Origin of the sequence: Pseudomonas sp. RIT-PI-S (genome assembly GCF_025642975.1) — a bacterium.
Taxonomy (GTDB): Bacteria; Pseudomonadota; Gammaproteobacteria; order Pseudomonadales; family Pseudomonadaceae; genus Aquipseudomonas.
Genome location: NZ_JANZKJ010000014.1, coordinates 57,672 through 113,582, shown reverse-complemented (window position 1 = coordinate 113,582; position 55,911 = coordinate 57,672). Strand labels below are relative to the sequence as shown.

Genomic DNA, 55,911 nt, shown 5'->3' with positions numbered 1-55,911 from the left:
GCTTCCAGGGTCGGCTCGCCCGCCGGCAGTTGCCCGACGATAGCCGCCTCCACCCGGGCGAACAGCCCATCGTCGCCCGCGCTGGCGCCCAGTTGGCGGATGGCATCCTTGACCAGCATCAGCAGCACCGGATCGCTGCCCGGCATGCGGTGGTCGGCGATGTCCGCTTTGGGGATCAGCAATCCGTTGCACGGCTGGTCGAAACGCACTTGGGCGCCGAACACCTGGCGGTGTTGTTCGCCGTCATCCGGCCGGCTGTGCTCGAACAGCACCTCCCGGGGGTGCCAGCCATCGCCCAGCACATGGCGCACCAGGTTCATCGCCATGCCCATGGTGAGCTCGGCATCATGGCGGCGCTCGCGGATGGACGCATGGCGGATCTGGTAGTCGAAGCGGTAGCACTCGCCGGCGTCTACCAACTGGATGAGGGTGCTGTGCTGGTGAAACGGGAACGCCTCGGCAAAATTGACCAGCGCCGCCTCGAGGGTCGGCGAGCACAGCCCCACATAGCCCAGCAGCCCCAGTGCCTGCGGTTTGAACTGTTCGCCATAGCGCAGGCCAAAATGCTCACAACCGGTTTGCCGGGCGGCCTCTTCCAGCACCTCGCAGTAATTGGGCAGGGCCAGGCTCAAGGTAGGGTGGGCCAGTTGCTCGGGGTCGATGCCGGCGCGGCCGAATACCCGGTCCAGGTCCCCGCCATGGTCGGTGATAAAGGCGTCCAGGCCACTGGCGGCGGCGGATAGCACGCCCTGATGCTGGCGCGGCGCGGCGGACTGCAGGGCAGGGTGGGCAGGCGAGCGCGTCACGGTCGGTTACCTTGCGAAGGCTGATAGGCTGAACAAGCAAGAGCCGTTCCCGATTTCCCACGGCTGCCCGGGCGTTTTCCGCGCCAGCCTGGTGCAACCTGGGCCTTGGCCGCGCCTTGCCGGAGCGTGGCCGGCGATTTGACCGCAGGGGCTCGGCTTGAGTGTTCTGCGGTCAAGTCTTGCGCGTGTGCGCTGGCTATGCTCGGGAAAAGCCATTCTCGGCCATGAACTGGAAGGTGACTGATGAGCGCGAACACACTCAAACCGACCCTGGGCACCTTGCACTTGTGGGGGATCGCCGTTGGGTTGGTAATCTCGGGCGAATACTTCGGCTGGAGCTATGGCTGGGGCACGGCCGGCACCTTGGGCTTCTTGGTGACCACGTTGCTGGTCGCCGTGATGTACACCTGCTTCATTTTCAGCTTTACCGAGCTGACTACTGCTATTCCTAACGCAGGTGGCCCGTTTGCCTACAGCCTGCGGGCCTTTGGTGTTACGGGCGGTACCATCGCCGGGCTGGCGACGCTGATCGAGTTCGTGTTCGCCCCGCCGGCCATCGCCATGGCGATCGGTGCTTACCTTAACGTGCAGTTTCCCGGGCTGGAGCCGAAATGGGCCGCGGTCGGCGCCTATGTGGTGTTCATGACCCTCAACATCCTGGGGGTGAGCATCGCCGCCACCTTCGAGTTGGTGGTCACCGTGCTGGCGGTGCTGGAACTGCTGGTGTTCATGGGCGTGGTCGCGCCAGGCTTCAGCTTCGCCAACTTCGCGGCTGGCGGTTGGGCAGGGGAAAACAGCTTCAGCAGCGCCACCCTCTCGGGGATCTTCGCTGCCATCCCGTTCGCGATCTGGTTCTTCCTCGCCATCGAAGGAGCAGCCATGGCGGCCGAAGAAGCCAAAGACCCCAAGCGCACCATTCCCACGGCCTACATCGCGGGCATCCTCACCCTGGTGGTGCTCGCCCTGGGGGTGATGATCTTCGCGGGCGGCGTGGGCGACTGGCGCGCGCTGTCCAACATCAACGACCCGCTGCCGCAGGCCATGAAGGCCGTAGTGGGCGATAACTCGAACTGGATGCACATGCTGGTATGGATTGGCCTGTTCGGCCTGGTGGCGAGCTTCCACGGGATCATCCTGGGTTACTCCCGGCAGTTCTTCGCCCTGGCCCGTGCAGGCTTTCTGCCGCCGGCGCTGGCGCGGCTGTCGCGGTTCCAAACGCCGCATCGGGCGATCATCGCCGGCGGCGTGGTGGGCATCGCGGCGATTTTCAGCGACGGCCTGATCAACCTTCAGGGCATGACGCTCACGGCGGCGATGATCACCATGTCGGTGTTCGGGGCCATCGTGATGTACATCATCAGCATGCTCAGCCTGTTCAAGCTGCGCCGCAGCGAGCCAGGGCTGGAGCGTAGCTTCATGGCCCCTGGCTACCCGATCGTGCCGGGCATCGCGCTGGTGCTGGCGGTGGTGTGCCTGATCGCGATGATCTGGTTCAACCTGCAAGTGGGGCTGGTGTTTCTTGCCCTGATGGTGCTGGGTTCCATTTACTGCAAGCTGGTGCGCGGGCGTACCCCCGGCCTGGCCATTGCCACTAGCGAGGGGTGACCTATGGCGGCGTTCAGCCAGACCATTGGCGGCATCACCTGGACGTTCGAGAGCCTGCGCCGCCTGCTGGCCAAGGCCAGCCCGGCGCGCTCCGGTGACTACCTGGCTGAGGTCGCCGCCAGCAGCGACGCCGAGCGTGCGGCGGCGCAAATGGCACTGGCCGACGTGCCCTTGGCGCATTTTCTCGACGAGGCGGTCATCCCTTATGAGGCCGACGAAGTCACCCGGCTGATCATCGACAGCCATGACGCCACGGCCTTCGCCCCTGTACGCCATCTGACGGTGGGCGGTTTCCGTGACTGGCTGTTGGGCGAGGCCGCTACCGGGGCCGCATTGGCCGCCTTGGCGCCGGGGCTTACCCCGGAAATGGTCGCTGCGGTGTCCAAGCTGATGCGCGTGCAGGACCTGATCCTGGTGGCGCGCAAGGTCCGTGTGGTCACAGCCTTCCGCGGCACGCTCGGGCTGCCCGGGCGGATGTCGACCCGACTGCAGCCCAACCACCCTACCGATGACCCCGCCGGTATCGCCGCCAGCCTGCTCGACGGCCTGCTCTACGGTAACGGCGACGCGATGTTTGGGATCAACCCGGCGAGCGACAGCCTGCCGGCGATCATCGAACTGCTGAAGATGCTCGACGGGGTCATCCAGCGCTATCACATCCCCACCCAGGCCTGTGTGCTCACCCATGTGACGTCGTCGATTGCGGCCATCGAGCGCGGCGCGCCGCTAGACCTGGTGTTCCAGTCCATCGCCGGCACCGAGGCGGCCAATGCCAGCTTCGGGGTCAGCCTTGAGATCCTTCGCGAGGGCTATGAAGCCGGGCTGAGCCTCAAGCGCGGCACCCTTGGCCAGAACCTGATGTACTTCGAGACCGGCCAGGGCAGCGCGCTTTCCGCCAACGCCCATCATGGGGTCGACCAGCAGACCTGCGAAGCCCGGGCCTATGCGGTGGCGCGGCGGTTCAAGCCGTTTCTGGTCAACACGGTGGTCGGTTTCATCGGCCCTGAATACCTCTACAACGGCAAGCAGATCATCCGCGCCGGGCTGGAGGATCATTTCTGCGGCAAGCTGCTCGGCGTGCCCATGGGCTGCGACATCTGCTACACCAACCACGCCGAGGCGGACCAGGACGACATGGACACCCTGCTGACCCTGTTGGGCGCCGCCGGGGTGAACTTCATCATGGGCATTCCCGGTTCCGACGACGTGATGCTCAACTACCAGACCACGTCCTTCCACGACGCGCTCTACGTGCGCCAGGTTCTGGGCCTGCGGCCCGCTCCCGAGTTCGAGGCCTGGCTGGCGCGCACCGGGATCCTCCAACAGCAAGGCCATAGCCTGCGGCTCGGTGCCGAGGTTCCGGCCACTTTCGCCAGGGCCATTGGGCAGTTGCGATAAGGACGACTATGAGCGATGAACCCCGTAACCCCGCGCAAGCCGACCCCTGGCAGGCGCTGCGCGGGCTGACCCCGGCACGCATCGCCTTGGGCCGCGCTGGCACCAGCCTGCCGACCGCGGCCCAGCTGGATTTTCAATTCGCCCACGCCCAGGCGCGCGATGCTGTGCACCTGCCGCTCGACGTGCCCGCCCTGGCGACGGTGCTGGCTGCCGAAGGCGCCGAGGTGCTGCACGTGCACAGCGCCGCCAGCGATCGGCTGGTCTACCTGCAGCGCCCAGACCTGGGCCGTAAGCTGGACGCCCCTGGCGCCGCCCGATTGGACGCTTACGCCGCCACCGGTGAGCAGGGGTTTGACCTGGCCGTGGTAATCGCCGATGGATTGTCCTCGCTGGCGGTGCAGCGCCATGCCGCGCCAATGTTCGCCCGTATCGCCGCGCTGGCCGTGGAGGAAGGGTGGCGCCTGGCGCCGGTGGTCGTCGTGGAGCAGGGCCGGGTGGCGGTGGCCGATGAAGTCGCGCAGCGCTTGGGCGCGCGCATGGTGGTCAACCTGATCGGTGAACGTCCTGGCCTGAGCTCGCCCGATAGCCTTGGGCTGTATTTCACCTGGGCGCCGCGGGTGGGCCTGACCGATGCGGCGCGCAACTGCATTTCCAACGTACGCCCGCAAGGCCTGAGCTACGCCACCGCTGTGCACAAGCTGGCCTATCTGATGCGCGAAGCCTGCAAGCGCCAGCTCTCAGGCGTGAACCTCAAGGATGAAGCCCAGGTGCCGGTGGTAGAGGCGGGTACCGGCGCCAGCCCGGGCAATTTTCTACTGCCGCCCGGTTGACACCGGCGTTCGCGGGCTGGGCCCGTTCTTGAGGAAGTTCCATGATTGCCCGCACGCTCCAACGCGCAGCAGCACGGCTTGCCGGCGACGGGTGTTGCGCGGAGCTGCGTATGATCGCGGGCAAGCCCAGCTGCTACGGCCCTGGCGCCGCTGGTTCGCGGGCTTGCGCCCGCCTCCCACAGGGGCGGGCAGGACTTCTGCGGGAGATTCTTTGGTTGCCCGCAAGCGCTAACCCGTAGCAGCACGGTTTGTCGGCGACGGGTGTTATGCGGAGCTGCGTAAGATCGCGGACAAGGCCGGCTGCTACGGCCCTGGCGCCGCTGGTTCGCGGGCTTGCGCCCGCCTCCCACAGGGGCAGGCAGGACTTCTGTGGAAGGTTCTTTGGTTGCCCGCACGCTCCAACGCGCAGCAGCACGGCTTGCCGGCGACGGTGTTACGCGGACCTGCCCGATCGCGGGCGAGCCCGGCTGCTACGGCCTTGGCGCCGCTGGTTCGCGGGCTTGTGCCCGCCTCCCACAGGGGCGGGCAGGATTTCTGTGGGAGGTTCTTTGGTTGCCCGCACGCTCCAACGCGCAGCAGCACGGCTTGCCGGCGACGGGTGTTACGCGGAGCTGCGTATGATCGCGGGCGAGCCCAGCTGCTACGGCCTGGCGCCGCTGGTTCGCGGGCTTGCGCCCGCATTCCCCCTACGGCCTGGCGCCGCTGGTTCGCGGGCTTGCGCCCGCATTCCCCCTACGGCCTGGCGCCGCTGGTTCGCGGGCTTGCGCCCGCATTCCCCCTATGGCCCTGGCGTGTAGGCTTCTGGCGAAGCCTGCGAACGGCCGGATTAGGTGTGGCTACCCTTGCCGCCGCGCCTCGATCACCTGCCACAACCGCGCGTCGGTGAAGTCATCGATGACCAGGTCCGCACCAGCGGCCAGCAGGGCCGCGGCGCTCTGACTGGTCGCCAGGCCCACGGTGAATAGCCCGGCTGCCTTGGCCGCGGTCAGCCCGGGAATCGAATCCTCGAAGGCAAGCGCGGTACCTGCCTCGGCCCCCAGGCGCTCCAGCCCGGTCAGGTAGGGCAGTGGGTCGGGCTTGGCCCGTGCCAGCTCCTCGGCCACCACCACGCTGGCGAAGGCGTCGGCCAAGCCCAGGGCGGCGAGCATATGGTCGGCATTGGCCCTCGGTGCATTGGTCACCACCACACGGCCGATGCCGTGCGTGTGGGCATATGCGAGCAGGTCGGTAAGCCCGGCAATGGGTTCCAGCGTTTGCGACAGCGCCCGGAAACGTGCCTCCTTGCGGTCGGCGAAGGCCCGGTGGTGCTCCACGCTGCGCTCGGGAAACAACAGCGCGCACAGCTCGGCGTTGGCCCGGCCGCTACACAGCGCCTCAAACTGGGCCTCGGTAAAAGGGCGGTTGTCTTCTTCCCACAGCAGCTGCTGGATGGCCACCAGGTGCAGCTTGTCGGTGTCGGTCAGGGTTCCATCGAGGTCGAACAGCAGGGCAGTGAGCATAAGCGCATCCGGCAAGGCAAAACGCCGAGGGTAACAGGCCCACTGGGTAGGGCTCAAACCGCCTTTACCGACCGCTGGGCTGTGCGCGGTTGAAGCTTGCCAAAACTGTATGTATAACCAGCAGCCAGGCGACCTTGGACCTCTGCTGCGTGAACGCCCTCGACAACCCCTTTTATTACCTGAGCAACTTCGAACAGGCGCTGGCTTGGCTGCGCCTGCGCTACGACGATGTGCTCGATGCGGCCGAGCGGGAGTTCATCGAGGGGTTCGCGCACCTGCCCCAAGGCGCGCGGGCCCTGCTGGTGCGGTTGGTGATGCGCAAGGGCGCGCACTTTCGCCGCGGCAAGCTCGCTTATGAGGAAATCGGCGATGCCAGCCAGGCTGCTGCGCCGCTGCTGAGCCGGGGTTGGCTGGTGGCCGACGCCGCCCTGAGCCTGGCCGACCTGTTCACGTTGTTCGGCAAGGCTGAACTGCGCCAAGGCTTCGCCGAGCACGCGCTGCCGGCGACCGCCCGTAAAGGCGAATGGTTCGAGGCATTGGCGCCCCTGCATGGGCGCATCGCGCCGCTGAGCGAGTGGTGGCCTGGGCATGAGGACGCGGTGTGGCAGCTGGCGGTACGCCCTTTGTGCGAGCGGCTGCGCTTGCTGTTTTTCGGCAACCTGCGCCAGGACTGGTCGCAGTTCGTGGTGGTGGAATTGGGCATCCAGCGGTTCGAAAGCGTGGACTTCGCGCCGCATTCCCGGGCGTTCCGCCACCGCCAGGATCTCGACGTAGCGCTCGGCCTGGCCGAGTGCGCCCAGGCCTTGGAGGAGGGCGCGGATACCGCCGTGCTGTTGCAGGCGCTCACTGCCCTGGTGTCGGACAACCCATGGCTGGCTAGCCGCCGGCAGAAGACACTGTTCCGCCTGGCGCAGCGCTGCGAGCGCAGTGGAGACTGGCCCCAGGCCGCCAACCTCTATGCCGATTGCCGCTGGCCGGGCGCCCGCTTGCGCCGTTTGCGCATGCTGGAGCGCAGCGAACGCTTCGGCGAAGCGATGGCCTTGGCCGAGCAGGCCAGCCAGGCCCCGGAGAACGCTGCCGAAGCGCAGGGCCTGGAGCGGTTGTTACCGAGGCTGCGCCGCGCGCTGGGAGACAAGGTGCGGGTCCGGCGGGCCAGCCAGGCCGTGGTTCGCCTGGACCTCTGCCTGCCGCCCCAGCGCAGCGTGGAACGGGCGGTGTGCGAAGCCTTGAACGCCGAGCAGGCCCCGGTGATGTACGTGGAAAATACCCTGTTCAACGCCTTGTTCGGCTTGCTCTGCTGGCCGGCGTTATTCGCCCCCGTGCCGGGCGCCTTCTTCCACCCTTTCCAGGCGGCCCCGCTGGATTTGCATCAAGCGGATTTCGCCCAACGGCGCGAGGCCGAACTGGCCGCTTGCCTGGCACAACTGCACAGCGATGCCTACCGGGCCACTATCCTCGACCGTTTCGCCAGCAAGTTCGGCCTCGCCAACCCGTTCGTGCACTGGGGGGCGGTCGACGAGCCGCTGCTGCGGCTGGCCTTGGCGTGCATTCCGGCGGAGCACCTACGGCTGTGCTTCGAACGCCTGTTGCAGGACGTGAAAGCCAACCGTGCCGGCATGCCAGACCTGATCCAGTTCTTCCCCGCCACCGCTGGCTATCAGATGATCGAGGTCAAGGGGCCGGGGGACCGCCTGCAAGACAACCAGCTGCGATGGATCGCGTTCTGCCAGGCGCACGGCCTGCCAGTGAGCGTTTGCCACGTTCGCTGGCAAGTGCCGGCCACGAGCGCGCAGCCGGCATGACGCTGACCGTCGCGGTGCGGGCCCTGTGCGAGTTCACCGCGCGCGAGGGCGACCTGGATTTGCGCTTCACGCCGTCGCCCAGCGCGCTGGAAGGCATGGCCGGGCACCGCAAGGTCAGCGACCGGCGTGGCCCAACCTATCGGCGGGAAATCAGCCTGGCCGGGGAGCACAAAGGGTTGCAGGTGCGCGGCCGTGCAGACGGCTTCGACCCTGAGCGCCAGTGCCTGGAAGAGGTGAAAACCCATCGCGGCGACCTCAAGCGGCAGCCGGCCAACCAGCGCGCCCTGCACTGGGCCCAGGCCAAGGTGTATGCCAGCTTGCTGTGTGAGGAGCAGGGGTTGCCGCGAGTCAAGGTGGCGCTGGTATATTGGAACGTGGACAGCGAGAGCGAAACACGCTTCGAGGCCGACCACGGCGCCGACGCCTTGCAGGCGTTCTTCCACGCCCAGTGCGAGGCGTTCCTCGACTGGGCGGCCCGCGAGCGCGCGCACCTGCAGCGGCGGGATGGCTTCTTGCAGGCCCTGGCCTTCCCCCACGAGGCGATGCGACCCGGCCAACGGCAATTGGCCGAAACCGTCTATAAGGCCGCCAGCATGGGCCGCGCTGTGCTGGCGCAGGCCCCTACCGGCATCGGCAAAACCCTCGGTACGCTGTTCCCGCTGCTCAAGGCGATGCCACGGCAACAGTTGCAACGCATTCTGTTCCTCACCGCCAAGACCCCCGGGCGGCGGTTGGCGCTGGACGCCTTGCAGCAGCTGCAGCCGGAGCCGGTGCAGGGCGAGCCGCAGCCGCTGCGGGTGCTTGAGCTCACCGCCCGTGAAAAGGCCTGCGAGTACCCGGGCACCGCCTGCCACGGCGATGCCTGCCCGCTGGCGCGTGGCTTCTACGATCGGCTGCCGGCCGCCCGGGTGGCAGCGGCAGAGCGGGGCTGGCTGGACCGCGCTGCCCTGCGCGAACTGGCCCTGGCCCATCAGGTGTGCCCCTACTACCTGAGCCAGGAAATGGCCCGCTGGGCCGATGTGATCATTGGCGACTACAACTATTACTTCGACCTCAGTGGCTGGCTGTTCGCGCTGGCGCAGGCGCAGGAGTGGCGGTTCGCGGTGTTGGTGGACGAAGCGCACAACCTGGTCGAGCGCGCCCGTGGGATGTACAGCGCCAGCCTCGATCAACGGTTGCTGGCGACCTTGCGCGAGGCGCCGTTGGCCGGGGCGAGCAATGCCTTGCGCACCCTCGGCCGGCACTGGAGCGCCCTGGCCAAGGCCCAGGGCGAGGGTTACCACAGCCAACCGGGGTTGCCGGCCCAGTGGCTGGCTGCCTTGCAGCGCTGCATGAGCATTGTCAGCGATCAACTGAACCAGGACCCCGCGGCGGTTGCGCCGCAGTGGCTGGACTTCTACTTCCAGGCGCTGCAGTTCACCCGGGTGGCGGAGCTGTTCAGCGATGCCTTCGTGTTCGACCTGGAGGTCTACCCGGCCCGGCGCGGCCTGCGCGCACGGCTGAACCTGCGCAATGTGGTCCCCGCGCCATTGTTGACGCCGCGCTTCAAGAGCGCCCGCAGCTGCGTGCTGTTCTCCGCCACCCTGAGCCCTGCGCATTACTTCGCTGACCTGCTGGGCCTGCCGGACGGCTGGGCCTGGCTGGACGTACCGTCGCCGTTCCGGGCCAGCCAGCTGCATGTGCGCCTGGCGGCGCAGGTGTCGACCCGCTATGCCGACCGCCAACAATCCCTGGCGAGCGTGGCGCGGATCATCGCCGAGCAGTATCAGCGCCGCCCAGGCAACTACCTGGCGTTCTTCAGCAGTTTCGATTACCTGGGGCAGGTGGCCGAGCGCCTGGCCGCCAGCTGTCCCGAGGTGCCGCTGCGCTGCCAGCGCCGCGCCATGGATGAAGGCGAACGGCAGGCGTTCATCGATGGTTTCACGGCCGACGGTTGCGGCATCGGTTTTGCGGTGCTTGGCGGTGCCTTCGGCGAAGGCATCGACTTGCCCGGCGCACGGCTGATCGGCGCGTTCGTGGCCACGCTGGGCATGGCCCAGGTCAACCCGGTCAACGAAAACTTCAAGCGGCGCATGCAGGCGCGCTTTGGCAGCGGGCATGACTACGTCTACCTGTTTCCCGGGTTGCACAAGGTAGTGCAGGCGGCGGGGAGGGTGATCCGCCATGAGGCCGATCAGGGCACCATCGTGCTGATCGACGACCGCTACGCTCAGCCTCAGGTGCAGCGCCTGCTGCCTGGCTGGTGGCCGGCAGCCGAGCCAGTGGCGGGATGAGCCGCCTGCCTTGGATCAATCCCGTCGCGTGGCGGTCGAACTGTCAGTAAACTGCCACCGTTCGTTACCCATCCGAGGTTTTGCATGAAGCACAGTCCGCTAGCGGGCAAGCCGGCGCCGGCCGAATTGCTGATCGACATTCCCAGCCTGGTGACCGCCTACTTCACCCGGCAACCCGACGCATCGGTCCCGACCCATCGGGTGGCCTTCGGTACCTCCGGGCACCGGGGCACCTCGTTCGATAACAGCTTCAACGAAGACCATGTGTTGGCCATCAGCCAAGCCATTTGCCTGTACCGGAAGGGCAAGGGCATCGACGGCCCGCTGTTCCTCGGCATCGACACCCATGCGCTGTCCACGCCCGCGGGCGCCAGTGCCCTGGAAGTGTTCGCCGCCAACGGCGTTGAGGTCATGCTCGCGACCAACGACGAGTACACCCCCACGCCAGCGCTGTCCCACGCGATCATCTGTTACAACCGAGGCCGCAGCAGCGGCCTGGCCGACGGCGTGGTGATCACCCCGTCGCACAACCCGCCTCAGAGCGGCGGGTTCAAGTACAACCCGCCAAACGGCGGGCCCGCAGACAGCGATGTCACCAAGTGGATCGAGGCCAAGGCCAACGAGCTGCTCGAGGGCAAGCTGGCCGGCGTCAAGCGCATGCCGTACGAACGCGCGCTGAAGGCTGGCACCACGCACCGCCATGACTTCCTCAACACCTACGTGGCAGACCTGCACAATGTGATCGACCTGGACGTGATTCGCGGTGCCGGCCTGCGCCTGGGCGTGGACCCGCTTGGCGGGGCAGGTGTCCGCTATTGGCCGGCCATCGCCGAGCACTACAAGCTGGACCTGGATGTGGTCAACCCGCATACCGACCCCACGTTCCGCTTCATGAGCGTGGACTGGGACGGCCAGATCCGCATGGACCCATCTTCCCGCGACGCCATGCAGGGCCTGATCGGCCTGAAGGACCGCTACGACGTGGCCTTCGCCTGTGACCCGGACCACGACCGCCACGGCATCGTGACCCGCAGTGGCGGCCTGATGGCGCCGAACAACTACCTGGCCGTGAGCATCGACTACCTGTTCCGTAACCGGCCCCAGTGGCGCGCCGACGCCGCAGTCGGCAAGACCGTGGTCAGCAGTGGGCTGATCGACCGGGTGGCCAAGCGCTTGCAGCGCACCCTTTATGAGGTGCCGGTGGGCTTCAAGTATTTCGCCGAGGGCCTGTTCAACGGCACGCTGGGCTTCGGTGGCGAAGAAAGCGCCGGGGCCTCGTTCCTGCGCCGTGACGGCACCGTGTGGAGCACCGACAAGGATGGCCTGATTCCAGCGCTGCTGGCCGCGGAAATGACCGCGCGCCTGGGTAAGGACCCGCACCAGCTTTACCAGGACATGATTGCAGACCTGGGTGAGCCTTTCGCTACCCGGGTCGACGCCAAGGCCAACCCCGCGCAGAAAGCCGCGCTAGGCAAGTTGTCGGCGCAGCAGATCACGTCCACGTCCCTGGCCGGCGAGCCGATCGAGCAGATCCTCAGCAAGGCGCCAGGTAACGACCAAGCCATCGGCGGTTTGAAGGTCATGACCGCCAACGGTTGGTTCGCCGCGCGGCCTTCTGGAACGGAAGACATCTATAAGATCTACGCCGAAAGCTTCAAAGGCGAAGCGCACCTGCAGGCGCTCGTCAGTGAAGCACAGCAGTTGGTCGACAGCGCGATCAGCTGACCTCACCCGGGCGTTGCCCCCTCCACAGGAGCGGCAACGCACGGGAACCGTCCTGTCCAAATTTAATTCTCTTTCTCAATATATTCAGTTAACTAATTGAAAATGCTGATTTTTGTTCTGTGATCTCGAAACTACATCAACTTTGGGTTCGGCTGCTTCAGCGCTGCTGGCCCGGGCGAGCCCAACCTCCTGCCAAGCCTAAACGCGCCCGGGCGACTCCGCGCAAGGCTCGGCAGCCGCGCCCGGCGAAGGCTATTGAGGCCGCCTCGCCGGCGGCAGGCGAAAGCCTCTTCGCGGACCTGCCCTTGGCGATCACCCCGGCCCTGCGCAAGCGGATCAGGGCGGACGTCGCCCGCCTGCTTCCGGCGCATGCACAGCCGTCGCCGGGGCAATGGAAGCTGATTCTTGGCAACGCCATCAGCACTTGTGTGGTCGCTGGCGCGGGCTCGGGGAAATCCAGTTCGCTGGTATTGCGCATCGTTGTGCTGACCCAGTACCTGGGGGTGCCGCTCGAAGACATCAGCGTGGTGACCTTTACCCGAGCTTCCCGGGCTGATTTTGCCGAGCGGCTGGTGCGCCTCTTCGCGCTCTGGGGGCAGCCGCTGACGCTAAGCCAGGCGCGGGCCCGGGTAACCACCTTCCACGCCACCGTCCTCACTTGGGCGCGAACCTTGCCCGGGTTTGTCCAATTGCAGGCGTTCGAAAGCCTCGGGGCCGGCGAAGGCGGTGCCAACCCGTTTCAACTGCGCATCAACGAAGGCCAGCGCCAGCAGTTGAACCACTGTTATCAGGCGCTGCTGGCCAGTGATCCTGAGTTCGCCACTGTGATGCAGGCGCTGAGGGTGCGAGCGAGCCAGTTGCCTCCTTTACCAGAGGGCCACCCCGAGGTGCAGCGGCGAATGGCCGCGCTGGTGCCCGCGGCGCAGCGAGACGCGGCCCTATGCGAGTTGATCGCACAGCATTGGCGCCAGGCTGGGCACTGGCCCTTGCCTGGGGTTGTCGAGCACTGCAGCGAACACCGGGTCGGCGGGCAGGTGTTTCGTTGCCACGGTCGGTTGGAATCCACGGGCGCATGGGTCGTTCTGGGGGCCGACCCTTCCTTGGGGGAGTTGGCACGACCTGGCGCCAAGCTGCCGGTAAGGGCCGAATGGGCCGTCAAGCGCACGTTGTTCCAAGCTTTCTTCGATAAGCCACTGATCTGGCTTGATTCGTTCGACAGCATCCGCATGCTCAGCGCCGGCCCTGAGATGCAGGGCCCCGGGTTGGACTACGCCTTGGCTGGAGAGGCCGGCCCCCAGCCGTTACTGGATGCCTTCGTGGCCACGGCCAGCTTTATCGAGAATCTGGGCCTTGAGGTACCAACGGCCGCCGCCACGCTCGCGGACAGCGAAGACGGCGTGTTTTTCCAGGCCCTGGGGCGTTATTGGCCGGCGTTAGAGCGGCAGCTCTTGGCGCTGGCGCCGCCGGTGCTCAGCTATAACCGGATGTTCGCGATCTTTAGCGATCCCCATGGTGGGGCCTTGAAGCGTTTGCCTGATGCCAAGCTCACTGCGATTCGCCATCTGCTGGTCGATGAATTCCAGGACATTTCGCCGCAGATCGCACGCTGGCTGCGCGCCGGCTTGGCCGAACGTCTTCGGCGCGACGCCTCCACGCCGGCCAGCTTTATGTGCGTAGGCGACGACTGGCAATCCATTTATGGCTGGCGCGGAAGTTCTCCAGCGTTCTTCATGCACTTCGCACAAGCATTTCCCTCACCCAAACATCAACGCTTACTGTTGAAGGAAAACTTCAGAAGCACGCAGCAAATCATTGATGGCGCGGAATATATCGTTCGCTCGACTCAATCCATCCCGGGGAAGAAAGCGCTGGCCGCTGGGATAATCACTGCTACAACCCAACCGAAGAAAATACAACTTCGTTGGAAAGACCCGGCACTTATCGCCCAGGTTGCCCAGGAAAGTCTCGGAGCCGGGCTCGCCGTATTGATGCTCTATCGCCAGGCCAAGGATGATCCGCGACAACTGGCGCCGGTGGCGGAGCTGTTCGAACACCAGGCCCGGTTGCCGGCGGAACAGCGCCGGCTGCGCTGCATGACCATTCATGGTGCAAAGGGGTTGGAGGCGGATGTTGTGATATTGATCGGTGACTGTGTTGCCCGCCCTGCTTCAAGCGCACGTAACCGGCTGTATGCACTTGCCGAAAGCACCGGTTATTCAGGCGCCGATGCCTACGACCGTGCCCAGGCGGACGAAGCCCTGCGGCTGGCCTATGTGGGCATTACCCGTGCGGCGCGGGAAGTGCATTGGTACGTGGAGCGTACCTCCGGCAAACCAGCGCAGCCGGGTGCCTTGGCGCGCACGGCGGGAGCCGAGGCGTTGTTCGAGGATAAGCGACGATAAGGGGGCGATCAGTTACAGGCGCAGAGGGTCTGCGGGGGGATAAAGGCTTCGAGCTCGGCTTCGACGGCTTCGATCATGCGTTCCACATCCGCTGCGTTCATCACCGTGGCGCAGGGGATGCCCGCAATGGCGATCAGCGTTTCGCCCGTGCCGCGATCGAACAACCGGGCCACCATGCTGCTGGGCGCGTCCATGCTCGCTTCGAAACCCAGGGGATGGAAGTGCCAGCGCATCACTTGGCAAGCATTAGGGAATGTCATTTTGTTCATGGTGCGTACCTCTGCATCATGCATGCAGTAACCAGCCCTGGAAGTGCCGGGTTGTTTACTGGGGAGTTCAAAGACCATAGCACCGCGCGATGCCGGGCATCATGTTTTTTTTGAATGGATTGGCACTTTTTTGTGAATTATTGATCGCGGTCACGAGTGCCCGTTTCGTTATTAGCGTGGGGCGATAGTGTCACTTTGATACTTCTGCATACCGCTCCCAGTTTAAAACTCTTATGTTGCACTTCAGTTCTCTATGCCATCGCCGATAAAGCCGTGAGGGCAGCGCTGTGTGTGCGCCGCCGGCCGCGCGGCAGGTCGCCGCGTTTTAACGAGATACGCCCATGGCTATAAGAACGCTCAATATTGCTCCTCGCGCCTTCCTCGGGTTTGCCTTCATTGCAGCTTTGCTGTTGGCGCTCGGTGCCTTTTCGGTAAATCGGTTAGCCGTGATTCGCGCCGCAGCCGCGGACATGGAGCAAACCCAGCTGCCCAGCATCGGGTATATCGGCGACCTGATGGAAAACGTGTTGCGGCTGCGCATTACTTCCTTCCGAGTGCTAGTCAACCGGGAACCCGCTGCGTTGGCCGAAACGGGTACTCGGATCGCCACGCTGATGGATAAGGTCGCCGAGGCGCGCACGCGTTATGCGGCCATGCCCAAGGGGGATAAAGAAGCGGCGGCGTTCAAGCAATTCGAAAGTACCCTCACGGATTACCTGGATGCCCAGCAAACCATGTTGGCATTGTCTCGTGACAACCGTCTTGAAGAATTGCGCGCTTTGATCAACGGGCGGATCAAGGCAGGTACCGACCAGATGGGCGATCAACTGCGCGATTTGGTCTCGATCAACAAGGCCGACGCCGTGGCGGCCAGCTCAGTAGCCGGCGCGCGCTACGAGGCGGCGGTCTGGACGGTCATAGGTGTATCCGTGCTGGCGTGCGCGCTCACGGTCATTCTGGCGCTGTGGCTGACCCGCAGCATCGTCACGCCCCTGGCCCATGCGGTGCGTGTGGCCGATGGCATCGCTCAGGGTAATCTCAGCCAGGCCATCGACTCGTCCGGCAATGACGAGCCGGCCCGTTTGATGGGGGCGCTGGGGCGGATGCAGGCAAGCCTGCGCCAGACCATCGAACAGATCTCCGGCTCGGCGACCCGCCTGGCGTCTGCCGCCGGCCAACTGAGCGTTACCACCGCCGATGCCAACCTGGGGCTTGGCCGCCAGCATGATGAGATCGAACAAGCCGCGACTGCGGTGAACCAAATGACTGCCGCTGTGGAGGAGGTGGCCCGCAACGCGGTGTCTACCTCCGAGGCCTCTGAGAATTCCAGCCGCATCGCCGACCAGGGCCGCGATCGGGTGAGCGAGACGGTGGACGCGATCCAGGCCATGAGCGGGGAGGTCGAGGCCACCGCGCGCCTGATCGAGGGCCTGGCGGCACAGGGCCGGGACATTGGCCAGGTGTTAGACGTGATTCGCGCCATCGCTGAACAGACCAACCTGCTCGCGCTTAACGCCGCCATCGAGGCTGCCCGTGCCGGCGAGGCTGGCCGTGGCTTTGCGGTGGTGGCCGATGAGGTGCGGGCATTGGCCCATCGCACCCAGCAGTCGACCCGGGAAATCGAGCAGATGGTTGCAGGGATTCAATCAGGGACCGGCAACGCCGTGCAGTCCATGCAGTTGAGCACGCAGCGCAGCCAACACACCTTGGAGAAGGCCCGCGAGGCGGGCGTTGCGTTGGGCCAGATCACCGCGGCCATCGCTCAGATCAATGAACGCAACATGGTGATAGCCAGCGCTTCGGCCGAGCAGGCCCAGGTGGCGCGGGAAGTGGACCGTAACCTGGTCAATATCCGCGACCTGGCAGGCAGCACCGCCAACGGTGCTCGGCAGACCAGCCTCGCCAGCGAGGACCTGTCCCGCCTGGCCGAAGCCCTCAACGAGATGGTGGCGCGGTTCCGCACCTGATCCAAGCCGGTTCGCGGGCTGCGCCCGCCTCCCACAAGGCTGGGCAGCATCTCCTGTAGGAGCTGGCGCAGCCTGCGAACCTTACGCACCCAAGTCACAGACTGCGCCGCACCCCACATGGCTGGGCAGCATCTCCCGTAGGAGCTGGCGCAGCCTGCGAACCCCAGACACCCAGGCCACAGACTGCGCCGCACCCCACAGGACTGGGCAGCATCTCCCGTAGGAGCTGGCGCAGCCTGCGAACCCCAGGCGCCAAGGCCACAGACTGCGCCGCACCCCACAGGACTGGGCAGCATCTCCCGTAGGAGCTGGCGCAGCCTGCGAACCCCAGACACCCAGGCCACAGACTGCACCCGCACCCCACAGGCTGGGCAGCATCTCCCGTAGGAGCTGGCGCAGCCTGCGAACCCCAGACACCCAGGCCACAGACTGCGCCGCACCCCACAGGGCTGGGCAGCATCTCCCGTAGGAGCTGGCGCAGCCTGCGAACCCCAGGCGCCCAGGCCACAGACTGCGCCCGCACCCCACAGGCTGGGCAGCATCTCTCGTAGGAGCTGGCGCAGCCTGCGAACCCCAGGCGCCCAGGCCACAGACTGCGCCCGCACCCCACAGGCTAAGCAGCATCTCCCGTAGGAGCTGGCGCCAGCCTGCGAACCTCTAAAGCGCGCGCGTTACGCGAATGTCCTTGAGCGCTTCGGCCTGCGCTTCGCCGTGGATGGCCAACAGGGCCTGCACCGCTTCTTCGACCGAACCATGTTCGAGATGGGCGAAATCCCAGCGCCGCTGGCCATCGAGGGTGTAGTGAATGACGTAGCGTGACACAGGCATACCTCAGCTGAAGGAAGACGGCGAACGGCGGATCAGTTTGATCGAGTGTTTGAACGGGGCCTTTTTCGCCGCGTTATTAAGTGTGCTGCCGGCGGTGTCCAGGGTGATGTTCCAGTAGCCGGTACTGGGAACGGTAATCCTGGCGGGGAAGCGGTCGAAGGCGCCGCCGTGGTAGGTGTGGCGCGCGCCGTTCTTGAACGCGCGGAAGTTGGCATCGCTCATCAGGCGGATATTACAGCGCTGGGAACACTCGATAACGACCACATCGTCTTCATTGAGATGTTCGCGCTGGTGAACGAATTTCATGCTGGCTCCAGATATCGGCAAGGGCCGAACGATAGCACGCCAGCACCGGGCAAGCACGGGCGCTGCGAACGTTCCTGGCCGGTGACGGTCCTAGGTTCTTTTTTGGAGATCAACATGAAGGTAGTTGGGTTGTTGCTAGGCATGCTCACGCTCGGTGGCTGCGCCACGGTTGCTGAAATAGAACAAACCCACGAGACCATGGATGTTATGTCTGGCAAGGATCCCCAGGACTATACTCAATGCCTCGCCCGCAAACTCTCGGCTAGCCGTGGGCCGGTGGCCATCGATAAAACCGCCAACGGCTACAAGGTGATCGTTCCGCGCAAACTCGCTTCGGGGCCTGCTGCGGTAGTGGACATCCAAGAGCGCTCCGGTGGTAGCACGATCAAGGTTCATGAGCGACTTTCGAACCTGCCGCTACGCTTCAAGGATGTACAAGCCGCGGCCACGGAATGTATCTCGGGATGATTACCGTCAGCGTCGCGGAACTTACCCGCAAGGTTTTTTTCTACTTATGCAGCAGCCGCTTCGCAGGCCCCATTGTAAGCCTCGATGCGCGTGATTAGACTGCGCCGAACTTGTACGTAACGCCCTAAGAACCAAGGACACTTCATGATCAAGAAATGCTTGTTCCCGGCAGCCGGCTACGGTACCCGCTTCTTGCCGGCTACCAAGGCAATGCCCAAGGAAATGCTGCCGGTGGTTAACAAGCCACTGATCCAGTACGGCGTTGAAGAAGCGTTGGAAGCAGGCTTGAACGGTATTGCGATCGTTACCGGGCGTGGCAAGCGGGCACTCGAAGACCACTTCGACATCAGCTACGAGCTGGAAAACCAGATCCGCAACACCGACAAGGAAAAATACCTGGTCGGGATTCGCAAGCTGCTCGACGAGTGCACCTTCTCCTACACCCGCCAGATCGAAATGAAAGGCTTGGGCCACGCGATCCTCAGCGGCCGTTCGCTGATCGGTGACGAACCTTTCGCCGTGGTGCTGGCGGACGACCTGTGCGTCAACCCCGAAGGCGATGGTGTGCTGGAGCAGATGGTCAAGCTGTACAAGCAGTTCCGCTGCTCGATCGTGGCTATCCAGGAAGTCGATCCGCAAGAAACCAGCAAGTATGGGGTGATCGCCGGCGAAATGATCCGCGACGACATCTATCGCGTTCATAGCATGGTGGAAAAACCAAAGCCTGAAGACGCACCGTCGAACCTGGCGATCATTGGACGCTATATCCTGACGCCGGATATCTTCGACCTGATCGAGCAGACCGAACCGGGCAAGGGTGGCGAAATCCAGATCACCGATGCGCTGATGAAGCAAGCCAAGGACGGTTGCGTGCTGGCTTACAAGTTCAAGGGCCAGCGTTTCGATTGCGGCAGCGCCGAAGGTTATATCGACGCTACCAACTACTGCTTCGAGAACTTCTACAAGAAAGGCCAGCTGTAAACTGCAGGCCCGGGTAGACCGAACGCCGCCATTGTCATAATGGCGGCGTTTTCGCATCAGGAGTTTTTTCATGACATACGATTTTGATTTGTTCGTCATCGGCGCCGGTTCCGGCGGGGTACGCGCGGCGCGCTTCTCCGCAGGGTTTGGCGCCAAGGTAGCTATCGCCGAAAGCCGCTATTTGGGCGGCACCTGTGTGAACGTTGGTTGCGTGCCGAAAAAGCTGCTGGTGTATGGCGCGCATTTTCATGAAGACTTCGCCACCGCGCAGGCATTCGGCTGGGAGACCGGCACGCCGAGCTTTGACTGGCGCACATTGATCGCCAACAAAAACCGGGAAATCGAGCGCCTCAATGGCATCTACCGCACCATGCTGGGCAACAGCGGGGTCACCCTGCTCGACGGCCACGCGCGCATCGTCGACCCGCATACCGTCGAGGTGGGAGGCATACGTCACAGCTGTGAGCGCATCCTGATCGCGACTGGCGGTTGGCCGTCTATCCCAGACATCCCCGGGCGTGAGCACGCCATCAGCTCCAACGAGGTGTTCTTCCTCGAGCAATTGCCCAAGCGGGTGATCGTGGTGGGTGGTGGCTATATCGCCGTCGAATTTGCCGGTATTTTCCACGGCCTTGGCGCGCAAACGACCCAGCTGTATCGCCGGGAGCTGTTCTTGCGCGGCTTCGATGACGGAGTGCGCACGCATTTGGCCGAAGAGTTCACCAAGAAAGGCCTCGACCTGCGCTTCAACGCGGACATCGCCCGCATAGACAAACGCGACGGCGTGCTGCAGGCCACCCTCAAGAGCGGCGAGGTGCTGGAAGCCGACTGCATCCTGTACGCCACTGGGCGCCGGCCCATGCTGGACAACCTGGGCCTGGAGCACACCGCGGTCACCCTCAACGACGAGGGGTTCATTGCCGTGGACGATAACTACCAGACCCATGAGCCTTCGATCCTCGCCCTTGGCGATGTGATAGGTCGCGTGCAACTGACTCCGGTGGCATTGGCCGAAGGCATGGCCATCGCGCGCCGGCTCTACAAGCCCGAACACTATCGCCCGGTGGATTACCAGAACATCCCTACGGCGGTGTTTAGCCAGCCAAGCATCGGCACCGTCGGCTTGACCGAGGCGCAGGCACTGAAGGCTGGGCATAAGGTGCGGATATTCGAAAGCCGCTTCCGGCCGATGAAGCTGACCCTCACCGACAATCCCGAACGTATTTACATGAAGCTGATAGTCGATGCGGGATCGGACAAGGTCCTGGGTTGCCACATGGTTGGGCCCGACGCCGGGGAAATCATTCAAGGGCTGGGCGTAGCCTTGAAAGCCGGCGCAACCAAGGCGATTTTCGACGATACCATCGGCGTGCATCCGACCGCAGCCGAAGAGTTCGTGACCATGCGTACCGCTGTGGGCGAGTAAGGCTGCTTATGGCAGCGAAGGCTCATACAGCGGCAGCGCGTCGGCGTGAAGGCCAAGCTTGTCCAGCGCCGAACGGCGTTGGCGGCTGATGGTCTTTTCGCTGCGCGCTAACCGAGCGGCAATTTCACGCCCGCTGTAGCCTTCGGCACTGAGATTGATCACTTCGCGTTCGCGGGGGCTAAGCAGTTGCCGGTTTTCCTGGCCCCAATGGCGACGGCTTAGATAGTGCCGCTCGAGAACCGCTTCAAAGCCCGGGCTCACCGAGGTTTTGCCGTGAGCGGCCTGGATCAATATGCGCTGCAACTGCTCGCTGTCTCCGCGTTTGTCGTATAGCCCTTTCGCGCCGGCCGCCAGGCAGGCGCCGAGCAGGGTAGGCTGTTGCGAGGCCGTCATGACCACCAGGGCTACCCGGGGGAAGGCCTCGCGCAAGCACAGCAGCAGCTCGCCACCAGTGGGCCCTTCGTGTGCCGGCATGTGCCAGTCCACCAGGGCAAGGTCGCATGTCAGGCCGCGCAGGCTGCGCAGCAGCGCCTGGCCACTGGTCACGCTGGCGCAGACCTCGAAGCGTTTGCGTGACGTGCTCTGCAGCTGCTGGCGCAAGCCATGCAGCAGCACTGGATGGTCATCGGCGATAGCGATACTTAAGGCCATTACAACTCCTGCGCGGGCGACGGGCGGCGGGCTTAGTGGAGGTCGATGAGGTTGTGTTCGAGCGCAAGCAGCACAGCCACATGGCGGGATTTCACACCGAACTTGCGGCGGATGTTGCAGAAGTGGAAGTTGATCGCCGATTCGCTGCAGCCGAGTATCCGCGAAATTTCCCATGAGGACTTGCCCCGGGCGCTCCACTGCAAGGCAGCGGTTTCTTTCTTGGTCAGGCGGACGGGTTCCAGCTGGTGTACATAGGCGCTCAAGACATTGCTCGACATCGCGGTGCTCCCTGTTAATTCAGATGACGGTCGCAAGAGTTGAAGGATCCAAACGAGGTGCGTTCATCACGCCGTTCAGTTGCGGTCACCTTAAAGTGGGCTCGTCCAGCGCTGTGTAGGAAAAGGCACCAAGAAACTCTAGAAAAATCAACAGCTCAGGGGAGGCCCTGTAAGGGGGCTTGGCATTAGGCAGGGCGGGAAAACATTCATACGCCGCCGAGGCTCGAACAATCGATAGCCAGCCGTAAGATGCTTTACGCAAGCGCGGCGGTGATATACAAAGCCTGCGCTGCCGCGCCCTTTTCCCTGTCATGGCCTATCGTGCCGAGTCGCCCATAGGCAAAACCAATGGTCAGCATGTGTATTGCCAATGAGCATGCCAGGGCAATCGTGGCTAGGATTCCCCCAGTCAGTTTTCACTACCAAGGAGATTCACCGATGCCCATCATCAACAGCCAGATCAAACCCTTCAAAGCCCAGGCCTTCCACAGCGGCAAGTTCGTTGAAGTGACCGAAGCCACCCTGAAAGGCAAGTGGTCTGTGGTGTTCTTCTACCCTGCCGACTTCACTTTCGTCTGCCCGACCGAACTGGGCGACCTGGCTGACAACTACGCCGAGTTCCAGAAGCTGGGCGTGGAAATCTACAGCGTGTCCACCGACACCCACTTCACCCACAAAGCGTGGCACGACACTTCGGAAACCATCGGCAAGATCCAGTACCCGATGATCGCCGACCCAACCCTGGCCATTTCCCGCAACTTCGACGTGTTGATCGAAGAAGCAGGCTTGGCTGACCGCGGCACCTTCGTGGTCAACCCGGAAGGCCAGATCAAGATCGTCGAAATCACCGACGGCGGCGTGGGCCGTGACGCCCTGGAGCTGCTGCGCAAGGTCAAGGCTGCCCAGTACGTTGCCGCTCACCCGGGCGAAGTGTGCCCAGCCAAGTGGAAAGAAGGCGAAGCTACCCTGGCTCCGTCTCTGGACCTGGTCGGCAAGATCTAAGGCCTTGAAAAGGTCCGTGGCGGTGAGCCGCCTCTCTTAAGCGACACCACCGCCCACAAAAACGCCCGGGCGATATTCGCCTGGGCGTTGTTGTTTCTGAATCAAGTACAAAGGAAATCGCCCGTATGTTGGACGCCAATCTCAAATCCCAGCTCAAGTCGTACCTGGAACGGGTCACCCAACCGATCGAGCTGATCGCTTCGCTCGATGACGGTGCGAAATCCCGTGAAATGCTGGAGTTGCTCCAGGAAATCCAAGGCCTGTCCGCGCTCATTACCTTGCGCGACGACGGCACCGATGCGCGCACGCCATCGTTCAGCGTCAACCGCCCGAATGGCCAGATCAGCCTGCGCTTCGCTGGCATCCCCATGGGGCACGAATTTACTTCTCTGGTGCTGGCGCTGCTGCAGGTGGGCGGTCACCCGTCCAAGGCGAGCGCCGAAACCCTTGAGCAAATCGCCGCGCTGCAAGGCGAGTTCCGCTTCGAGACCTACTTCTCGCTGTCGTGCCAGAACTGCCCGGATGTGGTCCAGGCGTTGAACCTGATGGCAGTGATCAACCCGGCCGTTCAGCACGTGGCCATCGACGGTGCGCTGTTCCAGGCTGAAGTCGACGAGCGCCAGGTAATGGCTGTGCCTAGCGTGTACCTCAACGGCGAACCGTTCGGCCAAGGCCGCATGGGCCTCGAGGAGATCCTCGCCAAGCTCGACACCAACGCCGGTGCCCGCCAGGCCGAGAAACTCAACGGCAAGGCGCCATTCGACGTGCTGGTGATCGGTGGCGGCCCGGCGGGCTCTGCCGCGGCAATCTACGCCGCGCGCAAGGGCATTCGTACCGGCGTGGCGGCTGAGCGCTTCGGTGGCCAGGTACTGGACACCCTGGCGATCGAGAACTTCATTTCGGTGAAGGAAACCGAAGGGCCGAAGCTGGCCATGGCGTTGGAAGAACACGTCAAGCAGTACGAAGTCGACATCATGAACCTGCAGCGCGCCGAGCAGCTGATCCCAGGGCGGCACGGCGACCTGCACGAAGTACGCTTCGCCGGCGGCGCCTCGCTCAAGGCCAAGGCCGTGATCATCGCGACCGGCGCCCGCTGGCGCGAAATGAATGTACCCGGCGAGCAGGAATACCGTAACCGTGGCGTTGCGTACTGCCCACACTGTGACGGCCCTTTGTTCAAAGGCAAGCGCGTTGCGGTCATCGGTGGCGGCAACTCCGGCGTGGAAGCGGCCATCGACTTGGCGGGCATCGTAGCGCACGTGACCTTGATCGAGTTCGACAGCCAACTGCGCGCCGACGCGGTGTTGCAACGCAAGCTGACCAGCCTGCCGAACGTGACGGTCATCACCAGTGCGCTGACCACCGAGGTCAACGGTGACGGCCAGAAGGTCAACGGGCTGACCTACAAGGATCGGCAGACCGGTGAGCTGCACAAGGTCGCGCTCGAAGGCATCTTCGTGCAGATCGGCCTGTTGCCCAACACCGACTGGCTCAAGGGCGCCATCGAACTGTCGAACCGGGGCGAGGTGATGGTTGATGCCCGTGGTGAAACGGACCTGCCAGGGATCTTTGCGGCGGGGGATGTCACTACCGTGCCGTACAAGCAGATCATCATCGCCATGGGCGAGGGCGCGAAGGCTTCGCTTGCGGCCTTCGACCACTTGATCCGCACCTCTGCCCCCGCCTGACCGGGCAGTGGGCCGCTAACAGCTCGCATTCGCCCACCTCACGCCGGTTGCTCCTCACGGGGCAGCTGGCCGTTTTTCATTTTGCCACTACGCTGGCCTATAGCCGCTTGGCTTACGGAACGGTGATCGGCCAAAACACTCTTATGTAGCCTACGCAGTCGCCTTTACGCGGCCGTGTGCGAAGCCGTCAGGGGAGTAGTGCAGGTGATTCCAAAGCATGAAGTTCTCAAGATCATTCAATCCAGTTTCCTGCCCCTGCACTGCACCTGCATGTTGCACGATGGCGGGACCATGACCATTGAGGTGACCGACCCGGCCAATGGTCATATCGACTTGCTGGTGGTGGGGGTGCCGTTGGCGCCGCTGACCAATATCCGGGCGATTTCCAACCTGGTGGCCGAACTTCGACAAGAGCTGCAGGCGAACCAGGAATGGTTCGCCGCAGAGCAGCGCCAGGGCGTGTGGCCGCGCCGTTAGGGCGCGGCGCCAAGGCGGGGGTGGCTTAGCGGTTTTCTTTGTGAACCAGGTACATGACGTAGGCAAAGGAGCCTAAGGTGCCCGCCACGATGGCGACCATGATGATACCGTCCATTTCGCTGCCCTCTGAGCCAAGAAGAGGCTCGCATCATGCGCCGCCGGGGCAATGCATAACAGCGGCAGATCGACGATAAAAAAGCGGATCAGAACAGGCGAAGCCCAGGCTCACTGGGCCTGCTAGAGTGCACAGATCAATACACAGGGAGAAAGTTACATGCGGCGGCTGATAACAATGATAGGTGTGCTGGCGTTGGCGGGTTGCGCTGGCAAGGCGGTCGATCCCAGGGCACCCCTGGATGCAACCACGGCCAAGAGTGCCGAGAGTTACGCCCAGTGCCTGGAACCGAAGTGGGCGGCATTCAAGCCGGGTTTGCGCAAGGAGGACACCGAAAACGGCTATAAGCTGACCGTTGAAGCCGCCTACAGCGCCTCGCCCGCCTGGGCACAGATCGACCGCGCCAACGAGGGGGCCCATGTGAGGGTATTCCTGCCGCCGGAGTGGGCAGGTACCAATGGCTGGACCGACATGGCCAAGGATTGCCTGTAACGCTTATCGGATAGGGCTTTGCGTCACCCGGTCGCGGTAGCAGCCCGGTTTGCCGGCGGCCGGCGTTATCGCGGTCACGGCCGGCTGCTACAGCGCAGCGGCTAGGTTATTGTTACGCCTTGCTGTACGCTCCGCGTGGGCATCCAGGGACCACCGGGCAGTCAAGGAGGGCGTGAGTGAAGTTCAGCAACGACGAGCGTCGAGCCGGCCACCAACGGATGGCCGAGGAACTCTCCGAGTGGGGGCGGCAATGGCGCCTCGAGGCAGACATGGTGCGGTGCCCTTACTGCCACGGTGTACAGCTCGCGACCCAAGCCGACCGCTCATTCATGCACGACCCGACCTGCGCTGCCAGTGCCTTGGGCGAGCAATACCCCTGGCGCAGCCTGGCCTGGATCCTTCGTTCGCTTTAACCCGCCGTCATGCTCAGTGCAGCAGCTTGAGGCCGATCAACCCCAGCATTACTGCCAGGCAGGGACGTAACAGCGTATCCGGCACCCGGCCCGAAAGGTGGCTGCCCAGGTAGATCCCAGGTAGCGAGCCGATCAGCAAATGCCCCAGCAGGGGCCAGTCCATATTTCCCATGCCCGCATGCCCCAGGCCGGCGACGAGCGTCAGCGGCACTGCGTGAGCGATTTCCGTGCCCACCAGGCGACGGGTCGCCAGCATGGGATAGAGCATGAACAGCGCCACCGTGCCTAGCGCGCCGGCACCAATGGACGTCAATGAAACCATGGCGCCGAGGATGACCCCCGTCGCGGCTGTGCAGCCATTGAGCGCGCGCGGGCCAAGGCTGTAGCGGCCACCGGTCTGTCGGCTGGCGAACGCCAGCAAGCGAGGCCGGAAGCTGATCGCCAGGGCGGTGAGGAAGAGCACGTAGGCGAGGGCATTCTTGATCAGCGCATTCAGCGCCTGGGTGTCGGCATGCAGCCCCTGGAGCAGCCACAAGGTTGCCGCGGCAGCTGGCACACTGCCCAGCGCTAGCCAGCCGGTGATGCGCCAATCGATATTACGGTTGCGCCCGTGGACCCATACCCCGCTGCATTTAGTGATGGCCGCATAGAGAAGGTCGGTGCCCACCGCCGTCGCAGGGTTGATGCCGAACCACAGCAGAATGGGCGTCATCAGCGATCCGCCGCCTACACCGGTCATGCCGACGATAAACCCCACCAGCAGGCCCGCGAAGCTGAACGCTAAGAAACTTGAATCCATCGGGCGCTACCTGCCTATAACCAAACCGGCGGGCAGCATAACCACAAACTATATAGCGGCCTATATTGTTATCGAATTTGCTTATTCCAAACGGAGCTAACCACCGCCGCGGAACTCCACCCCGCGCAGGTGGGCCCAACGCAAAAGCCCAGAGGAAAGCACCATGCCGGACGATAAGAAGCAAAAAGACGATACGCCCGCCCATTCGCGGCCCGAAGAGCAGGAACGGCTCAAGGACTACAACAAAGACGGCATACCGCCTGGCAGCTCATGACAGCTGAGGTACCGGAGCCGATACTGCCTCCCCGGTCGGCGTCACTTCACGCATCATCTGCGCCAGTTGGTTGCGCAGCCAGCGCTCGGCAGGGTCGGTGTCGAGCGCGCCGCGCCAGGCCATGGACACCTCGAACTGAGGCGCTTCGAAAGGCAACGGTTCGGCGCGTACGCCACCGTTGGCTACCATGGCTTCGGCTACGTAGCCCGGCACAGTGGCGATCAGCTCACAGCCCGCGAGCAGGATGGGCAAGGAGCTGAACTGCGGCACCGCCAGTTTCACCCGGCGGCTGCGCCCTAGTTTTTCCAGTTCGGTATCGATGAATCCACTCAGGTCGCCGGCATAAGACACCAGGGCATGCGGCCGCTCGCAGTATTGATCCAGGGTCAACGGCGGGCCGTGGTCCTCCGAGCGCAACAGCGTGGGCCGCTGGTAGCGCAGGAACTTGCGCTTGGCGTTCGCCGGAAGGTCCCGGGTATAGCTCACGCCCACGGAGATCTCCCCTGAGGCCAACAGATGAGGCATTTGCCAGTAGTCCACTCGGCGCACCACCAAGGTGATATCCGGGGCCACCCGGCGCAGCTGGCGCATGCACGCAGGCAGCAGCCCGTACTCGACGTCATCGGACAGCCCTATGCGGAAGGTCGCCTGGCTGGTGCCAGGATCGAACCCTGAGCTGCAACTGAGCGCCGAACTCATGGCATCCAGGGCAGGCGATAGTTGCACGAGGATCTCCTCGGCACGGGCCGTCGGCTCCATATAGCGGCCTGTGCGGATGAACAAGGGGTCATCGAACAGGGCCCGCAGGCGGTTGAGTGCCGCGCTGATCGCTGGCTGGCCGAGAAAGAGCTTTTCCGCCGTGCGCGTCACGTTACGCTCGTGCATGAGTGTTTCGAAGACGATCAACAGATTGATGTCGGCGCGGCGCAGATCGTTGCGATTCATGGCGGTCCCTGCGTTGGAGACGAAGATGTCACGAATCATGACAGTGCTCCGGCGCCTTCGCTAGACTGCGGGTGCTCTGTTGAAAGGGGCGCTCAGGGCGCCCGCGCCTGGGACAATGGCCGCGCCACCTGTTCCAGAGGTTGGCGCTCGGCGGCGACGCCCCAGCGAGCTTGAACGAGGCCCGCCACCCGCATCAGCGCCGCACCGATCAGGTAGCCGATAAACATATTGGTGCGGCCATGGCTCTCGATCAACTGCCCGAACAGCATGGGCCCAACGATGCCGCTCAGGCCGGTGCCGAAGGCGTAGAACACGGCAATGGCCAGGGCGCGAATTTCCAGCGGGAGGGTTTCGGCCACCGTGAGGTACGCCGAGCTGGCCGCGGCACTGGCGAAGAAGAAAATCACCATCCAGGCGAGGGTTGCTGCACGACCGTGAGCAGCTGTTGTTCGAAGAGGTAGCCGGAAATCGCCAGCAGCACGCCGGAGAGCAAGTAGGTCGTGCCGACCATTACCTTGCGGCCAATCACGTCGAACAGCCGCCCCAGCAGCGGGCCGCAGAAGTTGCCGAGGGCGAAGGGCAGCACATACCAGCCGATGTGCGTGGAAGCCACGTTGTAGAAGTTCGTGAGCACCAAGGCATAGGTGAAGAAAATTGCGTTGTAGAAGAACGCCTGCGCGGTCAGCAGCGTCAGCCCCACCACCGTGCGCCGCCGATGCGCCACGAACAGCGTGGTCAATACCTCCCCAAGCGGGGTGTGATCGCGGGCATGTAGCCGCAGTGGTTCGCCCGCAGGAGCGGGCAGGTCGCCGCCGAGCTGGCGGAAGCGCTCTTTCACTATCGCTCCCTTGCTCAGCATGGGCCGCGCGTTCATGGCGCGGCCCGAGTTGCGACTGTATTACACCTATGCCCGCTGGAACCGCGCCGCGCAACTGGCAGCGGAACCAGGCTCGGCGCTGTCCGACAGCGGTGCGTTCGGCTCCCAGCGCCATGGCTCCAACGTGGGCGTGCAGCTGGAAACCTAGTGGTAGGTGCTAGCGCCTGGGATGTTCAGCGTGCGATGTCCTCGAGTGCCAGGTTGCGCGTGCGCGGGCCGAACGCGCCGATGGTGACCATCACGATCAACATGCTGGCGACGATGAACGCCAGCACTCCCGGTGTGCCCCAATGCTCTAGGAAGAAGCCGATGATCAGGCTGCTGAACACCGTGGAGAGGCGGCTGAACGAATAACAGAAGCCCACCGCCCGCGCACGGATGTGCGTAGGGAACATTTCGCTCTGGTAGGCGTGGTAGCTGAAGGTCAGCCAGGCATTGGCGAAGGTCACCATGATCCCGCAGAGCACCAGCCCGAGGGCGCTGGATTGGTAGGCGAACAGCGAGTCGAAGATCACCGTGCACAGCGCCGAGCCGACGATGCCCCATTTGTTTTCAACGCGGTTGGCCAGGCCCATGCACAGCAGCGGCCCCAACGGGTAAGCGAGGGTGATGATAAAGGCGTAGCCCAGGCTGTGTGCCGTGGCCATGCCCTGGCCGTTGAGCAGCGCCGGCAGCCAGTTGCCGAAGCCGAAGAAACCGATGGCCTGGAAGATATTGAACACGATCAGCATCACCGCGCGCCGGCGATAAGGCGCCTTCCAGATATCGGCGAAGCGCCCCTTGGCTTCGACGGTTATGGCCTGCGCCTGGGGGGCTGGCAGTGGCCGGCCCAGGTCCTGCTGGCAGCGCTGTTCGATCTGCAACAGTGCCTGCTCGGCTTCATCCAGCCGGCCGTGTTGCGCCAGCCAGCGCGGAGACTCGGGCAGGCGCTTGCGCAGCCACCAGATGAACAACGCGAACGCCGCGCTGGCCAGCACCACCCAGCGCCAGCCAGCGATACCGAATGGCGCCTGGGGCACCAGCCACCAGGACATCAGCGCCACTGCCGGCACTGACAGGAACTGCACGAAGAACGCAAAGGCGAACGCCGTGCTGCGCAGGTGTTTAGGCACCAGTTCGCTGAGGTAGGTGTCGATGGTGACCAGTTCGATGCCAAGGCCGACCCCTACCACGAAGCGGCACAGGATGATGCCCATGGCGCTGCTTTGCAGGCCCATCAGCACGGTGGCGGCGGTGTACCACACCAGTGCGAAGGTAAAGATCGCCCGGCGGCCGAAGCGGTCGGCGATCGGGCTAAGCACACTGGCGCCGACGAACAGGCCGAGGAAGGTAGACGAGGCGAAGGCCGCCTGGTCGGAAACCCCGAACGCGCCATCCGCGCCTTTTTTGAAGATCCCCGCGTCGAACAGCCCTGGGCTGATATAGGCCGTCTGGAAGAGGTCGTAGAGTTCGAAGAACCCGCCGATCGACAACAGAGCGACCAGCCGCCACAACGTGGCGACCGAAGGCAGGCGATCGATGCGAGCAGAAATGCCCGCGGCGCGGTGCGGGGTTTGGGTTGCAGCGGCCAAGGGTGTCATGGGGCAGCTTCCGGTCAGTTGAAGTTGCTCATGCTACGGCAGCGGCTCGGTAAATTTTTGCAAAGGTTGGCCGGCGAAGCGGCTGTTGAGCAACAAACCCCTGCCGGGGAGGTTATTTTTGCGATTGGCTGTCGCAGCAGAGGGTGCGGAGAGAAAGGCAGGCCGGCGAGCGTCGTTCGACTTCACCCCCTACGGAACGATCCCTGGCGTTGTATCAATTTTGATGATTCTTACCATTGCATCAATGAAATTCCGTATTCCGGCCAGGGGCGTAGCATTGGCTTCACAGAACACACATACCCCCCTGCAAAGGAAGCCAGATCATGAAACGCCAACTTGTTTTGAGTATTGCCCTGACCCTGATGGCTAGCGGTAGCGCCTTCGCCCGTTCCCAGGCTCAACACCCGCTGGATCGCGTCACCAGCGCCGACAGCGTCGCTCCGTACAGCCAGAGCGTGGCCCGTGACGGCGCCGAACGTCAGCTCAACAGCGTTGCCCAGGACGGCGCCGAGCGCCAGCTGAACAGCGTTGCCCAGGATGGCGCGGAACGTCAGCTCAACACCGTTGCCCAGGATGGCGCCAGCCGCCAGTTGAACACCGCGGGCTAAGCGCTGTTCCAGCCCGAACAAGCCCGGCACTGGTTGCCGGGCTCGGCTTTTTTGGGCCTACCGGCCTGATTTCCACGGCCGTTCTGGCCAACCTCTATCACCATTGCCTCAGGCAGACTTGGCCCCCGCCACAGCCGGGCAGGTGCTCGTGTGGTCGTTCACCCAGTGGTTGATGGTGCCGGCGATGGTCATGGCCAGGCGGTCGATCAGTTGCTGGTGGGCCAGCACCAGCTCATTCAGCCCTCCGCTGGAATCTTGTCGCAGCAGCGTGGAGCAGGTCAGGCTGCGCCGCTGCGGGGTGCCGGGGTCCGACAGGCCCAGGCTCCACACCACATCCACCAGCGCATACTGCCCCAGCACGGTTTCGAAGCGCCGCACATCGGTGCGCAGCGACAACACCGCAACCCCGGGCGCGCGCGGCAGGCCAGCGACGTCCCGGGTGCCCAGGCGCTGTTCCAGGCGCTGGGTCAGCGCATCGTGGAACTCGTCGGCCAGGGGAGCGCCCCAGCGGTCGCCTTCCAGTATCGCCAGGCTACCCTGGCCCTGGCGCACCACCAGCTGCGGTTGATCGACCTGCACCGGCATGCGCACCTGCTGCATTTCGAACTGGTAGGCCGGCGCGCTCAGTGGCAACCGGTCGGGCACCGCCTGTGGCGCCAGCAGCGTGTAGTAACCGGTGGGCGCCGAGGCGCACGCGGCGAGCAGGGCCAGCGGGGCGAACAGCGCCAGGGCGCGTAGGGGCTTGGCTTTCATCGGGCTTCGGATTCCCTGGAGGTCGGTGAACTGGAGCGGTAGGCATCGGGTTGCCCTTCACGGGTTCGCCCGCGGATCAAGGACTCAGGATGGCGCCCGAGGTAATCGGTCAGGGCCCGCACAGACTTGGCAGTGCGTTCCACCTCGCCTAGCGCATCGCCTAGTTGCTGGCGCTGCGGCGAATCCTCGCCGAGGGTCTGTTCCGCGGCGGCCAGGGTCTTGCGGGTCTGCTCGAGGGTGTCGTTAAGCTGCGGCAGCATGCGCGTATTGACCTGTTGCAAGGTCTTGTTCATTTCGCCCAGGCTGCCCGCGAGGTTGGTGGCTATCTGGTCCATCGGCAGCTTGCTGAACTTGTCCACGATCGCCTGCAACTGCTCTTGCAGCTTGTCCAGGCTGCCCGGTACGGTCGGGACCAGCAGCGGCCGGGCGGCGGTGTCGAAATTCACCGGCGGCGCCTTGGGGATGAAATCCAGCGAAATATACAGCTGCCCGGTGATCAGGTTGGCGGTGCGGGCCTGGGCGCGCAGGCCCTGCTTGACGAACGCGGCCATCAATTGCGCCGAGCGGGCGTCGTCTTCGGCGCCCCACTGGGACAGGATCTTCTCGTGGGCCTTGCCCAGGCGGGCAGGGTAGATCACCGCGCCGACCATGGTGGGGAAGGTTTTTTTGTCCAGGTCGTAGTCCAGGTCCACAGACACCACCCGGCCCAGGTTCACCCCGTGGAATTCAACCGGCGCATTCACCGCAAGGCCCCGCAGCGCCTGGTCGAAGCGCATGCGGATGTACCGCGGCTCGCCGTCGGGCGGTGCCAGGGCCGAGTCTTGGTCCCGGTAGAGTTCGTAGCGGGCGTGTTCATCCGCCGGCGTGGCGTCCGGGCTCCAGCGCGGCTCGACGAAGGCGATGCCCCCGGCGAGGATCGCCGACATCGACTGGGTATTGACCTTCAGCCCATTGGCACCAAGGGAGACGTCCACGCCGCTGGCATTCCAGAAGCGCGTGTCGGAGGTGACGAACTTGTCGCTGGGGGCGTTGACGAACACTTCCAGGTCTACGCCCTTGCCATCGTCCGCCAGGGAATAAGAGATCACCTGGCCGACTTGAATCCTGCGGTAGTACACCGGCGAGCCGATATCCAGCGACCCAAGGTCGTCGGTATGCAGGTTGAAGCGCCGGCCTTGCTGGCCATAAGTGATCGGCGGCGGCGTTTCCAGCCCGACGAAATCCTTGCGGGTGTCTTTCGACGAACCGGCGTCGGCCCCGATGAAGGCCCCGGACAGCAGCGTGTCCACGCCGGTGATCCCCTGTGCGCCGATCCTCGGGCGCACCACCCAGTAGATCGAGTCCGCCGCGGTGAAGCTGGAGGCGGACGCATTGAGCGCGATGCTGGCGATCACGTGGGTGCGGTCCGGGGCCAACTCGATGTCGGTCACCCGGCCGATCACCACGTTCTTGTACTTGACCTGGGTCTTGTTGGCTTCCAGGCCCTCGGCGGTCTGGAACTGCACGGTGATCTGCGGCCCGGCCGACAGGGTGTCGTGCACCAGCATCGAAAGCCCTACCAGGGCGGCGGCGATCGGTACCAGCCACACCAGCGACACATTGAAGCGGCGCTTGCGCACGGTAGGGGTGGGTACCTCACCTGGCGCGGCAGGGTGTCCTTGCTCAGTCATCATCTACCTCTGCGTCCCAGATCAACCGGGGATCGAAACTCATGGCGGCAAGCATCGTCAACACGACCACCAAACCGAAAAACAGAATGCCAAGCCGGGGCTCGATGGAACTGAGCGAATGGAACTGCACCAGGGCCGCGACCAGCGCGACCACCAGCACGTCCAGCATGGACCAATAACCGATCAGCTCGATAAAGCGGAACAACTTCGAGCGCTCGCGCATGGCCCAGCGACTGCGCTTGCGCACCGTTACCAGCAGCAGGCCAAGGGCGAAGAACTTCAGGCAAGGGACCACCACGCTGGCGAAGAAGATCAGCAGGGCGATGTCCCAGGAGCCGCCTTTCCAGAACTCGATCACGCCACTGATGATGGTGTTTTCGCTGGCATTGCCGAACATGTTGGTGTGCATGACCGGCAGCAGGTTGGCCGGGATATAAAGGATGAGCGCGGCCACCAGGTAGGCGCAGGTGCGGGCCAGGCTGTTGGGCTTGCGCCGATGCAGCGCCGACTCGCAGCGCGGGCAGCGGTCGGTGGTGTCGGCGCAGGCGCCGCCGCATACATGGCAGAGCAGCAGCCCGGCCTCGGCGGCATAGGGCAGGCGATTCACCGCAACCGCCCGGCGAAGTCGGCCCACAGGTAGCGCACGTCCCGGCCACTGATGGTAATCAGCAGCACGGTCAGCATTGCCAGTGCCCACAGGCCCACGCCAGGGTGAACGTCGAGCATGCCGCCAAGCTTGATGATCGCCACCAGGATGCCCAACAGGCAGACCTCGAGCATGCTCCAGGGGCGCAGATGCTCGAGCGTTCGCATGCACAGGCGGAAGGCCGGGGCCACTCGGCCCCAACAGGCGAAGCCCAGCACCCAGCACAGCAACGCGACCTGCAGCAGCGGCGCCAGGATGATGGTCAGCCCGGTGACCGCGGCCATGGGCGTGATCCGGCCATGGTTCAGTGCCTGCACCGACTGCAGCAAGGTCGCCGCATTGCTCAGCCCCTCGAGGCTGATGCCGATGACCGGAAACGCGTTGGCGAAGACAAACAGGATGGCCGCGGTCAGCGCCAGGGCGAAGTGCTGCTGCACCGATAAACGCCGGGCGCGTTCGAGCACCGCGCCACAACGGTCGCAGGTCGAAGCCTGGCCACGATGCAACGCCACTGGGCGATACAAGGTGTCGCAGTGTTCGCAGATCAGCCAGTGGGGGGCGTCGGTCATGGTGCTGGAAGGTGGCGCGCGGCGGGTCGATGACATGGGGGTGCATTCTCGTCAAACTGCTGCGCCCTGTCCATCGCGGGCCGTGGTTAGTGCTTGGAAAGCGGCGCCGCGGAAAATATCCCGGCGCGCTTCAGGTTCCGTGGTGGTTCGCACGGTGCAACCCGTGGCAGCGCGGCTCGCCGACGACAGGCGTTACACGGGGCTGCGTGGGATCGCGGCAAGCCCGGTTAAGGCCCTGACGGTAAGAACTTCAGCGCCACCCGCGCCTGAGCAGGTGCCGCAGGCCCTCCAGCACCAGCACCGCCACCGCCGCCCAGATGGCCGCATAAGTCGGCCACTGCTCGGCGGTGATGGTTTCACCCAGCAGCAGCGACACGGCCACCAGCAGCACCGGCTCCACGTAGCTGAGCAGCCCGAACAGACTGAACGGCAGCTGCCGGCTGGCGACCACATAGCTGACCAGCGCCAGCGCGCTGATCACCCCAAGGCCGGGGATCAGCCCCCAGAGCGCTGGATGCTGGGCCAGGTCCTGCGCGGACAACGGCCCGGTGATCACGAAATACAGTGCCGCCGGGGTCATCAGCGCCATGTCGGTCCATAGCCCGCCGAGGTGATCGGTGCGCAAGCGCCGGCGCAGGATGAAGTACAGCGGGTAGCCAAGGGTGACCAGCAAGGTTTCCCAGGCGAAGCTGCCATGGCGCAGCAGTTCGTGCCCCACTCCCAGCGCGGCCAGGATCACCGCCAGGGTTTGCGCCCGGGACAGCGATTCGCCCCACAGCAGCTTGCCGGTCAGCACCATGGCCAAGGGCAGCAGAAAGTAGCCCATGGACACTTCCAGGCTGCGCCCATGCAGCGGCGCCCAGAGGAACAACCACAGCTGCACCCCCATCAGGCTCGCCGTGGCCATGGAGCCGGCCAGGCGCACCGGTTTTTGCGCGATCCGCCGCAGCACGCCCGCCGCCAACCGCCAGTCCCCGGTCAGGAGCAGGAACAGCGTCACGCAGGGCAGGGTCAGCAGCATCCGCCAGCCGAACACTTCCTCGCCGCTCAAGGGTTGCAGCAGCGAGGTGTAGTAATAAAGCAGGGCAAACAGTGACGATGCCAGAACGGATGCAGCGATACCTCGGGACACACAGAACCTCTTGTTGGAACGCGGCAGAACAGGGCGGGGGCGGCACGTTACCCCAGCTCGGCGGCCGACACCAGCGGCACCGGCACGCGGTGCAGGCGGCATGCCCGCACATGGCTAAGGAAAACATCCGCCGGCATAGGCCGGGCGAACAGATAACCCTGCAGGTACCCCACGCCGTGGCCGGCGAGGTAGCGCTGCTGCTCCTCGGTTTCCACACCTTCGGCGACCACCCCCAGCTCGAGCTTGGCGCACAGCTCGATAATGCTGTCCAGAATATGCCGGCTCAGGGCCTGGCTGCCGATCATGGCCACGAAGCTCTGGTCGATCTTCAGGTAATCCACACGGAACTGGTGCAAATAAGACAAGCTCGAGTGGCCGGTGCCGAAGTCGTCCAGGGCGATCCGCACGCCCATGGCCCGCAGGCGGCCGAACAGCTCGAGGGTCTCCGGCGCCGGGGTGACCAGCTCGCGCTCGGTAAGCTCCAGCACCAGTTGAATCCGCCCCGGCGGGAACATCGCCAGGAAGGCCTCGCAGTCCGCCACCAGCGATGGGTCGCGGCAGTGGGCGGCGGCCACGTTGATACCCACATGGAAGCCGTCTTCGAGGCTGTGCGCGACGGGCGCGAGCGCCGCCGCGGCCTGACGCATCAGGCTACGGGTCATCGGCACGATCAGCCCGCATGCTTCGGCATATGGAATGAACAGGTCCGGGCGCACCAGGCCATCGCGCGGGTGGCGCCAGCGCATCAACACCTCGGCCCCGGTGCAGGCGCCGTCGGTGCTGGCAACCACGGTTTGGAAGAACGGCACGAACTCGCCTGCATCGAGCGCCCGCCCGAGCTCTTGCCGTGGCGAGCCCGCGCGGCGCTGCTGTCGGTAACAAACCACGCCAGCGGCCACGCCAAGTGCAGCCAACAGCGCCAGGGTAGGGTACCCGCCAAGCAAGCGATGCCAGGGCGCTGGCTGGTCGTAGCCGGCGTAGACGCTGAACGGGTAGCGGCCAGAGGCCGCCTGCGCCTGGCCTGAAGCGAAGCGGGGGAGCGGCGCGCTGTCCACCAAGCCTTGCGCGGTCATCCAGGCCGGGCCCACCTGCAACAGCATATGGGCATCCGCTTCGGCGGCGGCCAGCGCATTGGCCAGGTGCTGGCCGTCCACGGTGGCCAGTGCAGAACCGCCCGCAGCGGCTTCTCGATAGACCAGCAACGGGCGCCCGGGCGTAACCGCGTCCGCCGCAAAGAGGCGCAAGCGGCCATCGGTGTAGTTCTCGAGGCTGAAGCCCTCGTCGAACGGGCCGTACAGCGAACTGCAATACAAGCGGTTCGCCGCTACCAGGCTGGTGGAGCGAACGTAGGGGTTGCGAGTGACCTGCTCACGCAGTGGCAGGGTTGCATCGGCGCAGTCCACGCCTGCCAAAGGCGCCAATGCGCGGGCGGCGTTGGCGGCGTTATCGAGGATGGTGGTCACCTGTTGCACAGCCAGGGTGACCTCGCGCGCGGATTGCGCCTGGAGGCTGCGTTCAGCCTGCCAGGCAAGCAACGGCAGGCCGAGAATCAGTGGTAGCAAGGCGACCAATAGCACCCACAGCCATTGGGTGATTCCTTGCGGTGTGCGTGGCAACATTCCAGGCTCCTGGGCGCGGGGTTGGCTAGATGGTGGCTAGCGTCACGGCAACCCTGCGCCAGGTACGGCTACTGGGGCAGTCGATTGCTCGACGGCAGGCAGCAGCATAGACCCAGGGCCTGGCGGATCATTTCTTCTGTTCGTCTTTTTGTTGCATTTGCACCGAAGCTGGGGCGCTATCGGCGTTCTGTTGTGTCGTCTTTTTTTCACTGCTGTCGAAACAGCCTGCCAGCATTACAAGACAGGTCGCCAGTGCGGCGGTGGCCAGGGTTTTCATAAGCGGTGCGCTCCAGTTGAAGGGTTCGCTACTCTGACCGGCAGCCGCCCGCATGGTTGCGGCGAAAAGGGCAGCGACAAATTCAATTACGCTGCGTAGAATCGATTTACGCATACAACAATAATCCCAGGCGGAGGCGTGCGCATGCACCCGTTCGGCTTTCAGCTCCTGCTCGGCGCTTACCTCGCCCGTAGTACCCGCGGCGTCTCTGGCGCGCCCCCCTTCGATCCTCGCTAAGCGTCGTTATTTCCATTCGCCACGAGATCACTGCCATGCCTGATATTTTCGAAAACCCCATGGGCCTGATGGGCTTCGAGTTCATCGAACTTGCCGCGCCGACCCCCAACACCCTCGAGCCCGTGTTCGCGATGATGGGTTTCACCCACGTCGCCAATCACCGTTCCAAGAACGTGAAGCTGTACCGCCAGGGCGAGATCAACCTGATCCTCAACAATGAACCTCACAGCGTAGGTTCGTACTTCGCCGCCGAGCACGGCCCGTCGGTCTGCGGCATGGCGTTCCGCGTGGCAAACGCCCAGCAAGCCTATGCCCGGGCGCTGGCGCTCGGTGCCCAGCCGATCGACATTCCCACCGGCCCCATGGAGCTGCGCCTGCCGGCGATCAAGGGCATCGGCGGCGCGCCGCTGTACCTGATCGACCGCTACGGCGAAGGCAGCTCGATCTACGACATCGACTTCGTGTTCCTCGAAGGCGTGGACCGCCACCCCCAAGGTGCCGGGCTCAAGGTGATCGACCACCTCACCCACAACGTGTATCGCGGGCGGATGACCTACTGGGCAGGGTTCTACGAGAAGCTGTTCAACTTCCGCGAGATCCGTTACTTCGACATCACCGGTGAATACACCGGCCTGACTTCCAAGGCGATGACCGCCCCCGACGGGCTGATCCGCATCCCGTTGAACGAAGAATCTTCGCGCGGCGCCGGGCAGATCGAAGAGTTCCTGCTCAAGTTCAACGGCGAAGGCATCCAGCACGTGGCCTTCCTCACCGACGACCTGCTCAAGACCTGGGATGCCCTCAAGGGGCTGGGCATGCGCTTCATGACGGCGCCGCCGGCGACTTACTACGAAATGCTCGAAGAGCGCCTGCCCGACCACGGCGAGCCCACGGGCGAGCTGCGCAGCCGCGGCATTCTGCTCGACGGCGCCAGCGAAGCGGGTGATCGGCGCTTGCTGCTGCAGATCTTCTCCGAAACCCTGCTCGGGCCGGTGTTCTTCGAGTTCATTCAGCGCAAGGGCGACGACGGCTTCGGCGAGGGCAACTTCAAGGCCCTGTTCGAATCCATCGAGCGGGACCAGGTGCGCCGCGGCGTGTTGAGCACCGAGGCGAAGTAAGAAGGCGCCCCCACCGGTGCAATGCCGGTGGGGGCGGGGCGGGTCAGTAGGTGTACTTGAGGGTGGTCATCAGGTTGCGGGGTGCGCCGTAGACGCCATAGGCGCTGGCACTGGAAAAGTATTCCTTGTCGAAGACGTTGTTGAGGTTGACGGTGGCAGACAAGTGGTCATTGATGTCGTAACGCGTCATTAGGTTGACCAGCGTATAACTACCCTGGCTGTAGTTGCTTAGGTTGTAGCCGGTCTTGCTTTGCCAGTCGAAGCCACCACCGACCGTGAACTTGTCGAACTGGCCCGGCAAGCGATAAGTGGTGAAAGTCTTCACGCTGTTGCGCGGCACTTGGGTTACTTGACGACGATCATCGCTGTCTTCAGTCAAGGCGTACGCATAGCCCGCCGCTACCTGCCAGCCTGTCGCCAGTTCACCGTTGAGTTCCAACTCCAGGCCCTTGGTGGTGAAGCCTTGCTCGGACGTATAAACATAGGTGTTCGGGTCTAGGTTCGCGTAGTTGTCCTGCTCGGTCTTGAACACCGCCAGGCTGCCAGTCAGCAGGCCATCGTTGAAACTGCCCTTGATACCCGCTTCGTAGCTGGTGCCTTCTTCAGGCTCCAAGGGCTGGTTGTTCGCGTCGCGTACCCAGTAACCCTGTGGGTTGAATATCTTGGTGTAACTGGTGTAGATCGACCAGGTGTCATCCAAGGCGTAGACCAGGCCCGCATAAGGGATAAACACGCCGCTTTCGCGGTTTTGCGCCTTCGACTTGGTACCGTCCAGGCTGCTGGTGTCGATGCCACGTTTCCAGTCGAGCACGCGGCTGCCTAGGATCAAGCTCAAGTCGTCGTTCAGGTGGAAGCGCGAGGTCAGGTAGGCGGCGTATTGATATTCACGCGTGTCGCTCTCACCGGTTTTAGTAAATACCGGCGCGGCAGTGTGGCCGTCCCAGTGGTTGATATCCGGAATGGGGCCGGTGTCAACCCAGCTGGAACCATTGTATTGATTAGTGTTTTGTTCACTGAATTGCGACAGGGTGACGCCGGCGATCAACTCGTGCTCGCGCCCGAACAGCGAAAAGGGGCCTGTAAGGTAGGCATCAACACTGTCCTGTTGGGGTTGGGCTTTCCAGTGCGGTGCTGAAATAGAAGTGCCTGCCCCCGTGGCTTGATCAATGCCGGTGTTGTTCAGGTACGCGACAGTGCCATCGTATTTGTATTCGGTATGGTTGAACTCCAACTTGCCGCTCCAGCCATGGCTGAAGTGGTGTTCGACCGAGGCGAAGACGTTGTCGATCTGGTTATCGAAGTAAGACCAATCCGGCGCGTTGTTTGCGCTGCGCTTGAAGTCAAAGCGCTGACCGTTGCTATAAAACAATGGGAAGCCGTTGCGCAGAGGAGAATCAACGTTGTCGGTCAAGTGGCTGAAACCGAGGGTAAGCAGCGTGTCTTCGCTCAGGTCGAATTCGGTGATGCCGTAGAGTGTGCCGGTTTCCTGCTGGAAACGATCGACCCAAGAATGCTGGTTCTTGTAGTCCGCGACCAGGCGACCGCGTACGTTGCCCGCATCGTTGAGCGGCCCCGACACATCGAAGCCGGTGCCATAGCGATCCCAGCTACCGGCTTGGCCGGTGGCGCTGAACTGGAAGTCCTTGGTCGGGCGCTTGCGAATCAGGTTGATGGTCGCCGAGGGGGTACCCAGGCCACTGATAAGGCCGGTGGCGCCGCGCACGATCTCCACCCGGTCATACATTGCGGTACTGAGGCGGTAAGTGGCGAGCGAACTCGAGGTCGGTACGCCGTCGATCTCATAATTGTTGATGGCGAAACCGCGAGAATAGAAGGCATCGGTATCTGCACCTACGCCTTCGCGCACCACGGTGATCCCCGGCGTCGCATCCAACGCATCGGTCACGTTCTCCAACCGCTGATCATCTAACCGCTGTCGGGTCAGCACCGTTACCGTTTGCGGGGTTTCGGCCGGGGTCAGGTTCAGCCGGGTAGAGCTGCTGGAGGATTCGGTGGTGTAGGAACCGGTGCCTTCGGTGGTGGAGCCGGGCGCCTTGCCGGAAATGGTGACCGCTCCGAGTTCTACCACGTCGCGGCCCACGGAGGGCGCGGGGGTGAGGGTGATCATCCCGTTATCGACCTGGTAGCGCACGCCACTGCCCTGCAACAGCACCCCCAGCGAGTCGGCGGGTTCGGCGGTGGTGGCTACCGCATGCGAGCGCAAGCCGAACAGGCTGTCTGCCGAGTACACCAGTTGCACACCGGTCTGGCGGGCGAACTCGTTGAGCGCTGCCGTCAAGGACTGCGCGGGGATGTTCACCGCCACGGGCGCGGCCTGCGCGGTGAAGCCTGCGCCCAGCAGGGCCAATGCCAGGGCAGGGCGGGCCAGCCCGTTGCGCCGCAGCCCTTGGCGAATGCCTTGGGCCAGTTTCGAGCAGCGGATAGTGGGCGCTGTCATCAATCGTTTCTCCACGTGTTGCGTTCTAAGGTTGTGAGTGTTGGTCGTTCGAATGAGGTCGAGCCGGCTCAGGTAGGGCTCGGCACGGCCTCGGGGCTGCTGGCCACGGCCTGCTCGTCGATCAGCCGCCCGTGCTCCATGCGCACGCGGCGGTCGGCGATATGGAAGTAGCGGTCGTCGTGGGAGATCACGATCAGGGTCTTGCCCTGGCGCTTCAGGTCCGGCAGCAGCTCGGTGTAGAACAGGTGGCGGAAGGCCGGATCCTGGTCGGCGGCCCATTCGTCGAACACCAGGATGGGCCGCTGGTCCAGCCAGGCGTGCACCAGGGCCAGGCGCTTGCGCTGGCCGGTGGAGAGGTCGGTGGTGCTGAAATTGCCATCCTTGACCTCGACCTTATGGTCGATCTCCAGGCGCTTGAGGTAGCCCGCCGCCGCGGCCGGCACATCCACGTTGTCGCCCAGCAGGTCATCGAAGAGGAAGAAGTCCGCGAACACGGTAGTGAACAGCTGGCGGTAATCGTCGCGGCTGTTGGCGGTCACCGGCCGGCCATCGAGCAGGATCTGCCCGTCATGAGGGGCGTAAAGGCCCAGCAGCAATTTGATCAGCGAGGTCTTGCCACCCCCGTTGGGGCCAACGATGAACAAGATCTGCCCAGCCTCGAGCGTCAGGTTCAGCGGCCCCAGCACGAACGGCTGCGCCTCCCCAGCGGCGGGGTAGGCGTAGCGCACGTCGCGCAGCTCCAGTTGCCTGGGGGCGGGGCGATCCACTGCGGGCGCGGGATCGAGCAGGTTGGCTTCCGGGGTAGAGAAGCGCGCGCTGAGGTCGGCGATGCGGCGCAGGGCGATGCGGTTGCGGCTGATTAGCGGCAGCAAGCTGAGCACGCTTTCCAGCGGGCCTTTCATAAACAGCAGGGTCATCACAAAGCCGCTGAGCACGGCGCGGTCGCCATGCGCCCACCAGCCCTGCAAGGCCAGGGCCACGGCGATGACGATGAAGAACAGCAGCGACCCTAGCGTGTTGGCGGTGAGAAACACGTTGGCCGAGCGGATTTGCAAACCGCAGATCCGCTCTACCGTGGTGCTCAGTTGCTCGCGGAACAGGCGCTGCCGGCGCGGGCGATGCATGCGCAGCTCCTTGGCGCCCTCGGCCAGGCTGCGGTAGTACTGCTGCAGGCGGTCTTCGCCTTCGCGGGCCGCTTCGAAGCCGACGATGGCGCGCCCCCGGGCCAGGTACTGGATGGCGCTGCCGAGTACCACCGCCGCGGCGGTGACGCCGAACATGCCGAGCGAGAGGCTGGCCAGGTAACCCAGGCAACCCAGGGTCACGGTGGAAGCGATCACCAACTGTGGCAGGCCGAAGGCCAAGTCGCTGACGGTGTCGATGTCGTGCGTCAGCACCGGAATCAGCCGGTGGGTGCGGTAGCGCTCAAGTTGCTCGATAGGTGCGCACAGCACCTTGGCCCCCAGGCTCTGCCGCAGGTGGGCGATGACCTTCTGGCCCACATAGTTGGTGCCCAGGTTGCTCAGGATGGAACTGGCCAGCGCGACGGCGCAGAGCCCGGCGAAGGCCGCCAGCATGCCGCCGCCCACGCCGCCCTCGGCGTTGAGAATTCGGTTGATGGAGGTCAGCAGCGCGGTGACGGCGACACCGCCGACGGCACCTAGCACGATGGAGCCGGCCAGGACCTTCCAGAACGGCTGAAGGATTCTCAGCAACTCGCGATGAGCGCTGGCGGGTGGGGCGAACATGGCGATACCTCGGTGGGCTGTAACGAAGCGCCATGGGCCGGCGCGCGTGTTGCCCTGAAAACGAGGCAGCGAACGAAAAATTTAAGAAATATGGCGAAATGCCTGCGCGGCCCCTATGGGAGTAGGCCAAGCCTGCGAAAGCGCACTCACAGGCGGCTTGTTTTATTGCACCGTCGCCATTCCCAGGCTGCCCGGTCCCACGGGGGCGTGCCCCTGGTGGCGTTACAGCTCCCGCGCTACCCGAAAGCCGATCCAGTCGCCACGGTCCGTGGGGTAGGCGTTGTTGCGGTTGCCGGAGCGGGAGAAAATCGGCGGCTCGCCCCAGTCGTTGCCACGGATCTGCACCAGGTCGCACTGTGCTTCCATCCACGGGCTGCCATCGCTGGGCGCGCCCTTGTAGTCGTCGTGGGCGCAGTCGGCGACCCACTCGTACAGGTTGCCGTGCATGTCGTACACGCCGAAGGCATTGGGTGCGAAGCTGCCCACCGGCGACGTGTAGCTGTAGCCATCCGCCGCGCCGTAGGTGTTGGCGTGCTTGGCGATGCCATAGCCGGGGCCCGGGTCCATCGGGAATGGAAAGGGCCCGGTGCTGCCAGCGCGGGCGGCGTATTCGCGCTCTGCTTCGCTGAGCATCCGGTAGGGATGGTGGGTGTGCTTGCCGAGCCAGGCGGCATAGTGCTGCACGTCGTGGTAATCCACGCACACGGCCGGTTGCCGCGGGCCCTGCGGGTAGCGCGGCACCCCGGCCTTGCATTCGCGCCCCGGGCGGGTGTCACCGTCAGCCAGGCGGGTGCCACTCGCTTTCAGCCAGGCCCGCAGCTCGGCGGCGGTGACCTGGTAACGGCTGATGGCGAACGGGCGGGCGAAGGTGACCGTATGCTGCGGCCCCTCGTCGGGCTGACGCCCAGGCTCGTCCGCCGGGGTGCCCATGACGAAACTGCCCGCGGGCAGCACCACCATCTCGGGGCAGTCCTTGCAGTCCTTGAACACCTCACCGGGTTGACGGGTGGGCGCGGCCTGGGCGGTGGCGGCGGTGAGCAGCAGCGCCGCCAGGGGCAGGGCAGGTAACAGGGGCATAAGGGGCACTCGTTCGCGGGTGTTAAGAATCAGGTGAGCATCGGGGCCAGCCTGCGCATCAGCACATCCAGCTCGGTTTCGTCGTTGAGCAGCCCGGGTGCCAGGCGCACCACCGGCCCAGCGTCGCGTTCCACCGCGTCGGCCAGCACGCGCTGCGCCAGCAGATGGTCCGCCACGGCATCGCAGCCGCGCCCGCGCACCCGGAAGAACGTGAACCCGCTGGACAACGCCGCCGCGCGCGGCGTCACCAGCTCCACCTTCGGGTATTGGGCCAGGCGTGCCTTCAGGTCGGCGTTGAGCTGGTGAATCCGTGCCTGCACCTGGGCCTTGCCCAGCGCCAGGTGCAGGTCGAACGCGCTGCCCAGCGCCAGGCGGTGCTCGAAGGCATGGTAGCCGCCGGGGGTCATGGTGGTGCCGAAGCTGTCGTCGCGGCTGAAGGTGGGCACGGTCGGCACCAGGTGGTCCGGCATCTGGCCCTGGGCGCCGATGATCACCCCGGTGCCACGTGGGCCGAACAACCATTTATGGGTGCCGGCAATAAAGTAGTCGCAGCCGAAGTCGGCGAAGTTGGCGTTCTCCACGCCGAAGCCGTGCACGCCATCGACCACGTAGATCAGCCGGTCCGCCTCGTCGCGGTCGCGGTTGGTGTCGCGCACCAGCGCGGCAATCTCTTGCATTGGCAACTTCACCCCGCTGCCCGAATGCACCCAGGTCAGCCCGAGCACGCGGGTGTCCGGGCGCAGGGCGGCCTTGAGGTTGCCGACGATTTCGTCCACCGACGCCTGCGCGGCGCTACGAAACAGCGGCACTTCGCGCAGGCGCGTGCCCATCAAGCGCTGGCGGTAGGCGAGGCGGGTGTAGGTGGCGTAATGCTCGTGGGCGGAGGTGAGGATCTCCTTTTCCGCTGGCACCACCAGCCCGCCGTAGATCGCCGCCAGGCCATCGCTGGTGCTGCCGGTGAGCGCTACTTGGCCTGGCGTTACGCCGAAGTAAGCACCCGCACGGGCGCGCACCTGGTCTTCGTACTGCCAGATCTCTTCACGGTGCCAGTCCACCGCTTCGGCCGGGTTGCGGTTGAAGCGCTGGCGCAGCTGGTCGATTGCCTGCTGGACCGGCCGCGGGTGGGAGGCGAGCAGGAACAGCGTCATGTGCAGATAGCGCGGGTCCAGGTCGAACTGCGCGCGCAGCGCTTGCCAGTCGCCAGGCGCGGGCGGCGTTAACCCGGCCGCGGCCGATGCACCAGCTCCGGCACCGAACCAGGGCGCGGCGGCGAGAAGGCCTGCGTGCTTAAGGAAGCTGCGACGGTCAGTCATGACGGGCCACCGCTTGCACCTGTTGCCAGGCGCGGAGGAAATTGCCGCCCCACAGCTTGGCGATGTCGGCGTCCGAGTAGCCGCGTTCGATCAACGCGGCGGTCAGATTGCGGGCTTCGCTGACGTCCTTCCAGCCCTGCAGGCCGCCGCCGTCGTTGAAGTCTGAGCTGATGCCCACATGGTCGATGCCGACCTTCTTCACGGTGTAGTCGATGGCATCGAGGTATTGCCCGAGGGTCGCCTTGGGGTCTTCCTCGAGCAGGGCATACAGCTGGCTGGCGTAGGCGCCGAAGCGCGCTTGCGGCCAGATGGCAATGATCGGGTCGCCAGGCATCAGGGCGTTGTCCAGGCCGGCCAGGGGCGGCAGGGCGAACTGCTCGCGCAGGGCGTTGAGCTTGCCCAGGGTCGCCGCGCTGGGCGGGCGCAGGTAGCCCGAAAAACCTACGACCTGGATCACCCCGCCGCTGTTGGCGATCAATTGCAGCTCGTGGTCGGAGAGGTTGCGCTTGATGTCCACCAGCGCCCGTGGCGCTGAGTGAGAGGCCACGATAGGCGCGCGGGTCAATTGCGCCACCTGCTCCAGCGCTTGGGTGCTCATTTGCGACACATCGATCACCACGCCCAGGTCGTTGAGCCGGGCCACGGCCTGGCGGCCCAGCGGCGACAGCCCGCCAAGGGCGTCGGGTGAGTCGTTGAAAAACGGCAGGGGCCGCGACGAGTCGGCCCAGGCGTTGTTGCCCACATAGTTGAAGCCGAACATGCGCATGCCGCGGGCATGCCAACGGTCCAGCGCGCTCAGGTCGTCCCCCAGCGGGTAGGCGTTGAGCAGGCTCATCACGATGGCGAACTTGCCCTCCATGGCGAGCCGGCGAAAGTCCTCGGGCGAATAGGCGAACCCGACCTGCTCGGGGAAGTCCCGCACCATGCCGGTGAGAATGCGATAGCGGCTTTCCTGCTGTTCGCGCGCTTCCTCGACGAAGCCCGGGGTGGGGTGATGCGGCGCATTGGGCCCGTTCCACAGTTCGGGCCAGCCGAAGATCGCCAGCGCCGCGCCAGAGAGCCGCCCGCGCCCGGCCTTGACCAGGTCGAACTGGCCGGGGCCGTCCCGGTCGGCTTCCGCGCCCTGGGTGCCGAAGTCCAGCGGCACGGTGATCCGGCTGTCGAAGGCGATGATGTGCTCGTGCAATTCCCGGGCGTGGGCCATTACCGAGGGCGCGTAGCCCTGCGGGCTGGGCCAACGGGCCCAGGCCAACGCCGCGGCGATGGCAACGATCACAACTAGCAGGGCGGTCAATATCAAGGCTTTGGCGCGGGGTGGACTCATGGCCGTCTCGGTCGGGTGTGCGGATGCCCAGCCCGGCTCGCCGGCGTGCTGGTGTGGGAAGGAACGAGCCGGTGACGGGGGAATTTAACCGTGCTGCCGCGGCGGCCGGTAAATTTGCGCGCCAGGGCTACGTTCTTGCGGGATGACCGCCGCACAGAGGCTCGAGCCAGGGCATGAAGTTTTCTCGACGTACCTTCGTCAGCGCCCTGGCGCTCACCGGCGCCGCCGCGCTGCCCGCGGGCGACATGGCGCGCCGTCGCCTGGCGCTGGACCCACCCGCCAGCCCCGACGAAGCCAGCCTTGACCTGGCGCCCACCGCCCTGGCGCGCTTCGGTGACCGCCTGCGCGGGCTGTGGCGGATCGAGCTGCTCGGTGTGCCATTGCCGGGGTTGCCGGCAACAGGCGCAGAGATGGTGCTGGACGTGGCGCCTCAGGGGCGGGCCCTGCAAGGGTTCATCGGTACGCCAGCACAGCTGCGGGGCGTTGAACCGCCGCCCTACCGCGTGCTCGGCGATCTGCCTGGCGAGGAGGGGGGGGCGGTAAGCTGGCGCGTTTACCCTGGCACCGGCATCGTTCCCGCCTATGAAGCACAGGCGGTGTTCGATGAGGTGTGGGACAGCGCCGCCAACACCGGCGCGGGGAGCCTCAGTGGCCGTCTGCTGCCGCTGGCCCGGCCACTATCGGCCGAACGGCTGCCGGACGCCTTCGTCGCCACCAAGCGCGCATTCCCCCTGGCGCGGGAGCGCATCGGCTTGAGCTCACCGCTGCTGGCCGAGCTTATCGCGCCCCGGCACCGGCTGTTCCACCAGCTGTGGCACGCCGCCCGAGACAAATGGCACCGGCTCAGCCCGGCCCAGCGCAACGCCCTGCGCGGCGTGGGCTGGCAGCCCGGGCCGCTCGACCACGAGCGTGATGCCCGGGGCCCGTTGAAGGACCGTAACGGCTCGGGCGTGGATTTTTTCTTCATGCACCGGCGCATGCTGCAACAGGCCCGCGCGCTCCAGCCGCTGCCCGCCTGGGAGCGCCTGCCGGCGCCCTGTGCGCCCTTGCAGCATGACCGTGCAGGCTTCGTCCGTTACCTGGATAACCTCGATGGCTTCTCGGTGCCTCCGGCCTGGGTCGCCGCCGATGACGACGAGTACAGCCAGTGGCTGTGGGGTTTGAAAAGCGAGGCGGCCTACCATGCCAACTTTCTGGTGTGGGAATCCCGTTACCAGGACCCCGCCTACCTGGCCACGCTGACCCTGGGGCAGTTCGGCTCCGAGGTGGAGCTGGGCATGCACGACTGGCTGCACATGCGTTGGGCCTCGGTCACCCGCGACCCGTCCAGTGGCGCCGCGGTCACCAGTGACCGTACCCCGAGCGATTTCAGCCCACGTTGGTTCGGGCCGGAAAACGACTTCCTCGGTGACCCGTTTTCCTCCCATGTGAACCCGGTGTTCTGGTACTTCCACGGCTGGATCGACGCGCGCATCGAAGACTGGTACCGCGCCCATGACCGTTACCATCCCGGGGAAGTGCGCCGGCTGGAATGGCAAGGCGTGCCCTGGTTCGCGCCTGGGCGCTGGGTAGAGGTAGACGACCCCTGGCTGGGCCCGGCGACCCACGGCTGCGGGTTGTCCGACCTGCAAGCCGCCAGCGCCGACGTGGCCCTGGACGTGGAAACCATGAAGCTGGCCTTGCGCGTGGTGTTCAGCGAAGAAAACACCTTGGCCCGCTGGCTAGACCGCTCCCCCCCGCGCCCGTGGTACGCAAGGCTCCAGCCCTAGCAGCCCGGCTCGCCGCCGACCGGGCGCAACGCGGGCGAGACGTTGTCGCGGGCAGTCTGGCTGGTACGGGAGAGGGCTTGGTGCCCGTAGCCCGGCTCGCCGGCAACCGGGCGCAACGCGGGCGAGACGTTGCCGCGGGCAGTCTGGCTGCCACGGGAGAGGGCTTGGTGCCTGTATCAGCCCGGCTCGCCGGCAACCGGACGCAACGCGGGCGAGACGTTGCCGCGGGCAGCCCGGCTGCCACGGGAGAGGGCTTGGTGCCTGTATCAGCCCGGCTCGCCGACGCCCGGACGCAACGCGGGCGAGACGTTGTCGCGGGCAGCCCCAGCTGCCACGGGAGGGGGTGTACGCCGCCTTGCCGCGACGGGCGCCTGTAAATTTCTCAACCAGGCCTTCGTCAGTTGCACATAGCACCCGCGCCGCCGGGTAACTGCCCATCGCTTAGAGGATTCGTGCATGACCGCCTTCAACGCTGCGCCCTACGATGTCGTCGGCATCGGCTTCGGCCCCTCCAACCTGGCGCTGGCCATTGCCTTGCAGGAGCAGGGCGCGGCGCGGGGGCACCACTATCGGGCGCTGTTCCTGGACAAGCAGCAGGACTACCGCTGGCACGGCAACACCCTGGTGAACCAGAGTGAGCTGCAGATTTCCTTCCTCAAGGACCTGGTGACCCTGCGCAACCCCACCAGCCCCTACAGCTTCGTGAACTATCTGCGCGAAGAAGGCCGCCTGGTGGACTTCATCAACCTGGGCACCTTCTACCCCTGCCGGATGGAGTTCAACGACTACCTGCGCTGGGTCGCCGAGCGCTTCGCCAGCCAGGCCGCCTACGGGCACACGGTCACGGCGGTGGAGCCGGTGGCCGGCGCCAACGGCATCGACACCCTGCGCGTGCACAGCGTGGATGCCCAGGGCCGCGAGCAGCAGCAATTGACCCGTTCGGTAGTGCTGAGCACCGGCGGCACGCCGCGTATTCCGCAGCAGTTCGCCCACCTGCGCGGCGATGCCCGGGTGTTCCACCACGCCCAGTACCTGGAGCGCATGGCACAGCAGCCGTGCACCCGCCACGAGCCGATGCGCATTGCCGTGGTCGGTGGCGGGCAGAGCGCGGCCGAGGCGTTCATCGACCTCAACGACAGCTACCCCTCGGTGCAGGTGGACATGATTCTGCGCGCGGCGGTGCTCAAGCCCGCCGACGACAGCCCCTTCGTCAACGACATCTTCTCTCCGGCCTACACCGACCTGGTTTTCAACGAGCCGGACAGCGAACGCGAGCAACTGATCGCCGAGTTCCAGAACACCAACTACTCGGTGGTGGACCTGGGCCTGATCGAGCGCATCTACGGCATTTTCTACCGTCAGAAAGTGGCTCGCCAGGCGCGCCATGGCTTCCTCTGCCGCCGTCACATCGAGCGCGGTGAAGCTTCGGCCGAGGGTATCGAACTCACCCTGCGCGATACCGCCACCGGCGACATTCACCGCCAGCGTTACGACCTGGTGATTCTCGCCACGGGCTACGAGCGCACCTCCCACCGCCAGCTGCTGGCACCTCTGCTGGAAAGCCTGGGTGACCTCAGCGTAGGTCGCGATTACCGAGTGCAAGCGGCGCCGCAGCTCAAGGCGGCGGTCTACCTGCAAGGCTTCAGCCAAGCCAGCCACGGCCTGAGCGATACGCTGCTGTCCGTGCTCCCGGCGCGGGCCGAAGAGATCGCCACCTCGTTGTTCGAGTATTGGCAGGCCGGCGCGCGCCAGCCGCAAGCGCTCGCCCGGCAGACGGCCTGAACCATGGCCAGCCTGTCGTTGCCGTGCCCGAACGGCCATACCCTGCACCTGGACCTGAGCGCTGGCACCCTGGCCCTGGACGATGGCTCGCTGGCACGCCGGGAGGGCGACACATGGCGCCTGAGCGCCGCCGCGGAGCCCGTCCTGGCGGTGTGGGCGTTGGCTTACAGCTGTTTTGCCGCGGACGCGGGCTGCCAGGCCATTACTCTGCGGCTGGCGCAGGCGCCCGCCGCGCTGCTGCAGCAAGGCCTGTTGCACCCGGCCGAGGCGGGATGCTGGCACCTGGAGCGCGCTGCCTTCTGGCAGGTGCCATCGCCATGGCTGCGCACTGCCGCCAGCAACGGTTATCCGTTGCGCCCGGTGATCAGCGACGGCCGCCGCCACCCGCGGCGGCCGCCCAAGCCCAGCGGCGAGGTGTACCGGCGCTTTGACGCTGCCCTCGGCAGCTGGGTGTCGCTGCGGGTGCTGGACCGCGACCTGGACCTGGCCCTGTTCCACCGCTGGCAGAACCATCCCCGGGTGGATGCGTTCTGGAACGAAGCCGGCAGCTTGGCGCAACACCGCGCCTATCTCGAGCGCCAGGCCGCCGACCCCCATGCGTTCAGCCTGATCGGCTGCTTCGACGATGAACCGTTCGGCTATTTCGAAGCCTACTGGGCCAAGGAAGACCGCATCGCGCCCTTTTACGCCGTCGACGACTACGACCGCGGCATTCATATGCTGGTGGGCGAAGAGCACCATCGCGGCCCGCACAAGATCCAGAGCTGGCTGCCCGCCCTGGTGCACTATTTGTTCCTGGACGACAGCCGTACCCAGCGCGTGGTCGCCGAACCCCGCGCCGACAACGCCCGGATGATCGGTCATATGCAACGGCTGGGCTTCTGGCAGGAAAAGGAATTCGACTTCCCGCACAAACGCGCCGCCCTCATGGTGCAGAGCCGGGAACGGTTCTTCGACCGGTGTGGGTTGCGCTAAAGGCGGGCTCGGCGCCCCAGGAGCCCCATGCCCTAATGGATGGCCCATGAGGAGCCCATGCTCTACAAGGATGGCTCGTCAGGAGCCATGCCCTAAAGGGTCACCCCTGTGGGACCGGGCAACGCCCGGGAACCAAACGCTGCGGGAAGCTTGGCCGCCTGGTTCGCAGGCTAGCGCCAGCTCCCACGCCGTCATGCCGTCATGCCGCCACGCCTCCGCGCTCCGAGCCTGGCGCGTCGCCGCGTCGCCTGGTGCCTTAGTCCACCTCACCCCCTCCTATGGGACCGGGCAGCGCCCGGGAACCAAACGCTGCGGGACGCTTGGTCGCCTGGTTCGCAGGCTAGCGCCAGCTCCCACGCCGTCATGCCGTCATGCCGTCATGCCGTCATGCCGTCATGCCTCCGCGCTCCGAGCCCGGCGCGGCGCCGCGCTGCCTGGTGCCATGGGCACTTCACCCTCTGTGGGACCGGGCAACGCCCGGGAACCAAACGCTGTAGGAGGCTTGGTCGCCTGGTTCGCAGGCTAGCGCCAGCTCCCACGCCGTCATGCCGTCATGCCGTCATGTCATCACGCCTCCGCGCTCCGAGCCCGGCGCGGCGCCGCGCTGCCCAGTGCCATGGGCCTTCAGCCCCTGTGGGACCGGGCAACGCCCGGCAACCAATCGCTATGGGCCGCCCGGTCGCGAGTGCCGGTTCCTGCGCTATCAATCAGGGTGCCGATGCCGCTTCAACCATGCTTCCCGGGTGATTTCCCAGGTGTGCTTCTGCATCCATCCACACACGAAGCTGCCTTCCGCCGTGTCGACCAGGCGCATGCCTTCGCGCTCCGATACCCGGCGCGACGCGGCATTGCCTGCTGCCTTGGGCACCTGCATCAGCGGGCGCTTGAGCGTCACGAACCAATAGGCATTGATAGCCTCGCAGGCTTCGCGGATATAGCCCTGGCCTTGCCACGGCGGGGCCAACCAAAAGCCGCGATGATTCCCCGGCTGGTCGTACAGGCAAATGCTGCCGATGCGCTGCGCGGGTTCCTCGGCCAGGCGGATCATCCAGTGCCACTCGCTACCCTCGGCCATGGCCGGCAAGGCCTGGTCGCGGACGTAGGTCAGCGCCCCGTCGGCCGGGTAGGGCCAGGGCACGCGGCTGTCGAGATACCGCACGACCTCCCAGTGAGGGAACAACTGCTGGATCGCGGGCGCGTCCGCGAGCGCCAGCGGGGTGAGGATCAGCCGCGGGGTGTGGAAGGTGGGGAAATCGGGCATGGCGGGGTCCTTGCGAGCCATTGGTGCTGCGGCCTGGATAGACGTTTGATGCCGGTAAACGGCCGCTATAGTTGCAATAACATAGCGCTCTTTCCGATGATGCCGCGTTGATTTCCCCCACCGAAAAGGACATGCACTGTGAAAGTCAGCGCTCGCAACGTATTCAAGGGCACCGTTAGCCAGGTTCAAGAGGGCGCGGTCAACGCCGAGGTGGTGCTGGCATTGCCGGGGGGCGTGGAATTGGTGGCGACGGTAACCCTGACGAGCGTTCAGGCGCTTGCGTTGCAACCCGGCGCGGCGGCGGTGGCGTTGGTCAAGGCGCCCTGGGTGATGCTGATGACCGACGCGGACGACATCCAGCTGTCCGCGCGCAATTGCCTTGCAGGCACGGTGGTGAGCGTGACCGATGGGGCGGTGAATGCCGAGGTCGTGGTGGAGTTGCCAGGGGGCGCGCGGGTCTATTCCATCGTCACCCGCCAGGCCGTCGAGGAGCTTGGGCTGGCCCCGGGCGTTGCAGCAACGGCCGTGATCAAGGCCTCCCATATCATCCTGGGCGTGCCCAAATAACCCTGCTGGCGGGTTGAAGTCGCTGATCCGGGCGCCTCGGCTCGATCGAGCACGGGCGCCAGGCCTGCCTGCACCGGGGCTGGATGGCGAGCTACCGTCCCACTTGCAATTCTGCCAGCGCCTCGGCCTTGAGCCGGGCCAGGAGGTCGCTGCCACGCTCGCGCGGGTGAGGCAGCGCTACGGCCAGGCTACGGCGCACCGTGCCGGGGCGGTTGCCGATGACCAGCACGCGGTCGCTCAGGTACAAGGCTTCGTCCACGTCATGGGTGACCACCAGCAGGGCGATGCCATGGCGGCGGGCAAGCTGCAAGAGCAGGTCCTGAAGCTTGAAGCGGGTGAAGGCGTCCACCGCGCTGAAGGGTTCGTCGAGCAGCAGCACCCGTGGTTCGCCGTACAGCCCGCGGGCGATCGCTACCCGTTGCGCCATGCCACCCGATAGCGCCTTGGGCAGCGCGTGCTCGAAGCCGGCCAGGCCCACTTCGGCGATCAGCTGGCGCACCCGCGGGCGGTCGTAGCGATCATCGTCGGCGAAGCCGACGTTCTGTTCCACGGTCAGCCAGGGCATCAGCCGGGGCTCCTGGAACACGAAGGCGACATTGCCCGGCTGGCGGCGCAAGGTGCCGCGGTAGTCGCGGTCGAGCCCGGCGGCGATACGTAGCAGCGTGCTCTTGCCGCACCCGCTCTGGCCCAGGAGGCTGACGATCTCGCCTTCAGCCAACTGCAGGCGCAGCCGGCCGAGCACTGCCGTGTGGGCGAAGCGCTTGCTGTCCAGCCCAAGGTCCAGCAGGGGTGAAGGATGATCAATGGCAGTAGGCATCGCTTACGCTCCTGGGGCCTGCCCGGTGTAGGTATCGCGCCAGCCGAGCCAGCGCCGTTCGAGGGCCGCGAGCAGGCCATCGCTGAGCTTGCCGAGCAGCGCCAGTACGATGATCGCGGCGAGCACGATGTCGGGCCGCGAGGTTTCGCGGCCGTCACTGAGCAGGTAACCCAGGCCCTTGCTCGCCGCGATCAACTCGGCGGCCACCAGGAACATCCACGCCAGGCTCAGCCCGCCACGCAGGCCGGTGACCAGGCCGGGCAGGGCCGCAGGCAAGAGTATCCGGCGCACCAGCCGGCGGCGGTTGAAGCCGTACATCTGGCCCACCTCCACCCATTTGCGGTCGATGCCGCGGATGGCCGCCACCCCGTTGAGGTACACCGGAAAAAACGCCCCGATGGCGATCAGAACCACCTTCGAGGTTTCGCCGATGCCCAGCCACAGCAGCAACAAAGGCACCCAGGCCAGGCTCGGGATCGAGCGCAGGGCGGCCAGCGTCGGCTCCAGGTAGGCCTCGGCCTGGCGGCTAAGGCCGACCCACGCAGCCACGGCCAGCGCGAGGCTGGCGCCGAGGGTGAAGCCGCCGAGCACGCGCAGCAGGCTGGTGCCGATATGCCCCCAGAGCGGACCGTGCGCGAGATCGGCCAGGGTAAGGGCGATGTCGCTGGGCGGCGGCATCTGGTACGCGGGGATCCAGCCCAGCCGCACCACCGCTTCGAGCGTCGCCAGGATCGCCAGCGGAACCACCAGCCCCTTGCCACGGGCGCGCCAGCGCTGGCCGTGCGCCGGCAACGACAAAGCGTCGATGGGGGCCACGGCCAGGCGCTCGCTGTCGCCTTGGTTCATTGCTTGGCGACCGCCGTAGGGCCGAAGGCGGGGTCAATCAAGGTATCGATCACCTGGTTGACGTCCACCCCTTTGCGCACCAGCTCTTCGGCCACCAGGATCGGCGCCGCCCCCTTGGACGCGGCCACATCGGCGGCGGTCAGCCAGGGTTGGCTGAGGTCGGTACGGGACAGCTGCAGCTTGGCGACGTCCAGCGGCAGCTTGGATTCGTCCGCCAGCAACTGGGCGAAGTCTTCCGGGTGGGCCACGGCCCATTCCCGGGCTTGCTCATAGGCGGCGATCACGCTGTGCACCGCCTCGGGATGCACCTTGGCGTAAGTGTCGGTAACGCTCACCACGCCATAGCTGTTGAAGTCTTTGTTGCGGTACAGCAGGCGCGAGCCGGCTTGCAGTTGGCTCGCCGCCATGTGTGGATCGAGGCCGGCCCAGGCGTCCACTTCGCCCTTCTCCAGAGCGGTGCGGCCGTCCGGGTGCTGCAGGTGCAGCAGCTCCACGTCGCCTTTGTTCAAGCCTGCGGTGGCCAGGGCGCGCAGGGTGAAGAGGTAGGGGTCGGTGCCCTTGGTGGCGGCGATTTTCTTGCCCTTGAGGTCGGCCAGGGTCTTGAGCGGCGAGTCCTTCGGTACTACCAGGGCGGTCCATTCGGCGCGGCTGTAAACGTACACGGACTTGACCGGGCTGCCATTGGCGCGGGCCAGCACTGCGGCCAGGCTGGCCGAAGACGCGAAGTCCACCCCGCCGGTGTTCAGGTATTCGAGCGAGCGGTTGCTGCCTTGGCTGAATACCCAGCTGACCTTGGCCCCGGGAAACGCCTTCTCCACCAGCCCCAGGTGCTTGAGAGCCAGGCTCACTGGCGAGTAATAGGCATAATCCAGGCGTACCTCGCCAGGCGCCTGTTCGGCGGCGGCAAAGCTTGCGGTGCCCAGCGCCAGCACGAGCGCGGCCAGGGTACGGGAGGCGAAGGCAAGCGGGATGAAGGCACGGCGGCGCGGCGAAGCGAGCATGAAGAGGCGTCCAATTGGCGTGATCAAGGGAAGCCGAACCCAGGGGGATTCGAACGGCCCTAAAAGCTAATTGATCTAGATAACGCCGCGCTAATACCGTTTTTACATTAGCTCAGACGCGGTCGGTCTGAGTGCCGCGCCCTTGAGGCAAGCGCAGCACATAGGGGC

General features: G+C 65.0%; 50 protein-coding genes and 1 pseudogene (2 of these 51 running past the window's edge). 23 read left to right on the top strand and 28 right to left on the bottom strand.

Annotated features, from left to right (window positions below; genetic code table 11):
• Positions 1–806, bottom strand: the 5' portion of a protein-coding gene (locus OGL93_RS18225; RefSeq protein WP_263264234.1) for an AraC family transcriptional regulator. 244 nt of this gene lie to the left of the window's left edge; only the first 806 of its 1,050 coding nucleotides appear in the window; it begins with the start codon at positions 804–806; its stop codon lies off the left edge, out of view.
• 243 nt (positions 807–1,049) lie between these two features.
• On the opposite strand from OGL93_RS18225, the gene eat reads away from it, so the two are divergent.
• Genes eat through eutC form a run of 3 tightly spaced genes read left to right on the top strand, consistent with a single transcriptional unit; the run spans position 1,050 to position 4,639 of the window.
• Positions 1,050–2,411, top strand: a complete 1,362-nt coding sequence (gene eat / locus OGL93_RS18220) for an ethanolamine permease (RefSeq protein ID WP_263264232.1) — start codon at positions 1,050–1,052, stop codon at positions 2,409–2,411.
• 3 nt (positions 2,412–2,414) lie between these two features.
• The gene (locus OGL93_RS18215; protein WP_263264230.1) at positions 2,415–3,809 is read left to right on the top strand and encodes an ethanolamine ammonia-lyase subunit EutB; all 1,395 of its coding nucleotides are present in this window, start codon (positions 2,415–2,417) and stop codon (positions 3,807–3,809) included.
• An 8-nt stretch (positions 3,810–3,817) separates the two neighbouring features.
• Entirely contained in the window at positions 3,818–4,639 is an 822-nt protein-coding gene (gene eutC / locus OGL93_RS18210; protein WP_263264228.1) for an ethanolamine ammonia-lyase subunit EutC, read from the top strand.
• 836 nt (positions 4,640–5,475) lie between these two features.
• On the opposite strand, the gene OGL93_RS18205 is transcribed toward eutC, so the two are convergent.
• Positions 5,476–6,138 (bottom strand): HAD-IA family hydrolase, encoded by a 663-nt coding sequence (locus tag OGL93_RS18205; protein WP_263264225.1) that lies wholly within the window; start codon positions 6,136–6,138, stop codon positions 5,476–5,478.
• Positions 6,139–6,287: 149 nt separating this feature from the next.
• On the opposite strand from OGL93_RS18205, the gene OGL93_RS18200 reads away from it, so the two are divergent.
• From OGL93_RS18200 to OGL93_RS18185, 4 genes are all read left to right on the top strand, one after another.
• Positions 6,288–7,940, top strand: a complete 1,653-nt coding sequence (locus OGL93_RS18200; protein ID WP_263264224.1) for a VRR-NUC domain-containing protein — start codon at positions 6,288–6,290, stop codon at positions 7,938–7,940.
• Complete coding sequence (locus OGL93_RS18195) at positions 7,937–10,213, top strand: ATP-dependent DNA helicase (protein ID WP_263264222.1); 2,277 nt, start codon at positions 7,937–7,939, stop codon at positions 10,211–10,213. Before OGL93_RS18200 ends, OGL93_RS18195 begins: the two co-directional genes overlap by 4 nt.
• An 84-nt stretch (positions 10,214–10,297) precedes the next feature.
• Positions 10,298–11,938, top strand: a complete 1,641-nt coding sequence (gene pgm / locus OGL93_RS18190; protein WP_263264220.1) for a phosphoglucomutase (alpha-D-glucose-1,6-bisphosphate-dependent) — start codon at positions 10,298–10,300, stop codon at positions 11,936–11,938.
• A 305-nt stretch (positions 11,939–12,243) separates the two neighbouring features.
• Positions 12,244–14,340, top strand: coding sequence for a UvrD-helicase domain-containing protein (locus OGL93_RS18185; protein ID WP_263264218.1), 2,097 nt, complete (start codon positions 12,244–12,246; stop codon positions 14,338–14,340).
• An 8-nt stretch (positions 14,341–14,348) separates the two neighbouring features.
• Here OGL93_RS18185 and OGL93_RS18180 read toward each other — a convergent pair whose 3' ends face one another.
• Complete coding sequence (locus OGL93_RS18180) at positions 14,349–14,609, bottom strand: DUF1652 domain-containing protein (protein ID WP_263264217.1); 261 nt, start codon at positions 14,607–14,609, stop codon at positions 14,349–14,351.
• A gap of 341 nt (positions 14,610–14,950) precedes the next feature.
• Here OGL93_RS18180 and OGL93_RS18175 point away from each other — a divergent pair, with 341 nt between their 5' ends.
• Positions 14,951–16,576 (top strand): methyl-accepting chemotaxis protein, encoded by a 1,626-nt coding sequence (locus tag OGL93_RS18175; RefSeq protein WP_263264216.1) that lies wholly within the window; start codon positions 14,951–14,953, stop codon positions 16,574–16,576.
• 657 nt (positions 16,577–17,233) lie between these two features.
• On the opposite strand, the gene OGL93_RS18170 is transcribed toward OGL93_RS18175, so the two are convergent.
• Both OGL93_RS18170 and OGL93_RS18165 read right to left on the bottom strand, forming a co-directional pair.
• Positions 17,234–17,398, bottom strand: a complete 165-nt coding sequence (locus OGL93_RS18170; RefSeq protein WP_263264285.1) for a hypothetical protein — start codon at positions 17,396–17,398, stop codon at positions 17,234–17,236.
• 9 nt (positions 17,399–17,407) lie between these two features.
• Positions 17,408–17,710, bottom strand: coding sequence for a DUF1883 domain-containing protein (locus OGL93_RS18165; RefSeq protein WP_263264215.1), 303 nt, complete (start codon positions 17,708–17,710; stop codon positions 17,408–17,410).
• A 114-nt stretch (positions 17,711–17,824) separates the two neighbouring features.
• Here OGL93_RS18165 and OGL93_RS18160 point away from each other — a divergent pair, with 114 nt between their 5' ends.
• The 3 genes from OGL93_RS18160 (at position 17,825) to gorA (ending at position 20,585) form a co-directional block, all read left to right on the top strand.
• Positions 17,825–18,178 (top strand): hypothetical protein, encoded by a 354-nt coding sequence (locus OGL93_RS18160; RefSeq protein ID WP_263264213.1) that lies wholly within the window; start codon positions 17,825–17,827, stop codon positions 18,176–18,178.
• Between the two features lie 144 nt (positions 18,179–18,322).
• On the top strand, positions 18,323–19,159 hold the full coding sequence (gene galU, locus OGL93_RS18155) for a UTP--glucose-1-phosphate uridylyltransferase GalU (RefSeq protein ID WP_263264212.1): 837 nt from the start codon (positions 18,323–18,325) through the stop codon (positions 19,157–19,159).
• A gap of 70 nt (positions 19,160–19,229) precedes the next feature.
• Positions 19,230–20,585, top strand: a complete 1,356-nt coding sequence (gorA, locus tag OGL93_RS18150) for a glutathione-disulfide reductase (RefSeq protein WP_263264211.1) — start codon at positions 19,230–19,232, stop codon at positions 20,583–20,585.
• A 6-nt stretch (positions 20,586–20,591) separates the two neighbouring features.
• On the opposite strand, the gene OGL93_RS18145 is transcribed toward gorA, so the two are convergent.
• Together OGL93_RS18145 and OGL93_RS18140 are read right to left on the bottom strand one after the other, a co-directional pair.
• On the bottom strand, positions 20,592–21,236 hold the full coding sequence (locus OGL93_RS18145) for a response regulator transcription factor (RefSeq protein WP_263264210.1): 645 nt from the start codon (positions 21,234–21,236) through the stop codon (positions 20,592–20,594).
• 32 nt (positions 21,237–21,268) lie between these two features.
• A complete protein-coding gene (locus tag OGL93_RS18140) occupies positions 21,269–21,514 on the bottom strand; it encodes a LuxR family transcriptional regulator (protein WP_276583590.1) in 246 nt (81 codons plus the stop codon).
• A 438-nt stretch (positions 21,515–21,952) separates the two neighbouring features.
• On the opposite strand from OGL93_RS18140, the gene ahpC reads away from it, so the two are divergent.
• The 5 genes from ahpC to OGL93_RS18115 all read left to right on the top strand — a co-directional run bounded on the left by ahpC (position 21,953) and on the right by OGL93_RS18115 (position 25,701).
• On the top strand, positions 21,953–22,516 hold the full coding sequence (gene ahpC, locus OGL93_RS18135) for an alkyl hydroperoxide reductase subunit C (protein WP_263264209.1): 564 nt from the start codon (positions 21,953–21,955) through the stop codon (positions 22,514–22,516).
• A 125-nt stretch (positions 22,517–22,641) separates the two neighbouring features.
• A complete protein-coding gene (gene ahpF / locus OGL93_RS18130) occupies positions 22,642–24,204 on the top strand; it encodes an alkyl hydroperoxide reductase subunit F (RefSeq protein WP_263264208.1) in 1,563 nt (520 codons plus the stop codon).
• A gap of 204 nt (positions 24,205–24,408) precedes the next feature.
• Positions 24,409–24,681: a DUF1652 domain-containing protein gene (locus OGL93_RS18125; RefSeq protein ID WP_263264207.1), complete on the top strand. Its 273-nt coding sequence runs from the start codon at positions 24,409–24,411 to the stop codon at positions 24,679–24,681.
• Positions 24,682–24,955: 274 nt separating this feature from the next.
• Positions 24,956–25,288 carry a hypothetical protein gene (locus tag OGL93_RS18120; protein ID WP_263264206.1) on the top strand — a complete coding sequence of 111 codons (333 nt, stop codon included), beginning with the start codon at positions 24,956–24,958 and terminating at the stop codon, positions 25,286–25,288.
• Positions 25,289–25,464: 176 nt separating this feature from the next.
• Positions 25,465–25,701 carry a hypothetical protein gene (locus OGL93_RS18115; protein WP_263264205.1) on the top strand — a complete coding sequence of 79 codons (237 nt, stop codon included), beginning with the start codon at positions 25,465–25,467 and terminating at the stop codon, positions 25,699–25,701.
• Positions 25,702–25,714: 13 nt separating this feature from the next.
• Here the strand turns inward: OGL93_RS18115 and OGL93_RS18110 are convergent, their stop codons facing one another.
• From OGL93_RS18110 to OGL93_RS18100, 3 genes and pseudogenes are all read right to left on the bottom strand, one after another.
• The gene (locus OGL93_RS18110; protein ID WP_263264204.1) at positions 25,715–26,500 is read right to left on the bottom strand and encodes a sulfite exporter TauE/SafE family protein; all 786 of its coding nucleotides are present in this window, start codon (positions 26,498–26,500) and stop codon (positions 25,715–25,717) included.
• Positions 26,501–26,768: 268 nt separating this feature from the next.
• On the bottom strand, positions 26,769–27,719 hold the full coding sequence (locus OGL93_RS18105; RefSeq protein ID WP_263264282.1) for a LysR substrate-binding domain-containing protein: 951 nt from the start codon (positions 27,717–27,719) through the stop codon (positions 26,769–26,771).
• A 92-nt stretch (positions 27,720–27,811) separates the two neighbouring features.
• Positions 27,812–28,645, bottom strand: a pseudogene (locus OGL93_RS18100) (MFS transporter); the annotation flags it as partial.
• On the opposite strand from OGL93_RS18100, the gene OGL93_RS18095 reads away from it, so the two are divergent.
• The gene (locus OGL93_RS18095; RefSeq protein WP_346659656.1) at positions 28,577–28,744 is read left to right on the top strand and encodes a carbohydrate porin; all 168 of its coding nucleotides are present in this window, start codon (positions 28,577–28,579) and stop codon (positions 28,742–28,744) included. The pseudogene OGL93_RS18100 and the gene OGL93_RS18095 overlap by 69 nt on opposite strands.
• A 25-nt stretch (positions 28,745–28,769) precedes the next feature.
• Here OGL93_RS18095 and OGL93_RS18090 read toward each other — a convergent pair whose 3' ends face one another.
• A complete protein-coding gene (locus OGL93_RS18090; protein ID WP_263264202.1) occupies positions 28,770–30,176 on the bottom strand; it encodes an MFS transporter in 1,407 nt (468 codons plus the stop codon).
• Between the two features lie 323 nt (positions 30,177–30,499).
• Between OGL93_RS18090 and OGL93_RS18085 the strand changes: the two genes are divergently transcribed.
• Complete coding sequence (locus tag OGL93_RS18085; RefSeq protein ID WP_263264201.1) at positions 30,500–30,784, top strand: hypothetical protein; 285 nt, start codon at positions 30,500–30,502, stop codon at positions 30,782–30,784.
• A 108-nt stretch (positions 30,785–30,892) separates the two neighbouring features.
• Here OGL93_RS18085 and OGL93_RS18080 read toward each other — a convergent pair whose 3' ends face one another.
• The 7 genes from OGL93_RS18080 to OGL93_RS18050 all read right to left on the bottom strand — a co-directional run bounded on the left by OGL93_RS18080 (position 30,893) and on the right by OGL93_RS18050 (position 37,564).
• Complete coding sequence (locus OGL93_RS18080; RefSeq protein WP_263264200.1) at positions 30,893–31,537, bottom strand: PqiC family protein; 645 nt, start codon at positions 31,535–31,537, stop codon at positions 30,893–30,895.
• Positions 31,534–33,207: an MlaD family protein gene (locus OGL93_RS18075; RefSeq protein ID WP_263264198.1), complete on the bottom strand. Its 1,674-nt coding sequence runs from the start codon at positions 33,205–33,207 to the stop codon at positions 31,534–31,536. Before OGL93_RS18075 ends, OGL93_RS18080 begins: the two co-directional genes overlap by 4 nt.
• The gene (locus OGL93_RS18070; RefSeq protein WP_263264196.1) at positions 33,200–33,814 is read right to left on the bottom strand and encodes a paraquat-inducible protein A; all 615 of its coding nucleotides are present in this window, start codon (positions 33,812–33,814) and stop codon (positions 33,200–33,202) included. The genes OGL93_RS18075 and OGL93_RS18070 overlap by 8 nt, the downstream gene beginning before the upstream one ends.
• A complete protein-coding gene (locus OGL93_RS18065) occupies positions 33,811–34,422 on the bottom strand; it encodes a paraquat-inducible protein A (protein ID WP_263264281.1) in 612 nt (203 codons plus the stop codon). Before OGL93_RS18065 ends, OGL93_RS18070 begins: the two co-directional genes overlap by 4 nt.
• Before the next feature lie 250 nt (positions 34,423–34,672).
• Positions 34,673–35,554 carry an EamA family transporter RarD gene (gene rarD / locus OGL93_RS18060; RefSeq protein ID WP_263264194.1) on the bottom strand — a complete coding sequence of 294 codons (882 nt, stop codon included), beginning with the start codon at positions 35,552–35,554 and terminating at the stop codon, positions 34,673–34,675.
• A gap of 47 nt (positions 35,555–35,601) precedes the next feature.
• Positions 35,602–37,173 (bottom strand): cyclic diguanylate phosphodiesterase, encoded by a 1,572-nt coding sequence (locus tag OGL93_RS18055; protein ID WP_263264192.1) that lies wholly within the window; start codon positions 37,171–37,173, stop codon positions 35,602–35,604.
• A gap of 127 nt (positions 37,174–37,300) precedes the next feature.
• Complete coding sequence (locus OGL93_RS18050; RefSeq protein ID WP_263264191.1) at positions 37,301–37,564, bottom strand: hypothetical protein; 264 nt, start codon at positions 37,562–37,564, stop codon at positions 37,301–37,303.
• Positions 37,565–37,722: 158 nt separating this feature from the next.
• On the opposite strand from OGL93_RS18050, the gene hppD reads away from it, so the two are divergent.
• Positions 37,723–38,805, top strand: coding sequence for a 4-hydroxyphenylpyruvate dioxygenase (gene hppD / locus OGL93_RS18045; RefSeq protein ID WP_263264190.1), 1,083 nt, complete (start codon positions 37,723–37,725; stop codon positions 38,803–38,805).
• Between the two features lie 43 nt (positions 38,806–38,848).
• On the opposite strand, the gene OGL93_RS18040 is transcribed toward hppD, so the two are convergent.
• The 5 genes from OGL93_RS18040 to pvdM form a co-directional block, all read right to left on the bottom strand.
• Positions 38,849–41,263, bottom strand: coding sequence for a TonB-dependent receptor (locus OGL93_RS18040; RefSeq protein WP_263264189.1), 2,415 nt, complete (start codon positions 41,261–41,263; stop codon positions 38,849–38,851).
• A gap of 68 nt (positions 41,264–41,331) precedes the next feature.
• The gene (locus OGL93_RS18035; protein ID WP_263264187.1) at positions 41,332–43,011 is read right to left on the bottom strand and encodes a cyclic peptide export ABC transporter; all 1,680 of its coding nucleotides are present in this window, start codon (positions 43,009–43,011) and stop codon (positions 41,332–41,334) included.
• 222 nt (positions 43,012–43,233) lie between these two features.
• A complete protein-coding gene (locus OGL93_RS18030) occupies positions 43,234–44,088 on the bottom strand; it encodes a formylglycine-generating enzyme family protein (RefSeq protein WP_263264186.1) in 855 nt (284 codons plus the stop codon).
• A gap of 29 nt (positions 44,089–44,117) precedes the next feature.
• Entirely contained in the window at positions 44,118–45,401 is a 1,284-nt protein-coding gene (locus tag OGL93_RS18025; RefSeq protein ID WP_263264185.1) for an aminotransferase class V-fold PLP-dependent enzyme, read from the bottom strand.
• On the bottom strand, positions 45,394–46,725 hold the full coding sequence (gene pvdM, locus OGL93_RS18020; RefSeq protein WP_263264183.1) for a pyoverdine-tailoring dipeptidase-like protein PvdM: 1,332 nt from the start codon (positions 46,723–46,725) through the stop codon (positions 45,394–45,396). Before pvdM ends, OGL93_RS18025 begins: the two co-directional genes overlap by 8 nt.
• A gap of 173 nt (positions 46,726–46,898) precedes the next feature.
• Between pvdM and OGL93_RS18015 the strand changes: the two genes are divergently transcribed.
• From OGL93_RS18015 to OGL93_RS18005, 3 genes are all read left to right on the top strand, one after another.
• Positions 46,899–48,494 carry a PvdJ/PvdD/PvdP-like protein gene (locus OGL93_RS18015; protein ID WP_263264182.1) on the top strand — a complete coding sequence of 532 codons (1,596 nt, stop codon included), beginning with the start codon at positions 46,899–46,901 and terminating at the stop codon, positions 48,492–48,494.
• 456 nt (positions 48,495–48,950) lie between these two features.
• The gene (locus tag OGL93_RS18010) at positions 48,951–50,276 is read left to right on the top strand and encodes a lysine N(6)-hydroxylase/L-ornithine N(5)-oxygenase family protein (protein ID WP_263264181.1); all 1,326 of its coding nucleotides are present in this window, start codon (positions 48,951–48,953) and stop codon (positions 50,274–50,276) included.
• A gap of 3 nt (positions 50,277–50,279) precedes the next feature.
• Positions 50,280–51,251, top strand: a complete 972-nt coding sequence (locus tag OGL93_RS18005; protein ID WP_263264180.1) for a GNAT family N-acetyltransferase — start codon at positions 50,280–50,282, stop codon at positions 51,249–51,251.
• A 703-nt stretch (positions 51,252–51,954) separates the two neighbouring features.
• Here OGL93_RS18005 and OGL93_RS18000 read toward each other — a convergent pair.
• Entirely contained in the window at positions 51,955–52,512 is a 558-nt protein-coding gene (locus OGL93_RS18000) for a GNAT family N-acetyltransferase (RefSeq protein ID WP_263264179.1), read from the bottom strand.
• Positions 52,513–52,650: 138 nt separating this feature from the next.
• Here OGL93_RS18000 and OGL93_RS17995 point away from each other — a divergent pair, with 138 nt between their 5' ends.
• On the top strand, positions 52,651–53,079 hold the full coding sequence (locus OGL93_RS17995; protein ID WP_263264178.1) for a TOBE domain-containing protein: 429 nt from the start codon (positions 52,651–52,653) through the stop codon (positions 53,077–53,079).
• Between the two features lie 91 nt (positions 53,080–53,170).
• On the opposite strand, the gene OGL93_RS17990 is transcribed toward OGL93_RS17995, so the two are convergent.
• The 4 genes from OGL93_RS17990 to OGL93_RS17975 form a co-directional block, all read right to left on the bottom strand.
• On the bottom strand, positions 53,171–53,896 hold the full coding sequence (locus OGL93_RS17990; RefSeq protein ID WP_263264177.1) for an ABC transporter ATP-binding protein: 726 nt from the start codon (positions 53,894–53,896) through the stop codon (positions 53,171–53,173).
• Between the two features lie 3 nt (positions 53,897–53,899).
• Complete coding sequence (locus OGL93_RS17985; RefSeq protein WP_346659655.1) at positions 53,900–54,742, bottom strand: ABC transporter permease; 843 nt, start codon at positions 54,740–54,742, stop codon at positions 53,900–53,902.
• Positions 54,739–55,743, bottom strand: a complete 1,005-nt coding sequence (locus OGL93_RS17980; RefSeq protein ID WP_263264174.1) for an aliphatic sulfonate ABC transporter substrate-binding protein — start codon at positions 55,741–55,743, stop codon at positions 54,739–54,741. Before OGL93_RS17980 ends, OGL93_RS17985 begins: the two co-directional genes overlap by 4 nt.
• A gap of 112 nt (positions 55,744–55,855) precedes the next feature.
• Positions 55,856–55,911: the 3' end of a DoxX family protein gene (locus OGL93_RS17975; protein WP_263264279.1), read on the bottom strand. Its footprint extends 349 nt past the window's final position; the window shows 56 of its 405 coding nt (coding positions 350–405); its start codon lies beyond the right edge, outside the window; the stop codon is at positions 55,856–55,858.

Bases quoted from the DNA above. Each gene is read 5' to 3' on its own strand.
- eat (WP_263264232.1), top strand. From the start codon at position 1,050: ATGAGCGCGAACACACTCAAACCGACCCTGGGCACCTTGCACTTGTGG.
- OGL93_RS18215 (WP_263264230.1), top strand. From the start codon at position 2,415: ATGGCGGCGTTCAGCCAGACCATTGGCGGCATCACCTGGACGTTCGAG.
- eutC (WP_263264228.1), top strand. From the start codon at position 3,818: ATGAGCGATGAACCCCGTAACCCCGCGCAAGCCGACCCCTGGCAGGCG.
- OGL93_RS18205 (WP_263264225.1), bottom strand. From the start codon at position 6,138: ATGCTCACTGCCCTGCTGTTCGACCTCGATGGAACCCTGACCGACACC.
- OGL93_RS18195 (WP_263264222.1), top strand. From the start codon at position 7,937: ATGACGCTGACCGTCGCGGTGCGGGCCCTGTGCGAGTTCACCGCGCGC.
- pgm (WP_263264220.1), top strand. From the start codon at position 10,298: ATGAAGCACAGTCCGCTAGCGGGCAAGCCGGCGCCGGCCGAATTGCTG.
- OGL93_RS18180 (WP_263264217.1), bottom strand. From the start codon at position 14,609: ATGAACAAAATGACATTCCCTAATGCTTGCCAAGTGATGCGCTGGCAC.
- OGL93_RS18175 (WP_263264216.1), top strand. From the start codon at position 14,951: ATGGCTATAAGAACGCTCAATATTGCTCCTCGCGCCTTCCTCGGGTTT.
- OGL93_RS18165 (WP_263264215.1), bottom strand. From the start codon at position 17,710: ATGAAATTCGTTCACCAGCGCGAACATCTCAATGAAGACGATGTGGTC.
- OGL93_RS18160 (WP_263264213.1), top strand. From the start codon at position 17,825: ATGAAGGTAGTTGGGTTGTTGCTAGGCATGCTCACGCTCGGTGGCTGC.
- galU (WP_263264212.1), top strand. From the start codon at position 18,323: ATGATCAAGAAATGCTTGTTCCCGGCAGCCGGCTACGGTACCCGCTTC.
- gorA (WP_263264211.1), top strand. From the start codon at position 19,230: ATGACATACGATTTTGATTTGTTCGTCATCGGCGCCGGTTCCGGCGGG.
- OGL93_RS18145 (WP_263264210.1), bottom strand. From the start codon at position 21,236: ATGGCCTTAAGTATCGCTATCGCCGATGACCATCCAGTGCTGCTGCAT.
- OGL93_RS18140 (WP_276583590.1), bottom strand. From the start codon at position 21,514: ATGTCGAGCAATGTCTTGAGCGCCTATGTACACCAGCTGGAACCCGTC.
- ahpC (WP_263264209.1), top strand. From the start codon at position 21,953: ATGCCCATCATCAACAGCCAGATCAAACCCTTCAAAGCCCAGGCCTTC.
- ahpF (WP_263264208.1), top strand. From the start codon at position 22,642: ATGTTGGACGCCAATCTCAAATCCCAGCTCAAGTCGTACCTGGAACGG.
- OGL93_RS18120 (WP_263264206.1), top strand. From the start codon at position 24,956: ATGCGGCGGCTGATAACAATGATAGGTGTGCTGGCGTTGGCGGGTTGC.
- OGL93_RS18110 (WP_263264204.1), bottom strand. From the start codon at position 26,500: ATGGATTCAAGTTTCTTAGCGTTCAGCTTCGCGGGCCTGCTGGTGGGG.
- OGL93_RS18105 (WP_263264282.1), bottom strand. From the start codon at position 27,719: ATGAATCGCAACGATCTGCGCCGCGCCGACATCAATCTGTTGATCGTC.
- OGL93_RS18095 (WP_346659656.1), top strand. From the start codon at position 28,577: ATGGGCCGCGCGTTCATGGCGCGGCCCGAGTTGCGACTGTATTACACC.
- OGL93_RS18090 (WP_263264202.1), bottom strand. From the start codon at position 30,176: ATGACACCCTTGGCCGCTGCAACCCAAACCCCGCACCGCGCCGCGGGC.
- OGL93_RS18085 (WP_263264201.1), top strand. From the start codon at position 30,500: ATGAAACGCCAACTTGTTTTGAGTATTGCCCTGACCCTGATGGCTAGC.
- OGL93_RS18080 (WP_263264200.1), bottom strand. From the start codon at position 31,537: ATGAAAGCCAAGCCCCTACGCGCCCTGGCGCTGTTCGCCCCGCTGGCC.
- OGL93_RS18075 (WP_263264198.1), bottom strand. From the start codon at position 33,207: ATGACTGAGCAAGGACACCCTGCCGCGCCAGGTGAGGTACCCACCCCT.
- OGL93_RS18065 (WP_263264281.1), bottom strand. From the start codon at position 34,422: ATGACCGACGCCCCCCACTGGCTGATCTGCGAACACTGCGACACCTTG.
- OGL93_RS18055 (WP_263264192.1), bottom strand. From the start codon at position 37,173: ATGTTGCCACGCACACCGCAAGGAATCACCCAATGGCTGTGGGTGCTA.
- OGL93_RS18050 (WP_263264191.1), bottom strand. From the start codon at position 37,564: ATGCGTAAATCGATTCTACGCAGCGTAATTGAATTTGTCGCTGCCCTT.
- hppD (WP_263264190.1), top strand. From the start codon at position 37,723: ATGCCTGATATTTTCGAAAACCCCATGGGCCTGATGGGCTTCGAGTTC.
- OGL93_RS18040 (WP_263264189.1), bottom strand. From the start codon at position 41,263: ATGACAGCGCCCACTATCCGCTGCTCGAAACTGGCCCAAGGCATTCGC.
- OGL93_RS18035 (WP_263264187.1), bottom strand. From the start codon at position 43,011: ATGTTCGCCCCACCCGCCAGCGCTCATCGCGAGTTGCTGAGAATCCTT.
- OGL93_RS18030 (WP_263264186.1), bottom strand. From the start codon at position 44,088: ATGCCCCTGTTACCTGCCCTGCCCCTGGCGGCGCTGCTGCTCACCGCC.
- OGL93_RS18025 (WP_263264185.1), bottom strand. From the start codon at position 45,401: ATGACTGACCGTCGCAGCTTCCTTAAGCACGCAGGCCTTCTCGCCGCC.
- pvdM (WP_263264183.1), bottom strand. From the start codon at position 46,725: ATGAGTCCACCCCGCGCCAAAGCCTTGATATTGACCGCCCTGCTAGTT.
- OGL93_RS18015 (WP_263264182.1), top strand. From the start codon at position 46,899: ATGAAGTTTTCTCGACGTACCTTCGTCAGCGCCCTGGCGCTCACCGGC.
- OGL93_RS18010 (WP_263264181.1), top strand. From the start codon at position 48,951: ATGACCGCCTTCAACGCTGCGCCCTACGATGTCGTCGGCATCGGCTTC.
- OGL93_RS18005 (WP_263264180.1), top strand. From the start codon at position 50,280: ATGGCCAGCCTGTCGTTGCCGTGCCCGAACGGCCATACCCTGCACCTG.
- OGL93_RS18000 (WP_263264179.1), bottom strand. From the start codon at position 52,512: ATGCCCGATTTCCCCACCTTCCACACCCCGCGGCTGATCCTCACCCCG.
- OGL93_RS17990 (WP_263264177.1), bottom strand. From the start codon at position 53,896: ATGCCTACTGCCATTGATCATCCTTCACCCCTGCTGGACCTTGGGCTG.
- OGL93_RS17985 (WP_346659655.1), bottom strand. From the start codon at position 54,742: ATGAACCAAGGCGACAGCGAGCGCCTGGCCGTGGCCCCCATCGACGCT.
- OGL93_RS17980 (WP_263264174.1), bottom strand. From the start codon at position 55,743: ATGCTCGCTTCGCCGCGCCGCCGTGCCTTCATCCCGCTTGCCTTCGCC.